Raw genomic sequence first — 55,371 nt, forward strand, 5'->3', positions numbered from 1 at the left:
TATATGAAGAAATTCGCAGTTGTGATGAAAATGATTCATGCACAACGGTTGTAAGCGAACGAACTTCATTTAACTTAGTTGTTGGTTGTTGGCCCGATGTGCAAATGAACTCATGTAAAAATATTGTGTTAAACTGCGGATGCGACAGTGCATATATTGATCGAGACATTATTTTAGCAAAACTTTCAATGAATACTGTACAGTGTCTAGAAAACCATAAGGATGTCAGGCATTTACATTTTCGCAGGGAAAATCCCCTTGCCTTAGAGAGCAGTCGTGAAATAATAAATATTCTCCCGCTCCAAAGCGGTTTAAAATGGGAAGAGGCCTTAGATGCATCAGATATAACGACAACATGGCTAAATGATGCTGATTATACTGGAGAAGGAATTGTCGTCGGCATTTATGACACCGGAATTGACTTCACGCATCCTGGATTTCTAGAAAAAGATGCAGGCGAAACAAGTAAAGAGCGAAAAGCTTCTAATTACGACGACGAAAGAAGTATTGACAATCCACATGGAACTCATGTCGCCGGCATCATTGGGGGAAATGGAAGAGAATCAACCCTCTACAAATATAGAGGGATAGCTCCCAAAATTCTATACCAATCTGGGGCAACAGATTACAATAACCAACGAGGGCATGTAACAAATCATTCTCATATAACAATCGAGGGCTTTAGAGATAAATATTACGAAGGTGAAGATGCTAAAAGAACTTATCTATGTTATTATGGTTCCAACAATGAAAATTTAGATTTAAATATCTTTTTTAATTGGGAACTTTTTTCGGACAAGGGTGATTTCTTAACAAAAACGGTTGTAGCAGCCGCTGCAAATAACGGTTCTTCACTGCCACAATATGGCACATCCATAGGATTTCATTCTATACTAGTTGATGCAAAAAATGTCGTGACAGTTGGAGCTCTCGATGGCGATTTAACCCATCTTACATTGCGAACAACTTCTAGCATGGGACCAACTTGGGACGGAAGAATCAAACCAGACATTATGGCACCAGGTTCTAACATAATGTCTAGCGTTCCTTATTCACATACAGACGATTTAGGTCACCATAGATATTACGATCGAATGTCGGGAACATCCATGGCTGCGCCAATGGTATCCGGCATCGCAGCCTTAATGTACCAAAAATTTCAAAAACAGACTGGATTATCCCTAAACAGCTATTCTGTACGCAATTCTACAACAAAAGCCCTACTTATTCATTCAGCCATCGATATGGAAGGATGCGCGAATACAAACCCAGATATCGCGAACTCTCCAACTGAATTGATTAAATGCACGCCATTCACAAAAGGACCGGACTTTGCAACGGGGTGGGGGCGTGTAGACGCCAAAGGAGCCTTGGACTTAATTGCAGATTACGATGCAAATTCCAGAACATTTGCAAAATTTCGTGAGATTCCAATTTATCAAGGAACACAGCGCCGTTGGAACATTAATGTTCCTGAAGGAAAGTCCTCTTTGCGTGCAACACTGGTTTGGGACGATGTTCCCGGCAACGCATCCATTGAAAATTATATGGATTCAAAGCTTGTAAACGACATTGATTTACATTTAATTTCACCATCAGGAAAAATCTATTACCCATGGAGACTAGATCCATTGCCGAACAAAAATGTGGATAGCGAGGGGAACATAATTATTGACCATCGCCTTGAAGCAAGGCGATGGGGATTCGAAAACATAACTAGAGCCGAAGCCAATAAACCAGCCTATCGTCATTGTATATCTGTCTATTCGCCTTCTGACGTTTGTTTTGACCGACTGAACAACGTCGAAGTTGTGGACGTTGACACCCCTGAATCAGGAACATGGCAAATTGTGGTAAAGGGTTACAGAGTTGAAACAGGAAATAGTCCTGACGGAAGAGCACAAATAGCATCTATTGTTAGCGATTATCCCTTGATAGAAACAACGAACAACGGAACCCACCCATATGCAGCTAATACGCAGACATCTGAAATAATCGATCTCGAAGAAGGATGCAATCAAACTAGCTGTTATCTAGAGAATTATGTAACTTTCGGACCTGAAACGTTCCTTGGTGAGGGAGACCACATCTTTCTTTATGACGGTTGGAATCGTTTAATCGGAGACTATACTGGGAATAGTTTGGCGAGCAAAAGAATCCTTGTCACAACACGATTCTTAAGGATTGTTCTTGATAGCAACAATGACGAAAGCCAGGGTTGGGGCTATTCCATAAGCGGTATAGAGCATATTCCTTATGGAGTATTACAAATTTTATTCCCGCCATACAAGAAAGGAGAATAGAAATGATCAAATTTTCCATTAAATTTTTTCTTTTGCTATATACCCTTTCTTTCGCAGAAACTTGGGAAGCGAATTTGGAAAGGTGTAAAGGCTTTGGCGGTTTTTGGTTTCCAAACCATAATTGGACTGACCGAGGTGAGCCATGGATTAAACCTTTTGGGAATGATATTAATACTTTTTTTAGTGAAGATTCCTTAAATCATTTTGGAGAACCAGGATTATATTTCAATTATAGCATGCCTGGCTGGGAACCAAGCGCAGAGAGTCCACTTGATGTAGACAACGAATTGCTTATAAGACGTAATCAATCCAATATTAAAGGAACCGATGAAGACTCAATATTTTTTTATTCTAAATGCGGAATTTCTTATTCAGAGAACAAAACATGCTCAAAAAAAATGTATATAGAAGATGTTATTCCTGAAAATTTCAAATTAGTACAAAATAAACAAAACAGTTTTTATATCGACACCAGCTTATTCCATTTGGAATCGTTTTACTATAACTATGCTGAAGATTCTACAGGCATTTATTTTATTTATAAAAAATACTATAGAAAACTTGAGTACGCTGCCCTCTGCAATTTAATTTTAAATTATAGCGCATACGGCAATAGTTCAAGTCTTGAGACGCCATTCTACAAAATTCAATGCGTATTCCAAGATGACGGAACGTTGAATTTTGATAAGATTCCAAACGCAAATTCGATTTCAAAAGAGTTTTGTACAACAAACTCAAGCCTAAAAATTCAAAAAAAAAATAAAGTAAAAGATTTTTTTTACCAAAGTCGTTTTTTTAAGGTCAACGGCACTTTTACATCAGAAGGCTCATCAAACATCATTATAAAAAACAACCAACCAACACTACAACTAAAAGGTGGTCATTAAAATGAAAAAACTTATTCTAACACTTCTCGCTAGTGCAGCAATTTCCTTCGCGGCAGAACACTGTAATGACGGAACATCTAATATGCAGATTCCATTGGAATCGTGCTACAATGATGGTTATGTCTGTCAAGTTTCCACCGAATCATCCGGTGCAGTTCGTTTTTATCTTGGAAAAACTTCTAGTTGTCAGACTTTTGAAACTACTGGATTTGCAACACACCCTTATTATGACAACGGAACCCTTAACACAACAGTCTCCGACAACACTTTAAGGCCTCTTCTCGTTGAGGATGCGATGGACAATGTTGGCGCATTAGGAGTCGCTGTAAACACAGCGTTCATCATCAACGCCTTCAACGAAAAGTTAAAAGTTCGTGTTATTTACCACCGTGTTGGAAACGTAGCTGATGTAAACAGCGTTAGATTGCAAGGAATTAGTAAAATTCCGTAATCATAATCATTTTACCTATTCCCCTTGGCTCGGTTGTGCGACTTGCAGAGCATTTCGCAGTTGGCACGGTCGGTTGCGCCACCCTTGCTCCAAGCGGTTACGTGGTCGGCGTCCATTTCGGTGATTTTCCAGATTTTGTTCTTGTTTGCGTTTTCCGACAAGGCACAGTATGGGCAGTTGGATCTTCCTGTCGCTTGAGCCTTGGCTGTTTGCGCCGCATAGACACTTTTCTTGGTTGCGTCATCAAACACGCGGATGTTCAAAAGTTTTTTTTCTTGTTCGCCACCCAAGACATACTCGAAAATGCCCTTGCGGTCTTTGACGTATGGGTCCGCATATAACGCCAACACTTTCTTTTGAATTTCGCTCGGATTGTAGGCGGTTGCGTGGTAGGACTCATACAGCCGTCCCCATTCCAGCCCCTTCATCTCGGACTCGGTGCATTCAAACACGCTCGAAATCCAGTCGATGACGGTCGTGAAATACAGTTTCAGCTCGTCAATGGACTTGTCGCGGCGATGCATGGACATATATTCGCCGATGGATAGATTGTTGTGGGCGGCGACCCATTCAAGGGCCGTTTCCAAAATTTGCTGCCGCCTTGGATCGCCCGAAACGTAGGTCTGCCATTTCTGCATGTTGGCGTTTTGCGAATTGGAGAAAACGGACTTCGCCGCAGTGACAAATTCACCGGAATAGACGGCGTTCAAGAGTTCCTGATTGTTCAGGGGAATGCCCGCGATGTTGATGGTCTTGAACCATTCCTTGATTTCGGTTTCAGAACCTTCACATTCATAGACGAGCAATTCATAGTTTTCTAGCAATCGTTGAGTTTCAGTATTCAAGCCGGAAAAATATTGCGGTATGCCGTTTGCGTCAAAAATAGCCAGCTTGCCTGTCAGGAAACGACCGATTGATGTGATGCGCTGCTGACCGTCCAGAACTTCAAAACGAACATCACCATTTTCTGCCGTTACTTTGTTAAAATAGATAAGTCCCAGCGGATAGCCCTTGAGCATGGAGTCAATCACGGCGACATCGCGCTTGACGTCGGCGTAGATGTAATTGCGTTGGTATTCGGGCTGGATGGTAAGTTTTCCCGAAAGCCCGAACAGGCCCTTGCCTTCGAGTTCGTTATAGACAAAGCCTTCGCAGATTTCCTTGACGGTGTAGGTCTTGAGTTGCGTTTTCATTTTCCCTCCTCTTGTCATTCCCGGCTTGACCGGGAATCTCCTTTTTGCCTGATAAGGACTCGTGCATAAACCTGTTGATACATTTTTTCATTCACGATGTAATACGTGTCGCCATTGGGAATTTCAGATAACTCGATTGTTGCTCCATCATTCAATTTGGTTACACGACTTCTTTTCCCATGCTTGTCAACTTGAATTTGTTCAGGATAGACTTTATTTGCACCGCCAAACCATGTCTTGGTTATTCCCAAAATTTCAAACTGTTCGGGGCAATACTTATCCAAGAAAGAAATCGGAACGCCCATCACGCCCCTATAATCACTTGGGATTGCGTCGGTATATGGGATTTCGATTGCATCGTAATTGTCGTATCGCTTATAACCAATACCCTTGACTTCTTTATGCTTGCTGAACTTGATGTTGTCCGCTTCAGTCATCAAGGACAGCGGTTCATGACGGCGACCGTGTTCGATGTTGGTAAACCAACAACAATTCCTAAATTTCACAAGCCCTGTTGAATCGTCGAATACCCCATTGGCATATTTCCCAACATCAGCCGTGTCTACCACTCGAAAATAAGCGTTACCGGCATGGAATCCGTTGCCAAGCCAAACTTTATTTTCCTTCAACAAAGGAAATACTTCTTTATATGTAATTGCATTCATGTTGCCTATAATGACAAATTTCTTTTCAGCATCAATAATCCAAGTCAGGAATTCCCTAAATAAGCTGAACGGTGGATTTGTAATGATGAAGTCAGCCTCGTCACGAAGCTTGCAAATCTCATCGGAGCGAAAGTCACCGTCGCCATCTAAATACTGCCATTCCAAATCATGAATGTCTATGCGACCGTTCTTGTTGGTGTCGTGGTCGAGCGTGAAAATCTTGCCCCTGATTTTCGACTTGTCCACATCGAACCAAGGGGCCTGCTGTTCAAACAGCGTTGGTTGCCAGTCCTTGATTTTGTATTTCTTGGACTCGATTGCGAATGATGTCGAAATAAGTTTCTTCAAGCCCAGTTTTTCAAAGTTCTGTGCAAAGTAGCGGGTGAAATTGCTCCATTCGGGATCGTCGCAAGGAAGCAAAACGGTCTTGCCACGGAATACGTTCTCGTCATATTCCAAGTAGGCGTTCATCTCTTTTTCTATGTCTGCGAACTGTGTGTAGAACTCGTCGTTCTTCGCATCCTTCGCCTTCGCCAAAGTACTGTTTGCCATCAGGGTCTCCGCTTGGAGCTTGCCCTGATTCCTGCACGTTCAGCCAAAAGAAAAAGGCGTGAAGTTGAATGCACTTATCTGCTCTGAGGTTACGACCAAGTACCCTATCGAAATAAGCACAAACAACTCACGCCCCAAACGGGCGACAGCACCGCCGGCATACACCAGCAGTGCACGGCGAAGGAGGAACCGCCGTTGTCGAAATACACCCAAACGCACTATACAGGGTATAGCGCGCCAAAGCATATATGCGTGAGCGTCTGTCTCATTCTCCCGATTGAAAAATTTGGTCGTATTTCAGAGCGGAGAACGAGAGCAAAAGCTCATAAAAATGTCTATCGATAATATAGATTATTCGAAGAGGAAAGGAGAGGCCGCATCAGGTGCGGCACGACATTTGGGCGGGTGGGCGGGGTAAGCCGGGCGTTGCGGGCTGGCGTTTGAAGCCCGCTAGAAAGGGTAGTGAGCAACGGAGTGCGAGCCAGGGGAAGGCTTTCCCCTATACCAAAAAAACGCAAGCTCAATGAGTCTGCGTTTTCTAAAAGGCGATGCCGGAACAAAGTCCGGCATGACATGTTTGGCGACTAACGGACGACTTTTCTGTCATCTGCGGTCATTTCGAGGAACTGGGCGACAGTCATGCTGCCCTTATCACCTTCTTTACGACGGCGGACAGACACGACACCATCGGCGACTTCCTTCTCACCAACGATGAGGAGGTAAGGCACCTTCTGGAGTTCGCACTGGCGGATCTTGTAGCCGAGCTTTTCGTTGGATTCGTCAACTTCCACGCGGACACCGGCGTTCACAAGTTCCTTCTCGACTTTCTTTGCGTATTCAACGAACTTTTCAGAAATCGGGAGCACGCGGGCCTGAACCGGAGCGAGCCACAGCGGGAAATCGCCCATGAATTCTTCAATCAAAATGCCGAGGAAGCGTTCGATGGAACCCACGGCCGCACGGTGCAGCATCACCGGAATGTGCTTCTGGTTGTCCTTGCCGACATATTCAGCACCAAGGCGCTGCGGGAGGTTGAAGTCGACCTGGATGGTACCGCACTGCCAGTCACGACCGAGGCTATCCTTCAGCGTGAATTCGAGCTTCGGGCCATAGAAGGCGCCTTCGCCCGGGTTCAAAATGTAGTCGAGGCCGGCGAGCTTCGTGGCTTCGGCGAGGGCGGCTTCAGCCTTGTCCCAGATTTCGTCGGAACCAACACGCTTTTCCGGGCGGGTGGAGAACTTCACGACGATATCGTCAAAACCGAAGTCGTGGTAGATTTCCTTGACAAGAGCGCAGAAGTCAGCCACTTCGCTTGCAATCTGGTCTTCGGTACAGAAGATGTGGGCGTCGTCCTGCACAAAGCCGCGCACGCGCATCAGGCCGTGCATGGTACCGGCAGGTTCGTAACGGTGGCACTTACCGAATTCGGCAAGGCGCATCGGCAGGTCGCGCCAGCTGCGCAGCCCCGTGTTGAAAATCTGGATGTGGCAGGGGCAGTTCATCGGCTTCACAGCCATTTCCACGTCGCCCGCGAGCGTCTTGAACATGTTCTCGTTGTACTTGTCGGCGTGGCCGGACTTGATCCACAAAGTCTTGTTCACGATTTCCGGCGTGATGACTTCCAGGTAGCCGCGACGGTCAATCTTGCCGCGGATGTAGTCCTTGAGGGCGTTCACCATCTTGGTGCCCTTCGGGTGCCAGAACACCATGCCCGGGGAATGGTCTTCGATGTGGTAGAGGTCCATTTCCTTACCGATTTTGCGGTGGTCGCGCTTCTCGGCCTCTTCCAGGAACTTCAGGTAAGTTTCGAGACCTTCCTTGTCAGCGAAGCAAGTGCCGTACACGCGGGTCAGCTGGTCGCTGTTCTGGTCGCCATGCCAGTAGGCGCCCGACATCGAGAGCACCTTGAAATTCTTGAGCTTGCCAGTAGAGGGCACGTGAGGGCCGGCACAGAGGTCTTCAAAGTTCTTGCCCGGTTCGCCAGTCACGTAGAAGCTGAGAGTACCGTCGCTACCCTCGCGGGCGAGAGCGCGTTCAGCGTTGTCCGTCTTGTACTTGTCGCCTTCCGTGCGCTTCAGGCCATCGGCGGCGCTGACTTCGCAACGGGTAAACGGACGGTCTTCCTTGATGATTTCCTTCATGCGCTTTTCGATGCGCTCGAAATCCGACTGCTGGATCGGGGTCGGTGTCATCAAATCGTAGTAGAAACCCTTTTCGATAGCCGGACCGTAGGCGAGTTTGGTGCCCGGGAACAGGTCGCAGATGGCTTCGGCAAGCACGTGGCTGCAGCTGTGACGCAGGAGCATCAGAGCGTCCGGGTCGTCGTTGCTCGGGGTGATAATCTTGATGGTGCCGCTCTCGGTGAGCGGGCGCGTGAGGTCGAGGACCTTATCGCCGAGTTTGACGCCAAGCGCCTTGCGTGCAAGACCTTCGGAAATGCCCTTCGCAATTTCGAGGCCGGTGGTGCCCGATGCTACGGAACGTACGGAGCCATCGGGGAAAGTGAGTTCGATTTGAGACATAATTAATCCTTTTTGTGGGCGGTTCTCGCCCGGTTCCCCAGAAATACGACATCTGGCGGTAAGGCGAAATTTAGCATAAGGCGAGCGTTGCGGCAACCGTGCTTGCACGAGTTGACATAACCGAGCCGCGCTAAAAGCACGCGAAGCGTGCCAAGTAGAAAAAGACTATAAGTGTGGCTAGTGGGAGGGGGGAAGAATCCCCCTGATTGCAGCCCCGGCTATGTCATGAGCTTGTCGAAGGATCTAGCCGTGGCTTCCATCACCCCCACGCCTAGGGGACACCCCTAAGACCCCAATTCCATTGTTATATTAAAATGCATGGCATTGCTTCACAAATATACTCAACGATTTTTGCTGCGTATTGCATGCATTATCGTCCTTTGTATATGCAGCAATGTCATGGCCCAAGAAAAGAAAGGCCTGTCAGAAGAAGAACAATTGGATAGGATGCTTGAGCGTTATAACGAGCGTTACATGCCCAAACTTCTTGGTTTTAGTGCCGGCTATGCGACACCTAATGTATTTGACTTTTCCATTTTTTCTATTCTTGGCGCTTTTCCAATCAATATTACGGATGGGTACAGAATCCATGTCGGATATGACCCCCTCCATTTAAGGGTTGACGATATCGGAGCATCCGACGACGCTTTGTTTGCCGTGAGTACATGGTTTCTTTTCAATGGAATTGACGATATCGCAAACAAAATAACAGGTTCAGAATCAGAAGGCCCGGGCATTTTGGTTTTGGCGACGCTCTTTATCTGGTGCGGAAATGTATACATTCCTCTAGTACCTGGTTCTTGGCTCGGTATCAACGACCAAAACCATTTTACGACTCATGTAATTCAAGAAGGTTTCCATACGCGAAGCTTCACCTACACGAACGATTTGAGTTTACGCTTTTCTGCGAAACCTTCTAGTTCTGGATTTTTTCTAGATACGGGAATCCGGTTCGAAAAGAACTTCGCCGAAGATTTCAAATACAGGTTCTTTGTTCAACTAGGTCTATTTGGCTCAGGGTAAAGCCGCAGACCATTACGACTCATTCAATAAATTGGAACTCCGCTAGAAACTTCTATTAATTTTCTACACCTTGTACTGTCCCCTTTTTTCGGCGACGCAAAGTTCCGTTTGTTTGCTGCGTTTTCTGAGCCTCATTTTAGGGACAAGCGTCATCTGGATTCCCATGGCGTTCAGCACCTTGAAAATTGTTTCAAAGCGCGTCTCGCGGTGTGTCCGATGGCTCGGAGGAACAGCGTGGGGTCATCAGATTCGCTGACTAAAATTGACGAAATTTACGTAAAATCGGCAAATTTTCACTTTTTCGGTGGAAAAAGTGCGACTTTAATGCACTAATTCGGTTGAAAAAGTGCGTTTCATTATTGACAATTCGGTCGGAAAAGTGTAGTTTTGGGACATGTTCAAGAGAAAAATCCTTAAAGAATTTGAAAATTGGAAGATTTCGGGGGGCAAAAAGAAGGCCCTGGTCGTCAAGGGAATGCGTCAAATCGGCAAGACATCCAGCGTCCTGGAATTCGCCCGCAGCAACTACGAGAGCGTCGTCTATATCAACTTTAAGGAAAATGAAAATGCGAAGAAGGTCTTCGAGGGAGACCTGAACGTGAGTCGGATTACCATAGACCTTTCCGCGCTTTTTCCTAATGTGCATTTTGTCGAGAACAAGACCGTCATCATCTTCGATGAAATTCAGGAATGTGCAAACGCCCGCGCCAGCATCAAGCCTTTTATGGAAGACGGTCGCTACGATGTCATCTGTACTGGATCCCTGCTTGGTATTAAGGGGTACAACCGTAAAAAGGGAAAAGGCGTCCCGACCGGTTTTGAAAGAATAATTTATATGAAACCCATGGATTTCGAGGAATTTCTGTGGGCGAAGGGAATCGACGAAAATGTCATCAGTTACCTGAAGGAATGCTTCGCGAAAAGGGAACCCGTAAGCGAGGCGACGCACAACGCCATGCTCCGCTACTTCAAGGAATACCTTTGTGTAGGCGGGCTCCCTTATGTTGTTTCTCGATTTGTCGAGACGAACGACATGAATGTTGTTTGGCAGGAACAGCAGGATATTCTTGAAGAATACAAGGACGACTTTGGCAAGCACCTTGACGAGAACGAAAACGAGGAAATCGACCGCACGCTTCTTGGCCGCATCAATCGCGTTTTTGATTCGATTCCCGCCCAACTTGCGAAGGAAAACAACAAGTTTGTCTATTCGCAACTAGAAAAGAAGGGCCGTTCCGAAAATTACCAAACCGCAATCCAATGGCTCTACGACTGCGGCATCATCAACATTTGCCACAATCTGACCAACATCGCAGAACCCCTTGAAAGCTACAAGATTGAGAATACGTTTAAGATTTATGTGCAGGATTCCGGCCTGTTTGTTGCCATGCTGGAACGCGGCACCGCGGCCAAGATTCTAAGCGGTGATTTGGGATTCTACAAAGACGCCATCTACGAGAACATCATCGCAGATTGTTTCTCTAAACAAGGTCGCAAACTATTCTACTTCCGCAAAGAATCCGGGCTAGAAATTGACTTTGTAGAAAATGTCGGCGGCGAACTCGCCATTATTGAAGTCAAGGCGACAACGGGACGCTCCAAGTCGGCAAAGACCGTTCTGAGTAACGATAACTACGCAGCCAAGGTTTGCTACAAGCTTTCCGAAAACAACATCGGTGTTGCTGGCAAGATGGTTACACTGCCGTATTACATGGCAATGTTTTTGGAGTGAAAATCGAAAGACAATCTTTTGGTATTTCCTTACAAAGCCAAACCTTGTCATTGCCGATATAGAACTGCAAGCCAGCCTTATGAGCGGATTCAGCATCTATTTTCAAAATGATCGGCTCCGGATCGCGTCTTTTGCCGACACGGGTCGCGGTTTCAACATCTATGGAAAGGTGAACATATTGCCGTTGCATCGGCTTTAATCCATCCTGAAGGATTTGCGGCAAGGCCCTGTGCGTTGTTCCGTGGTATAGAACGGCAGGGGGAATCCCAGGCTCCTTCTTTATAATCTGCGGAACCGTGTGACCATAAAGCGCACGAATCTTGTCAGCGACAATTTCATGGCGTTTTTTTTCGGACGTCGCAATAATCTGCTCCAGGTCTGCTTGCGTGACCTCGCATTCATACGCTCCAGATTCATTCAGGGCATGGAGCAACTGTACTATCGGGACAAAGCCCAGCTCGTCAAGCTCCAGTTCGTATTCCCACGGAGCATGGCGGAGAGCATAGGAAATTTCTTTCGAGAGTTCAACTAGGTTCATTTCGCGGACTCCACCTTTTCAAGTTCGTCGGTCATATAACATTTTTCCTATAATCCTTCTTAATTTTCTAAAATGACAGACAAGTTTTTCCCATCAAAAGGCTCTCCCCATCCGTTTTTTTCCGTAAACTTGGAAAAAGCGACTTGCTGCGGGTCTGGAAGTTTAATCTTTTCTTTTTCAAGAATCTTGACTATTTCTTCTATGATGTCTAGGGATTCCTTTCCAATTCCGCTAATGGATGAATAGCTATAGGCAAGTTCTATTCTTCTGATGTTATAAAGAATAGTATTGACGTTTTTGTCTGTATTTTTGTAGAGTTTCTTTATTTGCTCGTACTCCTGTTTGGGCAAATGTTCAAAATCGGAGATTTCGTAATTATCAAATTCCAAAAGGATTTCAGGAATGTATTCAAGGACTTTATCAGACCACTCATCCCATGTTTCGCTTTCGCAAATTTCCCAAAAAGGCTTGAATACCAGCTTCCAGGCATTGCTTGGATACTTTGTGCTAACGTATTTTTCCGCACACATGATTGCGTAAACAATTCGGCCTCGGATCGATATCGATTTGAGAACATTCGTAATCATTTCTACTTCCCTTTGGCCTTCCAGCCGGTATGGTTTTTCTTGATTTTACCCTTAAAGGCAAAGGTACAATTTTCGCAGGCTTCTTTACGCCGTCCAACATTGCCTTTTGTCGTATGGATGGTATAAATCGTGATATTTTCTAATTTTGCTCCGCTGTTGAGAGCCTGATTAATCGCGTCTACCTCGGCGCAGTTTCCTACGGGATAATTGTTGAGCGATTTTTCTGGCAAAATTCCGTTTTCACTAAATAATAGCGGATTCTTCTTGTCTCCTTTCATTTCTATACCTTTGTTTCTTCCATAAAAATATTTCCCAGATTCCGAGTCATAGGCTAGACTCGCCGTGGTAAATTTTTCACGTTTCTTGTTTGATTGTTTTGCAAGTTTATCAATCTGCTGATTCGCCCAATTTGTAGCTTCAGAACGCATTCTTTTTGCGTTGTCTTTAGGCATATGCACACGACTTTCCCGCGTTCCTGAATACAGTCCTTTATTTCCGCTACCCATGTCGGCCCCCTTTCTTGCGCGTAATCCAGTCGGGATAGTTGTGAAACTCCGCGTATTTCAAATACGGACCAAAGACTTTTTCTGGCATGGCGCCATGAACAAGAACAATCTTGGGCGTGAGCGCTCGTAGGCATGCATCAAGCCCGGCTTCAAAATGATATTTGTCATCTTTTGTCTTAATGCATCCGTAAGTACTGATGACGATAATACTGTCGTGAGGGATTCCCGCAAATGCAATCGGTTCAGGCAAAACGTCTGTCGTGTAAGTGTCGCGGCTGCCCCAGCGAACAAGAGGAGTTATACCCACACCCATGCTTTGCCAATAATGGCTGATAGCATTCTTCTTGTAAACGTTTGCTATTTGCACAGTCAAGGGAGCGTCCCTGTAAAGCGAACAATCGGGCGAAATAATCACAGAAAATTTTTGGAGTTCTTCAACATAGGCTTGAGGATTTCTCAAGACATCGGCAAACGTCGGGTCTATTTCGAAGAATCCGATAGCCTCGCTATCCGTTGGAGCCTCGTTTCTACGGCTAAACGGTGTAATTCCATCGGGGATGAATATTCTTTTGGGCTTGTCAATGACCGGAATCTCGAAAACGCCCTCAAAACGGGCGTTTTTTACCAGTTCGGGCTGAAATCCGTCGTCGATAGAAGCTTTGACTCTTTTTTTCTTAGACATATCTGTCTCCTTGTTTATTGTTCAGAGACAAATTTGTCTTTTGGGGGGCGAAAATGCTTTTCGCGATGCGAAAGGAAATTTCGCTAAAATCGCCACATTGCAAAAGGTAAATTCTAGGAATTGGCTTTTTTAGGCCGATTTGGACAACACGTTTTTTTGTAGTGCGAAATTTTTATTTTTGTAAATATCCCTGTCGCTAATGGCATCAAAACCGTTTTTTATTAGAAATTCGTTGGCTTTGTCTATGTCAAATCGTTCATAGTGAGTCAGTATGAATTTGTAACAACGATCTCTTTTTGAGTTTGTTAAGGAATAGCCACAGTGATTTAGAATTTCAATCGAAAAATCAAGCGGAGTTTGCAAGCCTACACAAATGGCTACGACGCTTTGCAAGGAGGGAAACGCGTCATCCTTATAGGATTTATTCTTGATTTTAGAGAAAATCGTTTGGCTCAATCCTGTAATTTCGCAAAAGCGTACGGCATTCCATTTTCGTAGCTTAAAGCATATTGTAAATGCATCAAAAGCATCTGCGCCCCTTATTTTTTGTAATTCTTCGGTTTCGGCACATTCCTTCAACCACAGGTCTTCCAAAGCCTGCTCTTGGTCGGGTTTGTGTGTCGTTTCCTTCTGCTGCATCCTATACTATTTAGTCATCTAAAATCCAAAAAGTTGAAAAAAAGCGAGGCATCATTTTTATGAATAAAAAAGGCGTGGTGTCGAACTTATCTGTTGCAACTGAGGCTCGGCAAAGCCAATCTATCAACAAATACGAACGACCCACGCCCTAAACCATGAGCGTGAGCATTTGTCTTGTCCTGATAGATTTTGAAATTTTGCCGATTTCAGTTGCAGATACAAGAGCAAAAACTCTTATTGCGAGTATTAAATACTCTATGTCAATAAAAATTATCTTATTACGGGAAGACCTCCAGCATTACAGTATTTCTGATCTCATCCTGTCATTCAAAACTTTCAATAAATTCCTCTTCAGAGATTGTTTTCTCGTCTCCGTTGATGAACCTTGTTATTTGCCATTTATCATCCTTCAATACTGGCAGATAGAAAATATGCCCTGTTACCTCGGAACAATACTGATAACAAAGTTTTAATGCTCGAATTTTTTCTTTATACTCTTCTGTGTCAAATGTTGCCTTGTTAGATACGTTGACACTCTTAACCTCGAAAAGATGAATTTGCCCTTTATCATCTTTTAGAACGAAGTCTGGGTAAGATTGATGGATTCCGTTTAAATAGTATTCATAACGCATCTCCGAACCGGATAAAAAGTTCTTGCCCCAAAGTTTTTTTCGTTCGGCATATTTGCGTTCAGGCTCAACAGTGTTATCAGTTCTCATTTGTCCCGCCTGAGCGTTTCTCGCTCCCGTTTCTTGCGTTGAGAAATGGTCGGAAACATCTTTCAAGATTGACACCCATTCTTTTTCGGCATTACTGTCAAATGCGAACTTTACCTGTCCATCATTACGTTTCCATACCCAATCCGTGATGCGCTCGCTATAGGCTTCATCATCGAGATATTCCGACATGATTGGAAAAGACACCTCGCGAGGGACTCCGCCTTCCATATCGAGTTCCATGCTTTCTGCGTAATTGCAAATGTGATTGTTATACTCTTTTTTTATTTCATCGGAATTCTCTGCAAATTTCCACCATTTTTGAATATCATTCTTTGCATAATCATAGCAAAGGTCGCTTATGTCATTGCCATTCCTCTGCAAATCATTATAAAGCGTAAAAATGTCGGTATGAGCGATGTTTTCTTTTTTAGCTTCCAGGAATTTTGCGATATTGAATTTTTTTCGTTTAGTCGGAGGAACGAGATGCGTTGTCTTGACTTTTATTGCCTGAGGAATGTCGTTGACATCTCCAAAAAGGCTTACTTGTCTTGTTTTCTTCCCGTCTTTAGGCTTGATTCCCCAAATCCATGCAGTCAAAGCGAGTTTTTGAGCTTCTGGTGAAAGGTTTTCAAAATCAAGCAATCTTGGATTACGACGAACACGTCCCATCACCTGTTCGTCCAATTGCTTACTTTGTGTGTCGCGGACTTGGTAGAGCATACAAGCACGCGGAATATCCCAACCTTCGCTAATGACCATCTTGAACACGATGATATCGATAGTCGAATATTTGTCCTTGGCGTAATCTTTCCAGCGGTCAACTCCCAATTTGCAAAGTTTGTCATTGGTTTCGCATTTTAATCTTGATTTTGGATCAACGATGGACATCCATTTCAGCCCCTGGAATTCTGTTTTGTTCAGGATACGCTTGATGTTCGCCCACTCCTGTTCTGCCTTATCTTTGTTTGAAATTTGGATGATTAAGCATGGATTCACTCCCAATAAGTTTCTGTATTGTTCCTTGATTTCTAAAAATTTTTTGATAGCTGTTTCCGGATGCCGCCCCTGTTCAGTGAAATCTAAATCCTCTTCATCATTGAATTCTATATGCTTGATTAACTTTACTTCTTCTGCCTCTTCGTCCGTAATATTTACATCGACATGCTGTTTGCGTGACAAATTGGGCGTTGCTGAAAAATTGATGACTTTTTTAAAGAATGACTGTCTTAAACTGTCTAAATTGTTGGTCGCCTGGTGGCATTCATCCTTGATAAGCCAGATTTTCTTGCATTTGCCTTTACCGAAAAGCGGGAGTGTCATCTGCTGTAAAAAATTCTGCAGGACTCTACCGTCCTTCAATTTTGATTTGTCCTTATATAAATCGCGGGGCAAAACATAGACGTTGTAACCTTCGGGGATGAACAACCGTTCTTCGTTGCTAGATTCCGATGAGACTAGATAAGGTTTTAGGTTTGGGTAGATATTCCTGTCTGAACAATCCTTGAACTGCTTGTAGTTTTGCTCAGCAAGGTCGCCTTTGGAAAGGCTTGAAACAAGAAAAACGATGTCGCTGTTTTGAGCGAGGATGCGGTTCATGAAATCTGCCATCATACGGGTCTTTCCACTGCCGGTGGGAGCTCTGAATGTAACTTCATCCTTTTCGTTTACAATACGGACTAGTTCGGAAACTTTGCCCAGCTGTAAATCAATGGCTTCTTGCAACATGAGCTATTCTCCTTACAGGTGATTCCGTGCGTTGGAAAAGTTTTCACAGACCCATTGGATTTTTTCTTCGAGTGACTTGAATTTTTCTTTGCCGTACAGAGTTTCATCAATGACATCAAAAGCAGTTTTGCCTTTGGACGTTTCGCTGTCGAGAACCTTTGCAATTTCATATACGTCAAGATTGCCGCCATAGGGCTTATTGTCCTTAAGCCATGGAAAATCCTGGGCTCCATCGTAGCATTTGCCGGTCATAATGCGACGGAGACGTTCGGCCGTGATTTCTGAAAGTTCGTGGGGTCGGTTGTATTTGTTGCAAAGTTCAATTTGATTTTTGATTGTTTGAATTGCATTTCCCGATGCTTTATTAAGCGCATTGTCAAGGTTTTCATTCAATTGACAAATGATAAATGTGCGTTTACATTCTGGCAAACCTTCATTTAGAAGATCTTTTTCTACTTCATTCTTTTTATTCATTTCCAAAACAGCATGACCAGTTGATCCACTTCCTGCAAAGAAGTCTAGGATTGTTATTTCGGGCTTCTCTTGTGGTAGTAAATTTATGCACCATTCAATTAGTGATATCGGCTTTGGATTGTTAAATACATTTTTCCCAAGAATACTATCAACCAACGTGGTTCCGTTTGCATTTCTGAATTCACTGCCGTCTATCCATGATTTTTCAACTTGATATTTATTTTGATCTGCGTTTTCGTCATAGTAGGTTTTTCTATGAATTGTTTTACCATCATAGTGAATAAAGCGTTCTTTATCTTGTTCAAACTTTTCAGGTTTCCACATCCATCGACCATCAACCCCTTTTATTTTCTGAGGAAGGATTTCTTTTTCATATTCAGTTGGTTTTACTGTTGTCAATGAGCCGTCTTTCAATAGGTAAATGGGATAGTATAGCTTTGGACGAGCATCTTTTGTTGCGTCCGAACCGCTAGCTTGAAATTGGTCAAGTTTGTAATCGCCAAATTCATCGTGATAATTGTATTCCTTTTGGCCAATAACTTTCTTTTGTAGAACAGCGTCGTTTCCTTTCTTATAGATTAATAAATAATCAAAAGGTTTTCTTAATTCTGACGACGAACGCGTGGCAGCATCTCCGGCCCCTGTTTTTCTAGGAGCGCATGCAATAAAATTTTTTTCCTCCATTATTTCATCGAACAAACATTTCACATAAGCCTGGTTTTTATCGTCAATAGAACAGAAAATTAATCCTTCTGGGGAAAGCAAGTGCTTTGCCAGTTGTAACCTCGGATAAAGCATGGAGAGTAGGTTGTCACGGGTAATGGCGTTATGGTAATTTGTCTCGGCGAATTCGCCCATGCTATCCTTGCCGTAGGGCGGGTCGATGTAAATGACATCCACTTGCCCCTTATACTGAATCAGGAGATTTTGCAACGCTTCGTAATTGTCGCCGATAATCAGTTTGTGCGTGGGTTTGCTGTCGTCCGTGTGAAAACTGAGGTTCTGATTTTTTTTGAAATACCGAATGTCATTGGATTTATTTCCTTCCAGTCGGGGTTCGAAATAGAGGCCGGTATTCTTGTATGCGGTTCCCAACTCGGCAATCATTATGGCCTCGTTATCGTTATCCGCATTGTTGATAAGTTTCTTTAACAACTCAGCATTGGTTGGTTCCAGAATCTTATCTGTCACCCGACGTTCCAATTCGGCAATCAGTCCATCTTTAATCTCGGTTCCCATTTTTGACTCCTTGTGTAAATGTCTATTCGGCACTTATTCAGGAGCACAAAAAACTTCAACCAAACAAAAAAAGGCGTGGAGTCGCTTTGCGTGCTTACCTCTACTGCGGGCTACCACACCCTTGTTACGCAATAAGCACAAACGACCCACGCCCCAGATGGGACGTGAGTGTTCGTCTTATTCTCGCGTAATATGAAAGTGGTAGTTTCAGTAGAGAGAATAAGAGTCGAAACTCAAAAACCGGTCGCTCCGCACCATTCGGTACGGGGCTATGTCAGTGGAAAATATATATAAATATGCGAGAGGGAGATCCCCGCCTACGCGGGGATGACAGGGAAAAAGGAGTTAACAAGTCAAGTCCGGCATGACAATTTAAGGGGCGAGGTCGTTCGAAATTGCCCTACACCCTATACCGCGCTCTTTTCTCTGCAACGCAAGGTTCCGTTTGTTTACGGCGTTTCCTGAATTTCACTTTAGGGACGAGCATCATTTGGATTCCCATGGCATTCAATACCTTGAAAATGGTTTCAAAACGCGGGTGCGCTTTTTCGTCTAAAGCCTTGTAAAGACTTTCACGGCCGAGTCCTGTCTTTTCAGCTATCTGCGACATTCCCTTGCTTCTCGCAATGTGTCCGATGGCTCGGAGGAACAATGCGGGGTCATCAGATTCGCTGACCATATTCAAATATTCGGCGACGATTTCTTCGTTGTCGAGGTATTCGGCAATGTCTAGAACTGTAGCTTCACTTTTTTTCATCTTGCATTCCTCGCCAAATTGCTTTAGCCTTTTCTATATCTCGGTCCTGCGTTGATTTATCTCCGCCAATAAGAAGAATTACGATAGAATCTCCGTTTCTCGCAAAATATAGTCTATAACCAGGTCCGTAATCTATTCGCATTTCCGATACGCCTTCGCCGACGGATTTATAATCCCCGAGATTTCCCCCTTCGACTTGTGTCAGTCGAAAGAGTATCCGAGCTTTTGCCCGAAAATCCCGTAATTTCCGCATCCACTTCTTAAATGCTGGTGTCTCGTCAACTATAACCATACATTAGCAAATGTATCTAATCGGATACAGATTGTCAAGAGGTTAAATTGTTTTTTAGAAAAAAAATGCTATTGACTCCTCGTCTTAAACTGTTTATATTTCTTGAAAGAACAGGATTGCCTATGTACAACGAAAACGAATTAAATAAAAAGGAGCAAGATGCTCTGAATCTTCAAGCTTTGCTTCGGCTATCAGAAATGGATCTTAGGGCAGGACAAGTAAAATCGGCTGCTCAAGTTTTTCGTGAATTGAAGAAAGAATTTTCTACGTCCACAGACTCGCGATAAACATCGCTCTTTCTATTTCGTTCCGAAAATGCGGTCGCCGGCATCACCGAGGCCTGGGCAAATGTAGGCAGCCTCGTTCAGGCAGCGGTCCAGATGCCCGACGTAAATCTGAACGTCGGGATGAGCCTCGTGTAGTTTTTTCAAGCCTTCGGGAGCGGCGATGATGCACATGAACTTGATCTTCTTGCCGCCGTGCTTTTTTATCATGCTGATGGCATCGGCGGCAGACCCGCCAGTCGCAAGCATAGGGTCCATGACTACGATTTGCCGCTCGTCAATCGGGTCCGGGAGCTTGCATTAGCCGTTTAGAACTGCTCAACGCTATGTGAAAAAATTGCTTTTCATAGTATACCAATTCGCTGATACAATATATTTTAATACTAATCATAGTAACATTGGGTGTGAATATGAAAAAGAAAATCCTTCTTGCGGTAACGCTTGTAACCGTTTCGTCCATGTTAATGTCCTGCGGTGACGATGATTCCGTCAGCAAGGATTTTGACGAAGACGACCCCATTCTGGATATCCCCGGAGATTCTCTCGGTCAGGAAAACCCCAAGGATTCCCTCGATCCAGTTCTGCCCAAGGACACGGTTGACCCGGTTCTGCCCAAGGATACCGTCAATCCCGTCCAGCCAAAGGATTCCCTTTCTCAGGAATTGCCTAAGGATTCTCTCGGCAATGACGAAATAAAGGATGAGGTTGCTGTCGCCAAATTCGATATTGCCCTGTCTATCGAGGATATCATTGTAGATTGGTACGGCGGCGGTGGCGAAAAGGACCCCGACAACAATAGTTTTACCTATAAGCAGTATGCCAACAACTACTGGAACATACACGACCTGAATACGGATGTCTATACTAAGGTGGAGATAAACTTTGCCAAGGCTGTCGCATACGATAACATTGATGTGATTGCGACTTATAGCGACGAGGCCAAGACTACGGAAAGAATTCCCAGTGGCGCAACAAGCCTTGTTCTGTCCTTTAAACTGGGCAAGACGCTTGTCAGTTTGGCTCTTGCCGTAAGCCCAGACACTCCAAGTGATGCCGCAACAATCAGTTTCGGTAAAATCATTATACGGGCAAAGGATTCCGATGGCACGGTAGGCAAGATGCCTGTAAAGTCCCCAAAATTAGGCTTGGACAATGCCAATCCTATATTGGATTTCCAGTATTGTGCGGACCCGACGGCCATTGAGTACAAGGGGCGTCTCTATGTCTATGGCACCAACGACCATCAGCAGTACGAAGAAGGTGTCAGCAATACTTACGAGAAAATCAAGACGCTGGTAATGATGTCTACTGACGATATGGTCAACTGGACTTATCACGGACTGATTCCTGTCGGTGAAGTGGCTCCGTGGATTATGGCTTCGTGGGCACCCAGCATCATTAGCAAGGAACAGGCCGATGGCAGCACGCTTTTCTCCCTTTATTTCTCCAATAGCGGCTTTGGCACCGGCGTTATCCAGGCGAAGTCTCCGGTGGGTCCGTGGACATCTCCTTTGAGCAAGAGCCTTATCGATGGCGACCATCCTGTTGTAAAGGGCAGCGGTTCCATATTTGATCCGGGTGCTGTAATTGACGACAATGGCGATGGATGGCTTTCGTTTGGTAATGGTCAAGGCTGGATCGCCAAGCTCAAACCAGATCTGCATTCCCTTGACGGGGATCCGGTGAAACTTCCGTCCCCGTTCCACTTTGAGGCAAATGAACTCAATTATATCAACGGCAAGTACGTATATACTTTCAACAACGACTGGAACGACCATACTCCTTGGGAATGGGGTGGCGAGGCTCCGACGGCCTGCAGTATGAACTACTTCACCAGCACCGAGCCCCTGAATCCTGATTCATGGACCTACGGCGGGAACTACTTCAAGAACATGGGTGAGAATGGCATGACCTACGGTAACAATCACACTCATCTCCATAAGTATCAGGACAAGTGGTACATATTCTACCAGGCGGCCATTCTAGAGGCTTCCATAGGTACCCACGGCGGTTTCCGTAGCATTCTGGTTGACGAAATTGAAGTGGACGAAGCAAATGTCGTTATCAAGGAAGCTAAGCCGACTTACAAGGGCGTAAAGGCCATCAAGAATCTTGACCCCTATTCCGTGCAGCAGGCATCTACGGCTGCCGCAACCCTGGGCATTCGCTACGTGCCAACGGAGGAACCCGGCCACATGGTGGCTTCCGTCGGTACTCCCAGCAAGGATGGCCCGGCACCTACAGAAGGCATCATCGAAGTTCGCAATGTGAATTTCAGCAGCGCAAAAACGCTGAAGGCCCTAGTGAAAGGCAAGGGCTCGGTAACGCTCCGTCTTGACAAGCGAGATGGCGCGAACGTAGCCTCAATCAACAGCGCTGGCAGTGACTGGCAGGAACAGGAGGCGAAGTGCGGCAACATCTCAAGCGGCGTCCACACGGTCTATTTGATTATAAAGGGTGATGTGCTGTTCGATACCTGGCAGTTTGCGAATTAGTCCGCTGATAGCCCTGGGCTATTATATAGCTATATTTCTTGCATGACCATTTACAATATTGGCAATCGGGTCGTCAACACTTATCTTTTTGCAATTGATAAAGGGCACATTCTCATTGACACGGAATACGAGAATGGTTTTGCGCGTTATCACAGAAACCTTAAAAAGCTCAATATTCAGCCAAGCGGATATAATATCCATCATGTTCATACGCCTTGGGGTCTTCCACAAACCCAATTGCGGTAAGTTCTTTTGCAACCGCATAGAACGGCAAAAGTAAAATAAAAAGACAAGCAAAAATAAAATATTTCATACAATTTAACACTTTATATTACTCTCTTTTGACTATCGTTGTAACTTCCAGCGTATCAGCTTCGCTATAAGGAGTCTTGTATATCAATTTCCAGGTGAAAGAACTATCCTTTAAAGACAATACGTCCATCGCATAAAAATGACGTTCTGGAGGAGCAGGCATATTCGTGTATTTAGGATTTCCACAATAAGTAGGATAATTGCCGCAATAACATGTAAAGTGCGGAATCGCACGCCCCCCAAAATCAGGACATAAAATAGAAAGCTTTGCTGGTTCCGTTTTGAGATTCGAATTTAAAGAATCTTTGCGTTCGTTTTTTGTTTTTGACTTTGCAGTTTTTGGGGAGTCTTTTTTCTTTCCTGTCTCATAAAAAAATACACCACTAGGCAAATCAACGGCAGTCAACTCATACGAAGACGAAAACCTTTTTGAATGAGAACAAGGGAAAGTTTTCTTTACTGAAGCAAATTGTTTTTTAAAATAAGCGGTGTCAAACGTTGCATATACAGGACGAGGGATATAACTCGTTTTCTTAAACAGACCAAAATTTAAATTTATGATGGCAGTATCTTGATACACATTTGTATCCGGTTTATATTTCTGCGAAAGCGGATATCCTCTTAATTTATCATCGGGACACAGCTCAGCATGACAGTGAAATTCAGCCCCATTTATTTCACAGTTAGAAGCACGCCATACTGAAATTTCGCCCTTGTGATCTTTAATGCGATAATACACCAAAGCATTTTCAGGAATACGATTGCTATAGTACAGAAAGAAAAGTGTTCCTGCAACCAAAATAAGCAAAATAGGTAATGCAATTTTCAAAGCAAATTTGAACTTCATATCTCACAACATACAAAAGTCAAACTGTATGCGCAAGAGACTTCGCAAATTCGTTCACTGTTTTACCTCTTTTACCGTACTTGTTTTTCTCAAATTATAATTGTATATTACCTTCAGCACCAGAAAGGGTGATGTTATTAGATCGCAATCCGCGCAAGCGGGGCGGTCTTTATTTTTTAAGGGAGCAAAAATATGAACAAAATCAAACTTATTGGCATCAACACAGCAGGGGCGAAACGCTTGTGGTATGGGCCAGAAACGAAAATCGGTGTTTTCGCGTCGAGAGATTTTGACGCAAACGACTATCGATTGGAGCAATGGGCCGCAGAAATGGGGCGATTTCACCAATGCCTTGTGGGCACGTTCCATTCGGACGCGGAGCGTCGCATTTTGGACATTGCACTTGCGAACGGTGCATTTGCAGTCTGGATTCGCGGTTGCAACCTCCCCCACATTTACCGTGGCGCTGTTGAAAAAGCTATGGAAAACGACCACTTGCTGATGCTTTCGTGCTTTCACAGAAAGCACCACACAGAAGCGACGGCACGTTATTGCGTGCAATTGGTGTCCATGTGCACCAAAAATCACACGTTCTTTTTGAACAAAAATGATTCGCTGTTGGAGCCGGTTTACCGCAAGGTAGCTTGGCGTCACAATACGCAACTTTTTTACGAACGCGATTAGTGCGCATTTCATTGCAGCAACAAGCGTTCATGAGATTTTTAAAAATATATCTTTAAAATATGATTAGAATTCTTCAAAAATCAATCTTCGCCCTCGCCATTTGCGGAGCAACTCTTTGCAGTTTTGCGGCAGACGCAAAGCCATACATCAAGGCAGACGCGCTTCCGAACGCGCTCAACTTCTACCCCGCGCCGCCCGAAACAACGTCCGTCCAGTTCATGTACGACATCTCGCAATACATGTGGGGCAAGGCAATGCGTGCTGACTCGGCACATGCAGCACTCGCAATTGCACAATCGACGCACAATATAGAAGATATGGTTCGCATGTTCAGCGAACTCTTCGGCATGGAAATTTCGACACAGAAAACGCCAGCCATCATGAACGTAATTGAGCGCGGAATAGCAACGCTCCGCCAAGTAGGCCGAGTCCCGAAGAAGCACTACATGAGGCGTCGACCGTTCGACCGTTTCAATGAACCGACGCTCGTTCCTAAAGATGAAGAACTCTTAAGAAAGAATGGTTCATATCCGTCTGGACATACAATCCTTGCATGGTCCATGGCAATGTTGCTTGTTGAAATCAATCCATCCGCACAAGATGCGTTGTTGAAGTACGCTTACGAATGGGGGCAAAGCCGCGTGATTGCCGGGTTCCACTGGCAAAGCGATGTTGACGCCTCGAAGGTTCTTGTGTCGGGAGCTTTTGCTAGTCTGCACAATGACGAGACATTTCTCGCCGACATGAAAAAAGCACGCGCTGAATTCAAGAAGTTATCTGCAAAGAAGAAATAACTTACTTGTCCCAACGGCGGTAAACATTCGCGAGAATCGCGCCGGATATGTTGTGCCACACAGAGAATATGGCGCCAGGCACAGTCGCCATGGCAAGGGCCGAGAACGCAGTCGCCGCAAGGCTTGTAGCGATTCCGGAATTCTGCATGCCGATTTCGATGGAAAGGAGCATCGCCATCACATCCACGTTCACGGTCGTGCGGAGCAGTAAGTATGTAATTGCCGGCGTCAAAATCGGAAAGTCCCGCCCGGACATGTGCCCACGAGAACCACACCCGCCATCAATGCGGCGTCATACATCACTTTGACCCCACGAATCGTGTAAAATCCGCAATTGGCGAGCGTCGCGGCAATCAAAACACTCTTTTTCTTCCATAAAGGGGGGGGCTTGCCCCTAAAACCCCAAAATAATTCTGACGAAAGATTTCATATATTTACGGTATGAAAAATTTGAAGATATCCTTCGCATTTCTATTCTCCGCATTCCTTGTCGCGTGTTCTACACCGACGGTTTCTAGCGATGATTCCGATGAAATTGAACGGATATCTTCCGATAGCGAAAAAACGACTTCTTCCTCTAGCGTTGCAATAAAGTCGATTTACGAAGCGGTGGAAGAATCCGGCTTGTACACGACTAGGGATTCCGTGGCCGCATACCTCTGCAAGTTTGATAAATTACCGAGCAACTATGTCGGTAAAAACGAAGGCAAGTCCTTGTACGAATCTAAAACAGGGAAAACTTTCGAGAAATGGAATTTTAATCCGTGGACAACAATCGGCGTAATGATTGGCGGCGATGTCTTTGATAATCGCGAAGGTCTGTTGCCGAGCGGAAGTTACCACGAAGCGGATGTCGATTACTCCGCCAAGAATCGCGGAACGAAACGCCTGATTTACCAATCAGATTGCGTTATCTACTATACCGCAGATCACTACGAAACTTTTAGCAAGTTGGATGTTCACTAACTACACTACGTCCACAAGCTGGTAATAAACATAGCACTAGCGTCATCGGCCTTCTTGAATCCGCAATGCTCGTAAAAGGCGAGTTCTTCGTTGTAGGCGACTACGACGATGCGGAGGTAATCCTTGTATATTTCATGGACCTTGTCGACGAGGATATTGCCGATGCCTTTGCCCTAGTATTCGGGGCGCACGAGCAGGTAATGCACGTAGGCGTTCATGATGCCGTCGTCCATCGCGCAGACATGCCAATTTCGATGGAGAGGAACATCGCCATCACGTCCACGTTCACGGTGGTGTGCAAGAGCAAGTAAGTAATCGCCGGAGTCAGCACGGGAGCGAGCAGCGTATTCATGCTGGTCATGCCCACGGAAAGCGCCACGTCGCATCGCAAGCACGACAACCGCCATCCACTTTTATACAAATTCGCTGTTCTTTTCAAGAATGTGCATTTTATACCCTTCTTAAATCAACGAAAAAGATCTATTTTCCGACTAATGGTTCAAATCTCGATGCTTTCTTCGTCGCTTGTGATAAATGCCTTGAGGCGCTCGATGGTGCGGTCAAAGTCGTTCTTGATGGAACATTCCCATACGGTAGCAACGCGATAGCCTTGTAAGGAGAGTTTCCAATTTGTCTTGATATCGCGAACGACATTGTTCGTGAATTTATCGTTCCAGAAATCAGGATTGCTCTTGGGCTTGCTCGTAAACTTGCAACCGTGCTGGTGCCAAAAGCAACCGTTCACGAAAACAACCACGTTGTATTTCAATACAAATAAGTCTGGAGATCCGGGTAAATCTCGCCGGTGCAATTTATAACGGAAGCCCGCCTTAAAAAGCGAACGCCGCACAAGCATTTCTGGCTTCGTGTCTTCCGAATGGACCGCCTGCATCATTTGCGAGCGGTTCATGGGAATGCGTTTTTTGTGGCGGCGTTTCATTAAAACTTTTATTTTAAAACACGGATGTAGTCGACTAGCATCTCGTTCGGAAATTGAGCATCATCTACATCAAAACCGGGCCAGTTGCCCGCGACGGCGATGTTTAGTATAAAAAATTGCGGCTTGTGGAAGGCCTCTAGGCCGTCCTTCGCGTTTTCAATAGCGATTTCTTGGTACTTGAAATCGTCGACATACATCGCGATGAGCTTTTCGTTCCAGACCATTTTGTAGTTGTGGAACTGAGTGATGTCGAGAACCTTGCTTGTACCATAGTAATCCTTGGTGTTGTTGCCGTATTGGGCGTGGCCACCTTCGTATTGCCAATGGTTGGTGCCGTAGACGACATTCTCGTCATTTACAGCCTCGATGATGTCGATTTCGCCACAGGCGGGCCAGGAGACTGCGTCGATGTTTTCTCCGAGCATCCAGAAGGCGGGCCAGATGCCGTTGCCTGTAGGCAGTGCGATGCGTGCCTCGATGGTGCCGTAGGTGAAACTGAATTTCCCTTTGGTTATCATGCGGGCAGAAGTGTATTGCGCACCCTCGTAATCTTCCTTGTTCGCACGGATGTGGAGAACGCCGTCTTGCACGAAAGCGTTTTCCTTGCGTGCGGTGTAGTATTGCCATTCGTTGTTACCCCAGCCGCTTGCGCCTGTACCGATTTCGAAAGTCCACTTTGCGGTGTCGATCGAGTCAAATTCGTCGTGCCAGAGGTAAGGGGAAGAACTGCTGCTGGAAGTCACTTCGGCAGGCTCAGCGACCTTGTCGCTACTGCTCGATTGCAGTGTGACGCTGCTAAATTTGGGCTCGGTGGCGCTGCTGGACGATTCAGGTCCAGCGGGCGTGTCTATGTAGGAGGAACTGCATGCGGGAGGTTCCTCTGCGGGACCGGAACTGCTTGAATCGGAGGTGCATGCCGCAAGAATCACCGTGGCGACGATTGTCGCTGTTGCCGTTATGTTGAAAATGGCTCGGAAAATCTTGTGACGCATGGGGTCCTCTTAATCTTCGGGGGCTTCGGGCGGAACTCGCGCAATCACGCCCACGGTGGCGCGGGTCGCCTTTACGAGGTCGGCGGGTGCAACTTTCAGTTGCAAGCCGCGTTCTCCTGCACTTACATAGATGTAAGGAAAATTCATCGCCGTTTCGTGAATGAAAATCGGAAAGTTTTTCTTGAGGCCGAGCGGGCTGCAACCGCCGCGGATGTAGCCGGTGAGCGGCGTCAAATCCTTGAGCGGAACGGTGTCAATTTTCTTGTTGCCGCTCACCTTGGCGGCCCCCTTCAGGTCCACTTCGAGGTTGCCCGGTACCACACAAATTAAGTAGCCGATCTTGTCGCCGTGAACAAGGATTGTCTTGAAAACTTGGTTGATGTCTTCGCCGAGGCTGTCGGCCACGTGTTGTGCACCCAGGTCGTTTTCGTCGACCTTGTAGGGGATGAGTTCGTAAGAAATTTTTTGGCGGTCCAGGATTCTCGCCGCATTCGTCTTCTTGATTTCCATTTTGCTAATCTTCCCCGCCCTTCGGCATGCTCAGGACAGGCTCCGGCAGGGAATCTCCATTTTGGTTTCCTGCGATAAATATAAAAAGAAAGTCTGCGACTTCTCGCAGACTCTCTTTTTAATTCTGAAATCCGAAATCTGAATTCCGAATTATTTTACAGCTTGATGCTGCAGCCCTTGGCGTTCCAGATCTCTTCGGCGTACTGCTTGATGGTACGGTCGGAGCTGAACTTGCCCATACGAGCGACGTTGAGGATTGCCTTTTCTGCCCAGGTCTTCTTGTCCTGGTATTCCTCGGCGACCTTCTTCTGCATGTCCACGTAGCTGCGGAAGTCTGCGCAGAGCAGGTAGTTGTCGTTGGTGAGGAGCTTGTCGGCAATGTGCTTGAACAGGTCCGGACGATCGGGGCTGAAGAATCCGGAAGCGATCAGGTCGATCACGCGGCGCAGATCGTCGTCGTGTTCGTAGAAGTCGCGCGGACGGTAACCCTTGGCGAGCAAGTCGGTCACTTCTTCCACGGTGAGGCCGAAGATGAAGATGTTTTCGTCGCCCACTTCTTCCTTCATTTCTACATTGGCACCGTCGAGCGTACCGATGGTGAGTGCGCCGTTGAGGGCGAACTTCATGTTACCGGTACCGGAAGCTTCGGTACCGGCGGTGGAAATCTGTTCGGAGAGGTCTGCGGCCGGAATGATCTTTTCGGCGAAAGACACGCGGTAGTTCTCGAGGAACACCATCTTGAGCTTGCCCTTGCAAACCGGGTCGGCGTCGATGATGGCGGCGACAGCGTTGGCTAGGCGAATAATCTGCTTGGCCATCCAGTAACCCGGAGCGGACTTACCACCGATCATGATGGTACGCGGCATGATTTCCTTGCCGTCCTTCAGCTGGATGTACAGGTGAATGGCGTGCAGAATGTTCAGGAGCTGGCGCTTGTATTCGTGGATACGCTTGACCTGCACATCGAAGAACGTGTTCACGTCAACATCCACGCCCTGCGTTGCCTTGAGGTACTTGGCGAGGCGTTCCTTGTTCTGCTTCTTGACGGCCATGAATTCCTTCTGGAACTTGGCATCCTTCGCAAACTTTTCGAGCTTCTTGAGTTCGTCGAGGTCCTTGACCCAGCCTTCGCCGATCTTGGAGCTGATGAGTTCGGACATAGCCGGGTTAGCCTTGCGAACCCAGCGACGCGGCGTCACGCCGTTCGTCTTGTTGTTGAACTTTTCAGGCCACAGTTCGTAGAAGTCCTTGAAGAGCGTGGTCTTCAAGAGGTCGGAGTGGAGTGCTGCCACACCGTTCACGGCGAACGAACCCACGATGGAGAGGTACGCCATGCGGACCATCTTGCAACCGCCTTCTTCGATGAGGCTCATGCGGGCGAGGCGAGCGTTGTCGCCGGGCCACTTGAGGGACACCTGACGCAGGAAGCGTGCGTTGATTTCGTAAATGATCTGGAGGTGACGGGGGAGGAGCTTTTCGAAGAGGCTGACGGGCCACTTTTCAAGAGCTTCCGGCATCAAGGTGTGGTTGGTGTAAGCAAAGGTCTTGGTAACGATTTCCCAAGCTTCGTCCCATTCCAAGTTTTCTTCGTCGAGCAAGATGCGCATCATTTCGGCGATAGAGATTGCCGGGTGAGTGTCGTTTAACTGGATGGCGACCTTTTCGGGGAATACCTTCCATTCGCCTTCATGGAGCTTCTTGAAGCGGCGGATGATATCCTGGAGCGATGCAGAGCAGAGGAAGTACTGCTGCTTGAGGCGCAGTTCCTTACCGTTCATGGAAGCGTCGTTCGGGTAGAGCACCTTGGAAATGGTTTCGGAAAGTTCCATGTCCTGCACGGCGGCGATGTAGTCACCGTTGTTGAAGTAGCTGAGGCCGAAGTCGTCGGTGGACTTCGCGCTCCAGAGGCGCAGGTTGTTCACGGTGTTGTTCTTGTAACCCGGAATCGGAGTGTCGTAGGGGAGGGCGAGCACGTAGTCCTTGGTTTCCCAACGGTTGCGGAGTCTGCCCTTTTCGTCCATCCAGCTCACGACGTAGCCGTACATCGGAACTTTGACTTCGTTCGACGGACGGGCGATTTCCCACGGGTTGGTAAGGCGCAGCCAGTTATCCGGCTGTTCTTCCTGTTCGCCGTTCACGATCTTCTGGCTGAACATACCGTATTCGTAGCGGATGCCCATACCGGTGGCCGGGAGTTCGAGCGTAGCCATGGAGTCGAGGAAGCAGGCGGCGAGGCGGCCGAGACCTCCGTTACCGAGGCCGGCGTCGACTTCCTGTTCGCGGAGTTCTTCGAGAGTCATGCCGAGTTCGTCAAGAGCTTCGGTCACGGCGCTTTCGACGTCAAGGTTCAGAACGGAGTTGCCGAGGGTACGGCCAATCAAAAATTCGAGGGACAGATAGTAGACGCGCTTCACGTCTTTCTGGTAGTAGGTTTCCTGGGTCTTGATCCAGCGGTCCACGAGGCGGTCGCGTACAGCGTATGCAACCGCGAGGAACTTTTCGTGGTCGGTCACGGTCGCGCTGTTACGGGCGAGCGTGTGGTGGATGTGGTCGGTAAATGCTTTGCGGAACGATTCCGCATCGGTACCGAGTACGGAAACTTCTTCTGCTTTCTTGAATGATTTTGCCATAAGAGGGTCCTATGGGTTTAGGGTTAAAATTTTTCGATATAAGTTTAGAATTTTTTACGGGTTCTGTGCGGGATGTGCCCAAAAAATGTTTCTTAAATAACCTGTGTTGACATAAATAATTAAATTAACATTGAATAGTAATTTAGAGGAAACTTTTATGAACGTTAAGAAACTGGTTGCCCGCGCTTTTCCTATGGTTTGCGCTGCTTGCATTACGGCTGTGATTGCCGGTTGTGGCGATGATTCGTCTACTCCGACAAAGCCCGAAATCACGAATCCCGCCTCGTCGGCTGCTGTGGCTAATAGTTCGGATGCGGCCGTTTCTGATGCCTGCCTTCAAGATCCGACATCCCCGTCTTGTAATACTGAAGTTCCTCCAGCCTCCTCGGCTTCGGCGCCGGACAATGGAGGAAACTCTGGCGAAGGAGTATCTTCTGCAACCGATCAGGGTGGCGATGTTCCGCCGATTACTGCCACATTTGCCGCTGCTAAAACTTTGTCTGTAATTCCTGATACAAACGGTTTCTACGATGTGGGCGATATCTACAAGGCTGCTCCTGAAACCTACAGAATCGCCTATGTGCTGCGCCATGCAGAACGCGAATCGGGACTGGGCCAGGAGTCTCAGCTGACCGAAGTGGGGGTTGCGCAGGCCTTGGCTGTTGGCGAAAAACTCTCCGGTGGCGACGAGTCCTTCTACTACGCTTCGACAGACTTTATCCGTACCCGCGAAACCTGCAACAATATTGCGAAGGGACGCGGCGAAACGGCCAATGTCACGGAAACTCAGGCGGAACTGCTGAACGGAAGCTACTTCTTGACGGTTTCTTCGGATAGCATGGATGCCTTTGCAAAGAAGAAAGGTGGCGGCTGGAAAATTATCTCGGTCTATGCGTATGGCGAAGACTACTATGCGGACCAGGTCGCGTTGCATTTTTACGATCTTTTTGAAAGGGGAAACCAATTCGTGATGGAAAATATCGTTGCGAACATGCCGAAGTGGAAACGCGTCAGCATCTTGGTTTCTCACGATGTCCTGTTGGAACCGCTGGTTGTCTATGCGAGCAACAGGGAAGTGGACGTGAATTTTTACAGGAGCGGCCGCTGGGTGAATTATCTGACCGGTGTCGCCGTTGTGCTGAATGCAGAAAACCAGGTGGAACTTTATCCTGTCCGTGGAACCGATATCGGCTACATGACGCAGAAGAAAGTGGTTGTCAGGATCGATTCTACGACGACCGTTGTTGATCCTGCTGAATAAAGCGGTAATATGAAAGTTGCAGTTCTTGGCTCGACCGGTCTTGTCGGAAAGAATGTCTTGAAATTGCTCGCGCGCCTCCCGCAAGTGGTGCGCGTTTTTTGTCCTGTAAGGAATGTTCCTGATTTGAATGATCTTGGAATTCTTGAAGGGGCATCAAAATTGGACTTTAAACAAGTTGATTTTGAACAAGATGATGATGCAATGCGACTGTTTTTCTATGCGGGGTTTGTCGGCTGCGATGCGGTGGTGTGTTGCCTTGGAACCACTCGCAAGCAGGCGGGAAGCAAGGCTGCCCAAGAAAAAATAGACTTGAGGCTTCCCCTAAAACTTTCCGCTATTGCCAAAAAGGCGGGGGTGAAAAACTTCCTGTGCGTAAGCGCCATGGGCGCCGACAGTCATTCGCCTTATTTTTATAACCGACTCAAGGGGCAGCTGGAAGAAGGCCTCGATATGATAGGCTTTGAAACGCTGACGCTGGTGCGCCCGTCACTTCTGCTTGGGAAACACAAGGACCGTCGTTTTGGCGAGGAACTGTTGCAGAAAACCATCGGGGCCCACCCTGAATGGATTCCGGCGTATGTGCGTCCGGTGCATGCAGAAACCGTTGCTGCCCATTTGGTGACATCTGTTTTGAAACCGCCCACGGATCACGTGTGCGCCTCCGACGGCACGAAAGGCAAGCGGATTATCTATAACCGCGTGCTTGCCAATACGAAAATAGATGATTTGTTTTAGAGGCTAGTAAGCGCCTTCGCCCTTGAATACGACCTTGAAGGTCTTCAGGATCAGGGAGAAATCGTCGCTCAGCTTGCCGTTGCGCTTGATGTAGTCGTTGTCCAGACGCATCTGGCCTTCGAAACTGATATTGCTGCGACCGCTCACCTGCCAGATGCAGGTAAGGCCCGGCGTCACGGAAAGGCGCATGCGGTGCCACGGTTCGTATTCCGCCACTTCGGAAGGAATCGGAGGACGCGGACCCACGATGGACATGTCGCCCTTGATGATGTTGAAGAACTGCGGAAGTTCGTCGAGGCTGAACTTGCGGAGCACGTGACCGAACGGATAGATTCGTGGGTCGTTTTTCATCTTGAAGGTTTTTCCGCCCGTTTCGTTCTGGGCCATGAGTTCCTTCTTGCGTTCTTCGGCGTCCACGTACATGCTGCGGAACTTGTACATGGTGAACAGCTTGCCGTTCTTGCCGACGCGAGTCTGCTTGAAGATGACGGGCCCCTTCGGGTCGCTGATCTTGACCGCCAAGGCGCAGAACAGCAGAAGGGGCGAACAAAGGAGAATCGCAACGCTTGTGCAGGTGATGTCTACGAAGCGCTTGATGATGTGACGAAAACGGATTGTGTGCGGGTGTTCCCAGATGTGATCCAGGTTCAGGCGAGAAAGCGAGAAAAAGCTGCCATTCGTGCTGTTGAAATCCTTGATTTTGTCGGCGAGCTCCAGGTTGTCTTTTTCCTGGAGACCGGTGTAGACATACGCTTCGAAAATGGGGCGCTTGGGCTTGATGCGGAGTGTCTGGATGAGACCCGCGTCATTGAGCTTATGCAGGATTTCTTTGCGGATGGATTCAAGAGTCGAAAGGTCGGAATTCAGGAGGATGATTCCGAGACCGCTTCCGTCGGACAGGAAACCGAGGACGTCGATAAAGCGCAGGTGCGAGAACATGGTGAGAATACTGATACGCCAGGTATTCTCGACGGTCTTGTCGGGGCTGCCCCAGCCGAAAAAGTCGTACTGATGGGCATAAATCTTGATATACAGGAAGGGCTTGCGAGTGCGGTTTGCTCGCAGAAATTCTTCATTCAGGCGAGCTCTGAAAAGCTTTGCCGGGTAGACAATGTTCTTAAGCTTCTGTTCATCCAGAATCGAGCCGATTGCCGGATTGACGTTCTCTTGTACCATGTTGTAAAATATAGTAAAAGGTATCTCTTTTTCTCTTTTTTTTGATTCGGCGCGAGCCAAAACGGCTTTGATAATTGTATTTTTCTTTCGGTACCGAACGATACCTTTAAAAATGCACAAACTGCAAAAAAGGTTAATAATATGCAAGTTGATTTGAATACTGTCGATTGGAAGACGCTCCCCTTCGGTTATTACGATACCGATTACAATGTCCGCTGCTACTACCGCAATGGTCAGTGGGGCAAGGTCGAACTTTCTTCTTCCAAGGACATTAGCATCCACATGGCCGCGACTTGCTTGCATTACGGCCAGGAAGGTTTTGAAGGCCTCAAGGCTTACACGGGCAAGGACGGCAAGGTCCGTGTTTTCCGCGTCGACGAAAACGCCAAGCGTATGCAGAACACCGCTAACCGCGTGCTCATGGCAGTGCCGCCTGTTGAATTGTTCCGCGAAATGGTTCACGCCGTGGTGAAGGCCAACAAGCGCTTTGTTCCGCCGTATGGCTACGGTGCAACGCTCTACATCCGTCCGCTCCTCATCGGTATGAGCCCGGAAGTGGGCGTGAAACCCTCCGACGAATACCTGCTCATGATGTTCGTGACTCCGGTGGGTCCGTACTTCAAGGACGGGTTCAAGCCGGTGGACATGATGATCAGCCGTAACTATGACCGCGCCGCTCCGCAGGGTACGGGTACGGTGAAGGTCGGCGGTAACTATGCTGCTAGCCTCCAGTCCCTTGCAGAAGCCAAGAAGCTCGGTTACTCCAGCACCATTTACCTCGATGCAAAGGAAAAGAAGTACATCGACGAATGCGGTCCGGCAAACTTCTTCGGCATCAAGGGCAAGACCTACGTGACCCCGAAGTCCGAATCCATTTTGCCGTCCATTACGAACAAGAGCTTGCAGCAGCTGGCTGAATACCTCGGTTATACCGTGGAACGCCGCCAGGTTCCGTTCGAAGAACTCGCTGAATTCTCCGAAACTGCCGAATGCGGTACTGCCGCCGTGATTACCCCGATCAAGAAGATCGTGGATCCGGTTGCCGGCAAGGAATTCACCTACGGTGACGGCAAGAATCCGGGTCCGGTTTGCACTGAACTCTTCACCAAGTATACTGCAATTCAGTTCGGCGAAGCGGAAGACCCGTTCGGCTGGACTGAAGTGGTCAATCTGTAATTAGACGAAAGAACGGGCTTCGCCCTACAGACGAGAGACGAAAGAATCTTGAACTGAAATGTTGCGAAGCCTACTTTAGTTAAGATTCTTGAATCCTGCGGCTTTTTGTTGCAGGATTTTTTTATGCCGAATTCTGAACTCCGAATTCTGAATTAATTTAGTCGTTCCTTAAGGCGCGTGTAGCGGCGGGTGCTGCGGTTGTTGCGGACTGTCTGGTGGAAGGCGCCGGGGGCCGAAAGTATCCACACGTGTCCTTTCGCGCGGGTGATGGCCGTATAAAGCAGGTTCCGCTGGAGCATCACGTAGTGGCTGGAGTCGAGAATCACGATGACGGCGGGGTATTCGCTGCCCTGGCTCTTGTGGATGGTGCAGGCGTAGGCCAGCTGCAGTTCGTCGAGTTCGTCATCTTGGTAGGTGATGAGTTTTTCGTCGAAGAAGACGGCGATTTTGCGTTTTTCTTTGTAGATGCTGTAGACGATTCCGACGTCGCCGTTAAAGACGTTCTTGTCGTAATTGTTCTTGATTTGCATGACGCGGTCGCCGACGCTCCATTCGATGCCGACCATCTTGTGGCGCGGAACGCCCGGATTTAGCAGTTCTTGCAAGAAGGGGTTCAGTTCGATGATGCCGAGGGGGCCTTTGCGCATGGGGACAAGAATCTGCAAGTCGGATTTAAGGTCGATGTCAATTTTGCTTTTGACGCCGCTTGCGATGAGTCGCTGTAAATGCAGTTTGGCTTCTTCGGGCGTTTCGAATGGTACAAAGTGAAAGTTCGGGCCTTCGATGGGCGATGGCGTAATGCCCTGATTGATGCGGGCGGCCTTGTCGGCGATGTCGTTGCCGCCGCTTTGCCTAAAGATGTGCTGCAGGCGGACACTTGGAATGCGCGGACATTGCAGCAGATCGTTGAGCACGTTTCCCGGTCCCACGCTCGGAAGCTGGTCGGCATCGCCTACAAAGACGATGCGGGCCGTTTCGGGGACGGCGTCCAGGAGCGAGGCGGCAAGCCAGGTGTCCACCATACTGAATTCGTCGACAATCAGCAAGTTGCAGTCAAGCTTGTTGAATTCGTTCTTGTTGAATTTCTTGGTGACGGGGTCGACATCGAGCAGGCGGTGAATGGTGTAGGCCTTTTCGCCGCAGCAGTCGCCCATGCGCTTGGCCGCGCGGCCCGTAGGGGCGGCGAGCAGAATGTTTTCGCCCATTTTGCGGGCAAGGTGCAGGATTCCCTTGAGGATCGTCGTCTTGCCGGTGCCCGGGCCGCCAGTGATGATGCAGATCTTGTGTGCGGTCGCTAGGCGAATGGCTTCGCGCTGCACCGGGTCGAAACTGAATTTGTGTTCGCGTTCCCAGTCCACGAGTTCGCGCTCGAAACCATAAGTCGGCAGTTCATTTTCGCCGAGGCGCGCCTTGATGATGTCTGCGATTTTCTGCTCCGCGTTGTCCAGCGGCGGGAAAAAGCAGTCTTCGCCGTGGCGCTTGATGCGGCCCGCTTCGCAAATGCGCTTGAACTGATCCAATAGATTTTGAATCGCGTCGTCGTCGGTGACATCGATGCGCAAATTCTTGAGCGTGCGGCCGATTAAATCGTTGCTCGGCAAATAGCAGTGTCCGTCTGAAAGCGAAGCTTCCTGCAGCGAGTACAGAATAGCCTCTTGCAGGCGCATAGGGCTGTCTTTAGGAACGCCCACCTTCATCGCGATTTCGTCGGCCTTCAGGAATCCGATTCCCCAGATTTCTTCGCAGAGAATGTAGGGGTTCTCTCGGATTTTGCTGATGGTGTCCTGCCCGAATTTCATCCACAGCTTTTTCGCGACGGAGCCCGTGATGTCGTGATTGTACAGGAACAAGAGCGTCTCGCGGCTGTGGCGATTTTCTTGCCAGCTGGCGAGGAACTGTTCTACCTTCGCGGCCGAAAGCCCCTTGATTTTCTTGGCACGGAAACGGTCCGGCTCGTAGTCCAGAATATCGCGAAGTTCGTCGCCGAAAGTTTCGACGATGGCCTTTGCCGTCTTGGGGCCTATCCCTGGGAAAAGACCGCTGCCGAGGTAGGCTTCTAGATTGTTGTTTTGCGTTTCGACGATTTCGAAATGCTTGGCCTGGAACTGCTCGCCGAATTTAGGATGACGTCCCCAGTCGCCATCGAAACGTAGGTTTTCGCCTACGGAAAGCTCGGGCAAGGTGCCCGTAACGACCACCACCTTCTTGGTACTACTATCAATAAGCCGCAGCACAGTGAAGCCGTTCTGCGGGCTGTGAAAGGTGATAGACTTGACGGAACCTTCGAGAATCACGTATTAGGACGAGTTGTGTTTGAGTGGTGGGTTTCAGGGCTGTTTGGGCCTTGCGTACTGTTTTCGTCCCAGCGGTCAGCGTCGTAGCCCTTGAGCTGCGAAAGTGATTTGCCGCGTTTGAGGAGTAGGAACGCGAGAGTACCTGCGCAAACGATGGCTACGAACAGCATCGGAAGAATGGACTGATGTGCCGGATGCTTGGTAAAGTTTGAGGTGATGTCGGAAAGTGAAAATTCATCGAGATTGTTCAACTGCGAGGCAATGCCTACCAATATGGCAATAGAGGCGATAACTAATAGTCCACCGAAAAACGGGTAAACTATTACAGGCCCGACACCGGCAATGTTCAGAGGTTGGATGAGTATGTCTTTCCAATGGGGTCGTGCAACGCGGTCAACCCCATCCGGATGCTCAAGAGCGGGTGGCTTTCGGTTTTCAGGCTCAAAGACCCTCTCAACGAATTTCCCGTAAGTGAAGTACCCACAGCAAGGATTGCGATGCCGATTAAGAATGTTGCCATAATTCATAACTTGAGAAATTAGGGGCGAGTGGTATTGAGTGGGGAAGGTTCCAGATTCGTTTTACCGAGGTCGCGCTTTTTGTCCCAGTGGTCGGCGTCGTAATTTTCCATTTGAGAAAGAATTTTTCCGCGAGTGCAGAGTAAGAATCCGAGAATAACGGCATCATGGATTGCTATCACCAGGGCGGTCTTGTAGTCGAGACCGAAACCGAGGGGAGCTCCCTTTAAGTTTTCGGGGCTTACCCACAGGATGTAATCAAAGGTAATGAATGCCATGAACATGCAGGGGAGAAGCGCTATCCAGAAATTCTTCTTCTTGCTGCGCAGGTAAACAACAGTAACGCATAGGCTGCATACGGCCATCAGCTGGTTTGCCCAGCTAAAGTAGTTCCACAAGATGTTGAATCCGTCCTTGTTCATATTGCTCCACAGAATGATAAGGGCGCAAATGGCGAACATGGGAATGGTGAGAATCAAGCGGTTGCGTACGGAGGTCTGTTCGAGTCCCGTGAGTTCTGCAATGGTGAGGCGGAGGCTCCTAAGGCTCGTGTCACCGCTGGTGATTGCAAGAATGATGACGCCCACCACCACAAGAATCGAAACGGGAGCAAACGGAATCACCGTGTGAACGAGTTCGCTCAAGATCTTGACGCCCGAAGCTCCGGTAATGAGTTCCGGCATCTGGTGATAAATGAACATGCCGCCGGCGGCCCAAATCATGCCAATCAGGCCTTCGATAATCATCATGCCGTAGAATGTCTGACGACCAGTCTTTTCAGTGACTTCGGTGCGGGCGACAATGGGGCTCTGGGTGCTGTGGAATCCGCTAATGATACCGCAGGCAATGGTTACGAACAGCATCGGAATAATGGGCTGGTGGGTCGGATGCTTGTTGAAATTCGAGGCGATGTCAGAAAGCGAGAATTCGTCGAGAACATTCAGCTGAGGGGCGATGCCAATCAAAATGCCTAGGGAGGCAAGGATTAAAAGTCCGCCGAAAATCGGGTAGATTCGACCGATGATTTTGTCAATAGGGAAGAAGGTGCTTATAAAGTAGTAGGCAAAAATGCAGGCGACCGCAATCCAGAAAAGTGTGGGCGATACGTGGCTTCCGACGAGAATCGGGGTGTTGATGAGGGCGGCAGGCGTGTTGGTGAAAACGGCGCCTACAAGAATCAGCGCGATGGCAATCAAGCTCATGACCACCTTTGAGGGACCCTTGCCCAGGAACTTGCGCGAAAGCGCCGGCACGTTCATACCGTTGTTGCGGATGCTGACCATGCCGCTAAAATAGTCGTGAACAGCTCCGCCGAGCACGTTTCCGAGCGGGAGCAGAATGAACACGATGGCGCCGAACTTGATGCCAAGAATCACGCCAATCACAGGACCGATGCCTGCAATGTTCAAAAGCTGGATGAGCATGTTTTTCCAGTGGGGAAGTACCACGCGGTCAACGCCATCCGGGTTTTCGAGGGCGGGAGTCTTGCGGTCATCGGGGCCGAAGACACGTTCAACGAATTTTCCGTAGGTAAAGTATCCGCCGATAAGAATCGCGATACCGATCAGGAATGTAATCATGTTATGCCTTCTTTGTTATAGTTAAAAGTAGACTGTAGGAAGTTTTTATTCCTCGTTAAAAGAGTCTTCGGTAGAGGTCTCTTCGGAAGAAACCTCGTCTACGGCAGGGGCTTCCTCGGTTTCTTCTAGCTGAGCGTCGTTGGTTTCTGCGGGAGTCTCATTCGACTGCTCGGAACTTTCCGTTGTTTGCTCGGCCTTCTTTGCTCCGCGCACGAAACCTTTTTCCTTGGCAATTTCGTCGGGGGTTTTGTCTTCGCCGAATTGTTGCTTGAAGTAGAGAACGTTGGTCGTGAAACTGCTCTTGCCGGCGTAATCGAAACCGATGACGGGGTGGAAGGACTTGCCCAACTGGAATGCAACTTCCAGACCGAAACGGAATCCGTTGTTGCCTTCGACGGTAATGTCGGGGTCGATGGTGGCGCCGCCACGTGAGTAGTCTGGATTGCCAAATTGCTGGGCGACGCAACGCAGATGTCCCGAAGATTTCATTTCGGCGCTCTGGTATCCGAGGGACATCATGACTTCGATAAAGCTGACGGGCTTGTAGCCAATGACGATTGCGAAATTTGTCGTCGAAACATCGAGATTGAGTTCGCCTTTGTAGTCCTCGGGACGGTAGCCGATGCCGCTGGTGTTGTAACCGAAGACGATGCTCACGTCAAGCGGCTGGGCAGCGGGAGGCAACATGTACTGGAAAAAATGGCCGAAACTGTACTGCAGGCCGAAACCGAACAGGTTAAATTTGCGGAGTTCGCTAATGGATGGCAGAAACATTCCGCGGAACACTACGCGGGCATGGTAGAAACTTGCGCCTAGCTGGATGTAGGGGTAGGTAAATAAGCCCAGGCCGTTCAGCGTCTTGTTGCCGTAAATTCTTCCGTCGTCAGCCTGGGCCATGTCGCGGTGATCACCGAAAATGGTCGGCGTTTCGTAGGCAATGGACTGACCGAGGAATTCCGCATTTTCGGTGTAATTCCGGTCGTCATCACCAATAGAAATGATTGAAATGGGGAGGCCCGCTTCGAAGGTGAAACTTTGCGGAACCGAGGCGCTCACATACCAGTTGCTGTTGAGCACATTGCCCAGGTTGTCGATAATGGGCTTGACGTAACCGGGACGGTTGGCATAGGGGTTTAAAGAACTGTCTTTAGAAACGGGACTTTTCTGGAATGCCGAGAGGGATTCGTAGGTGGAGGCCCAGCCGTCTTCGTCGGTTGCGAATGCGGAGCCAAGTCCAAGAATAAGAAATGCAAAAAGGGCGGATTTTTTCATACCGCGCCAAATTTAGAAAAAATTTAAGGAGCCTAGAACTGGTATTGAATCGATACGGTGGCGAGAACGAAGGTTTGCCACAGGTACGGATCCAGATCATTATTGTCTATACGGGAACAATGCACGTTCTTGAACCAATTCTCGTAAAACTTGAGTGCGGGTACCATGGCGATGTTTTCAGTAATGTAGTAATGGACGTTTGCGATAAAGGCCACCGCAGATCCCATAAACTCCGTGTCGTAAACGTCGGTACCGAACAAGGCGGCGTTTTCGGACTTTACGCTAGAGTAGGAGTAACCGAGGCCGAGTCCAATCTGGAAAAAATCGGGCCAGAATAAGTTGTATGTAACTTCGAGGCCTGCTCGCCAGATTCGTGTGTCCTGTCTATAAGATTCGTCGGGAAACCCAGCCATGACCTGTTCGGATGTCCAATACTGAAAACCGAGACCGAGCGAAAATGCTCCCAGGTTGACGCCTACCATCAGGTCTGGGGTCGCGACGAATTCGAGTGCAGGCGGGTGTATGTATCCCTTGACTCCTGCGGAATCCGTTCCGGAGATGGCACGCTCGTTGAAATCACCCTTGGAAACTTGGGCGCCAAAGCCCGCGCTAACGTAATATGTGCGAGGCCAGTAGTACTCTTCAGCAAAGGTTAACCCTGCCAGAAGGCAAAGGACCAAAGTGATGATTTTAAACTTCATTGTTTCCTCTTATTAATTCAGATTTCGGAATTCGGAGTTCGAATATTTTTTTTCTGAAATCTGAATCCCAAATTTTATTTTGCAGCGTAGTAGAACATGGCGTCGATGCACTTTTTGGCGGCAACGCGGGTCGCTTCGTCAAGTTCCACGCGCTGTGCCTTTTCCGGATGACGCAAGGTTTCCAGAATGTTTTCGAGCGAGTTCGACTTCATGTACTTGCACATGCTGCAGCTGCCAATGAAGGTCTTGTTCGGAAATTCGTACTGCATGCGAGCGTTCAGGCCGCATTCGGTCAGGAGCAGGAACGGCGTACCTTCGGGCTGTTCCTTGATGTAGCTCACCATCTGGCCGGTGCTGCCCACGTAGTCGCTGAGGAGGGCGACGCCCGGGTGGCATTCGGGGTGGCTCACCACCTTGAGGCCCGGATTCTGACTGCGGAAAAAGTTGATGAGCTCGGAATCGTAGGTCTCGTGAACGTAGCAGCAGCCGCTGTGGAGCACGATTTCTTTCTTGATGCCGCGCTTCTGCATCTCGTCAATCAGGTTCTGGCCCATGAGGCCATCGGGTACGAACACGATCTTGTCGTTTTCGAGGCTAGAGACAATCTTCATCACGTTGCTGCTGGTGACGCACACGTCGCAGTTCGCTTTCACGTCGGCGGTGGTGTTGATGTAGCACACGAAGGTGTGGTCGGGGTACTTTTCGCGGAGTGCCTTGACCTCGGCGCCGGTAATGGAGTCGGCGAGGCTGCAACCCGTAAGCGGGCCCGGAATGAGCACGTCCTTGGTCGGGTTCAATATCTTGGCGGTTTCGCCCATAAAGCGCACGGCTGAGAACACAATCGTCTTCGCGCTCACCTTGGTGGCGTCCTGACTCAGCTTGAAACTGTCGCCGTCGTAGTCGGCAACGCCCAGGATGATTTCGGGGGCCACATAACTGTGGGCGAGAATCACGGCGTCGCGCTCCTTCTTGAGTTCGTTGATTTCATTGATGAGCGGGAGCATCTGTTCGCACTTTTCCATGGAATAAGTGCAAAGCACGGCGCCTGGTTGAATGGTCTTGAGACGATTGTAAAGTTCTTCTGCGGTCATAGGAGTAAATATAGAAAGTGCTAGTAGATAAGTTTCAGGTCGTCAATAATCAAAGTCGCGTTCTTCACACCCTTATAATGGTTTCCGTCGGCGCTCGAGGCGAAAACGACGCGGATATGGGTGACGGATTCATTCCCATCACCTTGAATCAGCGAATTGTCGATGGCTGACTTATTCGAGGACTGTAGCGAGGTGGCGAAAGTGGAGGAATTTTCGATAGGGGAATTTTCGAGTGGCGAGCCGTAGCGGAACTTGAGGCGCAGGGTCCGCATGCCGTTTTCGTCCTTGTCCGAAATGCTGACGACGTCCGGGTTTTCGCGGCCGGTGTTGTCATCGGTGGTAGAACGGTACCAGGTGCTTGCGACGAGCTTGTTGATATCGTCGGAACCTCGGTTGATGTTCTTGTCTCCATCGCGGCTTTCAAGGAGAATGTAGATGTCGCAACTGTCGCCGCTGCCGTCGTAGGAGAACTTGACTTCGGCGTATTCAGGTCTTGCGTTGAAGTGCTTGCCGAAATCGATGAGCTCGTTGCCGTCGGGCCAGGTCGAGGAACTTGCCATTGAAAGAGTTCCGACATTATTCGGGTTGAAATCGGCGGTGTACAGGCTTCCGCTTGCGGTCTTGCCGAGTAAAGCCGTGGTGGCGATACTTGCGCCTGTCATGGATCCGGAGGTGTATTTTTTTGTGGTCGTGATGAGTGTGTTTGCGTTGCCCCAGAGGGAATCGGGAATAACGTCATCTCCTTTCCAGTCGTTGAAACTTGAACCCGGAATCTGATAGCCCGCCTTGACGATGTAGGTGATAGGTTCGCCGTCGGAATTCTTGATGACGATTTCCTGCCCGACGCCGAAATCGTAGGTTTCGCCGATCTTGTGGCTTTCGCAGGTGGCGCCTTCAGAAAGTTCCAGTTCGGTGAGTTCCAGGTTCGAAAGATCCGCGAGGAAGGGGAGCGTGTCCAGATGAATGTGAATCTTGCCGCTGTCGATGGTGGCCTCCATGGAGGCTATCTTGAGCGAAAGAATCTTGGGGGCATCGGCAGGAATATGCGTTTCTTCTGAACTTTCTGAGGACGAGGCTGTGGATGCCGGGGAATCCGGAGTCTTGCTCGATTCTGAAGATGATGCCGAGGAGGAACTCTTGGGGGAATCACTACCTGTCGAAGACGAAGACTTGTCCGATGATTCGCTCTTTGCCGAAGAAGAATTTCCTTTGCCGGAATCCTTGTCGGATTTGGTGTCGCATGATTCCGAGGGCTTCGAGAAGGCGATTTGCCAGAGGGCGGGAATGCCACTTTCCGAGACTACGACAATGTAAAGAGTGTCGTTTTCGGGAATTTCTATCTTGGAGCCTATCTTGATTTTTTTGCTTTCGTAGCTGACCTTGCGTGCCAAAGAATCCAGTACGGTCGAATCCTTGGGGAATGAACCGATGGAATCTAAGACCGTGTGGAATGTGGCGAGGGAACTGATGCTCAGGTCGTCAATGGTGACTGAATCCCAGGAACAGTCTTTATTTGAACTGAGCTTGACTGCGATGCGTTGCTCGTTAGCGTTGATGGATGGCCTTCCGTCCTGCTCCTCGAACGAGATCTCGTTGAGGACTCTGTAGTCGGATGTTCCGAAAGTGTCAATATCGGCGGTGCACGAAGCGGTAGTGGCTAGGATGCCCGCTATGGCGGCCCATTTTAAAATAGTTTTCTTGATCCCCATGATAGCTCCTAGAAGAAGTAGACCAGCGACAGGTCAAGCGCTAGCAAGTTGATGGAAAAGTTTGCGATGTTGTAGATCACTTCGCTGTGGGTCTCGTTGTTTTCTTCGACGTCAATGACACTCGTCGTAAAGCCGAGCAGTCCGACGGATGTTTCGATGGCAACTCCGTTTAAGATCATGATGCAGAGTCCCGGATCAAGTCCGATTCGAATTGACCAGGTGTTGCTACGGGTCTTGTTGAGATCTTCGCCGTCATCTGTCTGCGAAATTCCGTACGAATAGCCGAAGGAAACCGATGTTTCATTGAATAGGTAGACGGTTCTGGAATCAAGAACCTTCAGGTAGTTCTTGACGAAAGGTTGCAAGAAAAATCCGTTGCTGACATATTGACGGTGCTGCTTGAGGTCGCCGAGGTCTTCGAGCAGGGTGAAGTCAATGTCGAATTTGGTGTGGGAGTAGCCTCCCCTGATACCGATGGCGAGCGCATCGCGGATGAAGTAGCCGCCGAATGCTTCGATTGAGAACATGGACCCTTCGGCCTTGTAGATATCTCCGATGATGATGTCCAGGGCGTCGTCGTCGGTACTGCCCTGGATGAGCGAGAACGTGGCGCCAGTGAGGATGTGTCCCTTGGCGATGGATTCGTCGGGCTCGACAGCAAATAGAGCTTCTAGAAGACCGCTACTCTTGGCGTTTTTGGCGGAGTCGGGGGTCGCTTGGTTTTCTGCGTGTAAAAGTACTGCAAATGCGATGAGGGAAAAAAGAAAAGCTCTCATGAGCTCAAATATAAAAATTGTTGTCCGTTATTACTATATTTGTTGCCAAAATTTCCTGTGCCCTGAAAAGCTCTTGCCGTTGCCTAGTTGGGTGCGGCAAGGAGAGAATCCCGTGAAAGCCGGGAGCGGTCGCGCCGCTGTAAGGGAGGACGAAACCGGCATAAGCCAATGCGTGGAAACCGAAAGGGAATACATGTGTGAAGGAGCCGGAAGTAGGTTGATCCCCGAGCCAGAAGAACTGTGGGAAATGTTATGTTGAGGAACGATGCGAACGACGTCATTCTACAAAGCCGCATACACTGCGGTTCTTTGGTGTTGGGCAGCCATTGGCGCAGGTAATGCCGTGGCTGCAACTTCGGAAAATGCTCCGGAGGATATTTCAGTTGTTTCTGCAAAGTCGGTCGCCGCTGATGATGCGACGGCCGTCCGTGACCTCGGCGTGACCGATGTGTTGACCGAGGGCGAAGCAATCCTCAAGAATGATGCAAATTACACCGAAATTACCGCTGCGGCCTGGGAAGGAAAGGCGCTTTCTGCTGCGGACTTGCTTTCGACGCTTCCTGGAATCCAGTCGTACAGGCAGGGCGGACTCGGTAGTTTTCAGACGGTCTCGATACGAGGAATTGCGGCGCGCAATATCATGATCTGTGTCGACGGAGTTCCCCTGAACGATGCTAGTGGTGGAGCAGTGAATCTAGGTTCCATCGACTTGAACCAAATGGAAAAAGTCGAAGTCTACAAGAATAATGCCCCGGCGAAATTTGGCGTGTCGGGGCTTGGCGGTGCCATTAACTTTGTCACGAAAAATGCCGTGAAAAAGGGCGGACGAGTTTTAGCGGCCTACGGAAACCACAATACGTGGGAGGGCTCGTTCCAGGTGGCGGCTCCTGTGGCCGACAGCATTATGTTTGCTTCGTCTTTTGCGACACGCCATAGCGATAATGACTATGAATACCTGAACCGTAATGGTACGCAGTACAACGACGAAGACGACTATACGGCAACGCGAGAAAATGCCAAGTACACCGATGTGTCTGGCAATGTCCAGTTCCGCATGTTGCACGGGAACGGGTATTTTTCAACGCTTGCGGTAACGGCAAGCCGGTACGAGGGCGGCAACCCAGGCAAAGAAGAACAGCAAACCAAAGTGGCAAAGTTTGTAGGGGAGTCGGCTCTCATTCGTTATAGTCTTGAATCAGACAGTTACTTTGATGATAGACTTTTCTTGTATGGAGGACTGTCTGCGCGATTCGACAAGAATTTGTCGAGTGCCTATTATCCGTTAGACCATATCGGTTATGGCAACAATCGCTTTATGGAATATGGCGCCGCTACCTATAAAATTGTTCCTGAGATTTCGGCTGATTTTACGCCTGTAGAACGCTTGAAGGGCTCTGCTCGTATTGCAGGGGAGTGGGAACGGGCCGAGGCGCGAGGCGATTCTAAGGAATGGTCTCTGGATAGGTGGACTTTGATGGGCTCAGGTGATTTGTATTACCAGATATTTAAGTATGGAGGCTTGGGAGGCGAAGGCTCAGCTCAATTTTTGAAAGATGAATTGAATGATGGCGTTTTTGTGCAGCCTTCTGGATCGCATATACTAGAAGATGCGGCAGGTCGCGATGCCTCTTTTGCGGGAAGGCTTTATACGCGCTTGGGTGCTTCCGAATCGCCTTTGACTGGTGAAGTTTCGATAGGACGTTTTTACCAGCAGCCCGCCTTGATGGAGCTTTATGGAACATTCCCCGGTGCATTATCAAATCCGGACCTCAAACGTGAAAAGGCCACTAAATTTGAGGTGGCAGGGCTTTACAAATTCCCTGGGAAACACACAACGCTTCGAGCGGCTTATTTTGAGTCGCATATACAAGATGGAATTTGTTGGGTTATTTCGGTGGAACTCTTGCGTGCCGAAAATGTGGCTCGGTCGCTTGTGCGCGGTGCGGAAATTGAACTTAATAGCAGTCCTTCAAAATTCCTGGATGTGCTGTTGCGAGCGACCTTCCAAAAAACAGAAGACCGGAGTAATTCTAATACGTACCGTGGTAATATGCTTCCTGGTGAGCCTGCACGCGACTATTTTGCCGAGGCGGCAATCCATTTGCCGTTGCATTTTGATTTTACGTGGACTTCGCAGTGGCGAAGCGTAATTTATAGCGATCGAGCGAATAAGATGGATCAGCCTGCCGTGGCAACGCACCGGGCAAACCTTGCGTATTCTCTGTTCGATAAGACCCGATTGACTTTTACCGTGGATAATATTACCGACGAAAAGTATCGAAATTTCTATACGCCCTTCCCTATGCCTGGGCGAGAATACAAGTTCACAATCATACAGGGGTTCTAGCCCCCGCGCTAAATGCGTAAAGCCAGAAAAGGAAAAAAAATGAAACAGATGAAAAATAAACTTATCGCGGGCGCTGCTTTGGCAAGCCTTGCTTTCGGTCTCGTGGCTTGCGGCGACGATTCTAGCTCTTCGGCGTTGGCCGCCGGCGACGACACGGAACTCAGTTCTTCGTCCAACGACGATGCTAGCAGCTCTAGTGTCAAGGCTGAAAGCAGTTCCTCTGTTGCAAAGGATGAATGTAGCAGTTCTGTGGCGAAGGACGAAAGCAGCTCCTCTGTTGCCAAGGAAGAAAGTTCTTCTTCTGCCGAGGAAGTCAGCAGTTCTTCTGCCGAAGATGTCGTTACGGCAGCTGTCTTTGGCTCTGACTATAAAACGGGCGAACTCCGCTGGGTAATCAACGGTAAAAAGCTTTCTGAAAAGAGCGTTGCGTTCTTCCAGGATTCCAAGGTGATTGCAAACGGTTCTGACTTGTATGTGCTTGAACGTATGGGAGCCGACAATATTACGAAACTGAATCCCAAGGAACTTGAAGAAAAGGTTGAAAAAGCAGTTGTCTGGCAGATTCCGCTCGATGATGGCGCAAATCCGACAGACGTTGCCTTCAGTGGCGAAAACGCCTGGGTTGCTCTTCAGAACGCAGACTCCCTTGTAAGGATTTCTACCAAGGACGGCAAGATTTCTAAGTCCATCAAGACAACGGATTTTGCTTACGAAGGTGAAACCTCTCCGTATGTAGCTGACATTGAACTTAACGACGGCAAGCTCTATGTGTTGATGCAGCGCTACACGCTGGATCCGGCTACTTGGGCAACGACTTATCCTAAGGGCCTCCTTGCCATTTACGATGCATCTACTGGTGACCTGAAGGATACTGTGCAGTTGCTGAAGAAAAACCCCACTGCCATGACGTTCTTTGACGGTAGTCTTTATGTGGCAAGCCAGGGCGAATACAATGCCGCTTATGGCACCGATGCCGATGAAGAACGCGGTATTGAAAAGGTAAATCTTGCCGAAAAGAAATCTGAACTGATCGTGTCTGGCAAGACTCTTGGTGGTGGTATTTATGCCTTTGCCGCCGAACACGGAATTGCCTATGCCGCCATTTACAAGTCCTATGGCGATGTGCCTCTTGCCAAGATTGATCTTGCTGCAAAGACGGCCTCCACGGTTGAAGGCATTGCCGATGCCGAAGGCTCCCTCGCTGTGAAGGGTGGCGTTGTTTACGTAGGTGACCGCAGTTTCGGTGCCGAAAAGGTCTTTGTTGTCAAGGACGGCAAGGCTTCGGCTGTTGAAACGGTGGAAGGCGCTCTCGCTCCGTACAGCATTACGCTGCTTTAATGAAGAACCTTAAGGTTCCGTAACCAAGTCCATAGCCCTGCGGATCATATCCGCGGGATTGTTTGTTTTGGGGGCGTTTTCGCCGAGGTACTGGCGGAACTTGCGGGCGCCGGGTTTGCCGTTAAAAAGTCCGTACAGGTGGCGCACCAGAATCGTGGCAGGGGTGCCGCGGGCAGCTTCCATTTCTACATAAGGAAGGTAGGCTTCGAGCAAAGCCTTGCGACTAGTCGTTTTCGACCCTCGAAGAGGGGAGGGAATCCTTGAAGAATCATGATGGATTTCGTCGCCGTTGGTGTCACCGAAAATTCTTTCGTCGGCGTCGCGCAGGAACCACGGGTTTTCGTAAGCTTCGCGGCCCACCATCACGCCGTCTAAATCCTGCAACTGTTCCTGCACTTGGTCAAGCGTCTTGATGCCGCCATTAATCGAAATGTTCAGCTGAGGCATTTCTGCCTTGAGGCGGTGCACAAAGTCGTAATGCAGCGGTGGAACTTCGCGGTTTTCCTTGGGACTTAGGCCCTTGAGCCATGCCTTGCGGGCGTGGACAATGAATACGCGGCAGCCTGCGTCTGCAATGGTGCCGATAAAGTCTCGGAAAAATTCCCAAGAGTCAAAGTCATCGACACCGATGCGGCACTTGATAGACACGGGAATGCTCACGGCGTCTTGCATGGCCTTGAAGCAGTCGGCGACCAGGTTCTTGTCTTTCATGAGGCACGCGCCGAAGTTGCCATTCTGCACTCGGTCCGAAGGGCAGCCGCAATTCAGGTTGACTTCCTGAAAGCCGGATTCCTCGACCATCTTGCTGCACTTGGCCAAATCGGCGGGATTAGAGCCGCCCAGTTGCAGCACCGCGGGGTATTCGAATTCCTGATGGCGCAGGAACTGGTCCGGATCGGTATGCAGCAGCGCATTGGTCGTGACCATTTCGCTGTACAACAAGATGTGCTTCGAAAGCAACCGCAAAAAATACCGTTCGTGACGGTCGGTGCAGTCGAGCATCGGGGCGATAGATAATCTGCGGTTGAAGTCAAGATTCATAGAGGCCGCTTCGCTTTGAGGTGTGAGGTCGTGCTAAAGCACTGTGAGGTCGCTTCGCTTTGAGTTTTTTTGCTCATTGCACATGCCTCAGAGAGCCGAAGGCTCGACCCCACTGCCACTAAATAAACATCATCGTGTTGAGTTTGGCGCGGTATTTCCACGTGAGTTCGTGCTTCGGACCCAAGACTCCGAACAAAGTAAGCATCGCCTTCTTTGCGGCACCGTCGTTCCATTCCGGAGCTTCTACGTACAAGTTCAGGAACGCCTGCAAGGCACTTTCGAAATCTTCGCTACAGGCGAGCTTGCATGCTTCGTGGTACACGATTGCTTCTTTACCTTGAACGTCTTTCTTGGCGGCTTCGGCGTGGAAGTCCAGAAGTTCCAGCAGCGATTTTGCTTCGCGGTACTGGTCGTCGGCTTCGGTGAACTTGGCAAGAACTTCCTTCGCCTTTTCGGTGTCGCCCATGCCGAGGCTTGCCTTGGCCCACAAGAGCTGCAGCTTCTTGTCGTCGGGGGTCTTGGCGAGCGCTTCGTCGAGCATCGGGAGCGCCTGGTCAAAATTCTTTTGGGCGATGGCGTCTTCGAGGGCTGCTTGAAAACGTGCTTCGTCCGAAACGAAGAATTTTTCAAGACGCTTCTTGAGGTCTGCTTCGGGGAGAACGCCCTGGATGACGTCTGCAATCTGGCCCTTGTCGACAATGTGAACTTCGGGTACCGAGCGCACGCGGAATGCCTGGATTAGCTGCATGTTTTCGCGTTCGTCGCAGCTCACGACACCGAGCGTAAAGTCCATGCTGGTTGAAAGAGATCCCAACAGTTGGGAATACGGTGCGCAGTCGGGGTACTCTGCAGAAGAGAAAAGCACTGCTACGGCGCGGGTTTCAGAGGCCTGAGCGACCTCGGTTTCGAAATTTTCAGCGGTAATTTGAACTACTTTAGCCATACGCTAAATATAGAACTTAGAACTTAGAGCTTAGAACTTAGAACCAAGATAATGTGCTTTTTTCTAAGTTCTACCAACTAAGTTCTATCAACTAAAATACTATATTCCCCAACATGAATACTTGCCCTTATTGCAAATCGGAGGTGGCGCAGATCAAGTTCCAGCATCTGGACTTGCGTATTTGCCCCAAGTGCTTTTCTACGTTTTTCCCTTGCGACCAGACCATGGCCTTCCGCAGCGATTTGACCGACAAGTCTCGCGAACTTTGGCTCAAGGCCCTGCTAGCCAAGAACGTGCAAGACCCGGTTTGCGATAATCTATGCTGCATTGACCACGGAGAACCTCTTGTCGCGGGCAAACTCCCGGACTACGGTTACGACGGCAAGGTGACGAACTGCTGCAAGATGTTCCACATGCCGCCTTCCATGACGATTCAACTTCTGAAGCGTACCCTGGAACACCCGTTCCAGCAACCGGCAAAAGAGGGTAAGCATCATTTCTTCTTTATCCGCTTGCTCGATGCCCTGGTAGACCGACTCTTTGGCGAGAAGATGCCTGACGAAGATCCGTTGGACTTGGTGCAGTACAGTCTTCATCTCAAGCCTATTTTGGAACCCGAAACTTCAAATGACTAAAACCTATATTACAATCATCGCAATCGCAGTCGCGGTAATTATTGGCTATTTTGCGATGCCGAGTCGTTACTTTATCGATTCGGTGTTTCCGTTGCATGGGGATGCGTCTGTCGTTGCGTACGACGACACCTACGACAGTGGTTCTTCCCAGGTGGCTTTTACGCAGGCGGACTCCTCGCTTTCGTTCAGCTGTACCCTGGGGGGCGAAGAAGGTCAGTCTGCCTGGTGTGGCTTTGTGATAGACCTGCGCGAAAATGGCGAAGAACGATATCGCGACTGGACATTTGTCGATTCCGTCATCCTAGACCTGTACGCCGAAGGAACCGATGAGGTCCTTATGAAAATATGGACGTATGATCCGGATGTCACGGATACCTTGAAGGCACGAACCTTCCGTCTGTTGATGAAGGAAATCCCGCTTGTGGCCGGTCGCCAGAGAATCTCGATTCCGATGGAACAGTTCTACACGCCGGAATTCTGGTTCAACGACGAACATGTGGATTCCTCCTTGGTCGACCGTCATCAAGAAACGGTGGCCCGCGTAGAAATCGCTCCCGGTTGGAATCATCCTCGCGGAAAGAAATTCTCGCTGAAAGTCCATGAAATTGCAGTCAAGGGTCTCAGTAATTTTTCGTTTGGCGTCGTGATGTTCATTATGCTCGGCCTTATGATTGTGGCTATCGGTCGGACTCATTCCTACAACAAAGAAAACGAAACCCAGAAGACGGAATCTGACGCATGAAAAGAATCGTCCTAGCCTCTGCGGCGCTTGTCGTTTTGATTGCGTTATGGGTAGCCTTGTTTGTCACTTTCAGGTCTACGGAACAAGTGTTGTTCCCGGGCGGAACCTACCAGGTCTATCCGGTGACGGATTCTACCGTCGGCGGTTTTTCGACGGTGGAACTTTCTCAGTCGGATTCTGTGATTTCGGCCCGTGTCAATATCCGGTCCGGTATGGCGTATCCCTATGCTGGCATGGGTGTGAACTTGCTTTCGATCCACAATCGCCCGGCATCAGGATATTTTGATTTTTCGGATTATGATTCCTTGATCATCGATGCGGAAACGGATCGCATGAGAAAAATTGGAGTCAAGATTTTAAACGACGATCCCGTCTATAGCCAGAAAAACGATTACCGGAGTTACCGACCGATGATTTCCCAGGTGCAGGTCCGCAAGAACGGGGTTGCCGTGTCGATGCTGGACTTCAAGGTTCCCGAATGGTGGTTTGCCATGCAGGGGCTCGAAAAGGATGATGGCCTGCGTTACATGAACCGCGGAATGTTGTTTGAAATTACGAATGGCGAAGGAACGATGCTTGGCATCCCGGACGAAATTACGGTACGCTCTATAAAGTTGTGGGGCGAAAACCGGACGTTCAAGGCGCTGATGTATGTCGCTTTGGCGGTAATTGCCGCTGTGTATGCGGGTGTAGTCGCTCTAGCCGTTCGCGGCTCGGAACGGTCCGTGAAAAAACGGGTGGAAAAAGAGGAGAACCTGAAGTCCCGTATGGCCTCGGCGGCAAAACTTTTGAGGGAGTCGGACCGCTCGGTGGCCGAAATTGCGATTGCGGTCGGGGCGGGAAGCCCGTCGTCATTTGAAAAAGACTTTGTCCGAATCTACGGAGTAAAGCCCTTAGACTATAGGAATCAAAAATGATTAAACGTATTTGGACGATTGACCGTGTCATGCGGCTCCTTTTTATGGCGACGGGACTTGGTATCCTGCTTTGGATACTGAATTACCTGAGCGCGGTACTCGCGCCGTTTTTTGCGGCTTTTTTGATGGCCTATATCTTTGATCCGCTTGTATGTAAAATTCAAAATAAAGTAAAGTACCGTGTCGTCGCCGTGGCAATTGTTATTTCGATGATGGTGCTGGTAATCGGCGGGGCAATGTGGATTTTTATTCCGATGGTGGTTGGAGAAATTCGGCATTTAGGGGTGCTTATCCAGAAATTGTTCAGTGATTCGACTTGGATGGAACGTCTTTCAGCCTTTGTTCCACAGGACTTGTGGCGGGAATTCAGGTCCCTGATTTCTTGGGACAAGGTCGCGGTGGCGATGCAGAGCCTTGATTTCTGGAATGCGGCACAGTCCGTGGCGGGGAAGGTCCTGCCGAGTGCCTGGGGCGTGGTGACGAAGACTTCCAGCTTGGTAATGTGGCTGTCGGGCGTGGGCCTCATCTTTATGTATCTCGTGTTCATTATGCTTGATATGCCGAAACTTCGTAAGGGGGTCAAGAATCTGTTCCCGACAAGGTATAAGCAGGGTGCTTCGGAGTTCGCGATGGAAATGGACCGTTTCATGGGCAGTTATTTCCGTGCGCAGTCGTTTGTGGCTCTTTCGGTAGGTATTTTGTATGCAATCGGCTTCGGCGTCATCGGACTGCCTATGGGGGTTGCCTTTGGCCTTTTCTCGGGCGCCCTGAATATGATCCCTTACTTGCAGCTCACGACGATTCCGTTGGCGTTGCTGTTGGCGGTGGTCTACGCTTTGGAAAAGGGGATGCCGTTTTGGGAGGTGGCCATCATTGTTCTGGTGATTTATCTGGTGGTGCAACTGATTCAGGATATGATCCTGGTGCCCAAAATTGTGGGGTCGTCCATGAATTTGCCTCCGGTGGGCATACTCCTGTCCCTTTCTATTTGGGGCAAACTCCTCGGATTTTTGGGCCTGATTGTCGCGATTCCCTTTACTTGCCTGTGCCTCGTTTATATTGAAAAAATTCAGAAGAAAGCGGATGCTATCGTGGAGTCGGATGTCGAACCACCGCCTGAGGCCTGATTTTATAGGGTTTTTCAAAAAATTTTCAAAAAAAATGTGCCACGACGCACAAAAAAAAGTATAATATCATCATAAAATTCTTAACCTACTCAAGGAGTAAAAAATGAATAAGCAAGATCTCATCGAAGCCATCCTCGCCAACAAGGAAGCTGGCATTGAATCCAAGGCCGCTGCTGCTCGCGCAGTTGACGCTGTGCTCGACGGTATCACCGCCGGTATCAAGAAGGACGGCCTCGTTCAGTTGATCGGTTTCGGTACTTTCTCTGTTAAGGAACGTGCTGCTCGCGAAGGCCGCAACCCGCTTACCGGTGAAAAGATCAAGATCAAGGCTTCCAAGACTGTTTCCTTCAAGGTCGGCGCTGGCCTCAAGGAAACCGCTAAGAAGACCAAGATCAAGAAGTAATTGGTTTTTAAGCGATTTGCTTGCACCTGGGAATTCTCCCGGGTGTTTTTTATTTATTTCAGAACTTAGAACTGATATGTTGTGTCGTGCTTTGCCGCAGCTCTCGCCTTTTACTATATTGTACTGTAATGTGTTGAATGTCAACTAATTAGAGAGGGATGATATGATTCGTAAGTTTTTGGGAATGCTTTGCCTTTCCGCTTTTGTAATGGCGGCAATCGGTTGTGGTAGCTCCAGCAGCGGCTCCGATGACGACGAATGCACCAAGGATCCGGAATCCGTGAATTGCAAGGTCGAAAACACGGATGACGTCCTGACGGACGGAGTGGAACCGTAACGACTGTTTTTTTTACATATTTTAGTATAAGACATTGAAAGATTTACAATATTTGTCTATATTTGCGCAAGTTTAAACCTTGAGCGAATTAGACAGGAAGATGAACAAAAATCTTGCAATGTCGAAGCCCCAGAGCTGCGAGACCTGCGCAATCCACTGCGCAACTGCAACGGGTTTTTCCAAGGTTAATAGTTTTTCTGATTTTGCTGGACTTTTTAGTTCAGCAATTTTTTTACCCCGCGTCAAAGCGACGCTCACCCCTCACGTCACCCTGGAGCGCAGCGATAGGATCCGAGACGGTTTCACCCCTCA

52 protein-coding genes, 3 pseudogenes and 1 riboswitch are annotated in these 55,371 nt (G+C 48.4%); of the genes and pseudogenes, 22 read left to right on the plus strand and 33 right to left on the minus strand.

Annotated features, from left to right (window positions below; genetic code table 11):
• The 3 genes from Q0P86_RS07975 to Q0P86_RS07985 all read left to right on the plus strand — a co-directional run.
• A partial coding sequence (locus Q0P86_RS07975; RefSeq protein ID WP_295038675.1) for a S8 family serine peptidase occupies positions 1-2,303 on the plus strand: 2,303 nt, incomplete at its 5' end.
• 2 nt (positions 2,304-2,305) lie between these two features.
• Complete coding sequence (locus Q0P86_RS07980) at positions 2,306-3,190, plus strand: hypothetical protein (protein ID WP_294115640.1); 885 nt, start codon at positions 2,306-2,308, stop codon at positions 3,188-3,190.
• Position 3,191: 1 nt separating this feature from the next.
• Complete coding sequence (locus tag Q0P86_RS07985) at positions 3,192-3,641, plus strand: hypothetical protein (protein WP_295038677.1); 450 nt, start codon at positions 3,192-3,194, stop codon at positions 3,639-3,641.
• A gap of 11 nt (positions 3,642-3,652) precedes the next feature.
• Here the strand turns inward: Q0P86_RS07985 and Q0P86_RS07990 are convergent, their stop codons facing one another.
• The 3 genes from Q0P86_RS07990 to thrS all read right to left on the minus strand — a co-directional run bounded on the left by Q0P86_RS07990 (position 3,653) and on the right by thrS (position 8,573).
• Positions 3,653-4,834: a DUF262 domain-containing protein gene (locus tag Q0P86_RS07990; protein WP_295038679.1), complete on the minus strand. Its 1,182-nt coding sequence runs from the start codon at positions 4,832-4,834 to the stop codon at positions 3,653-3,655.
• Between the two features lie 14 nt (positions 4,835-4,848).
• The gene (locus Q0P86_RS07995) at positions 4,849-6,051 is read right to left on the minus strand and encodes an adenine-specific methyltransferase EcoRI family protein (RefSeq protein WP_295038680.1); all 1,203 of its coding nucleotides are present in this window, start codon (positions 6,049-6,051) and stop codon (positions 4,849-4,851) included.
• Between the two features lie 584 nt (positions 6,052-6,635).
• Positions 6,636-8,573, minus strand: a complete 1,938-nt coding sequence (gene thrS / locus Q0P86_RS08000) for a threonine--tRNA ligase (RefSeq protein ID WP_295038681.1) — start codon at positions 8,571-8,573, stop codon at positions 6,636-6,638.
• A gap of 318 nt (positions 8,574-8,891) precedes the next feature.
• On the opposite strand from thrS, the gene Q0P86_RS08005 reads away from it, so the two are divergent.
• Positions 8,892-9,596 (plus strand): hypothetical protein, encoded by a 705-nt coding sequence (locus tag Q0P86_RS08005; RefSeq protein WP_295038684.1) that lies wholly within the window; start codon positions 8,892-8,894, stop codon positions 9,594-9,596.
• A 394-nt stretch (positions 9,597-9,990) separates the two neighbouring features.
• The gene (locus Q0P86_RS08010; RefSeq protein WP_295038685.1) at positions 9,991-11,328 is read left to right on the plus strand and encodes an AAA family ATPase; all 1,338 of its coding nucleotides are present in this window, start codon (positions 9,991-9,993) and stop codon (positions 11,326-11,328) included.
• Here Q0P86_RS08010 and Q0P86_RS08015 read toward each other — a convergent pair.
• The 9 genes from Q0P86_RS08015 to Q0P86_RS08055 all read right to left on the minus strand — a co-directional run bounded on the left by Q0P86_RS08015 (position 11,291) and on the right by Q0P86_RS08055 (position 19,486).
• Complete coding sequence (locus tag Q0P86_RS08015; protein ID WP_295038686.1) at positions 11,291-11,866, minus strand: RNA 2'-phosphotransferase; 576 nt, start codon at positions 11,864-11,866, stop codon at positions 11,291-11,293. The two genes, Q0P86_RS08010 and Q0P86_RS08015, sit on opposite strands and share 38 nt — an antisense overlap.
• A gap of 59 nt (positions 11,867-11,925) precedes the next feature.
• The gene (locus tag Q0P86_RS08020) at positions 11,926-12,453 is read right to left on the minus strand and encodes a hypothetical protein (protein ID WP_295038688.1); all 528 of its coding nucleotides are present in this window, start codon (positions 12,451-12,453) and stop codon (positions 11,926-11,928) included.
• Between the two features lie 2 nt (positions 12,454-12,455).
• Complete coding sequence (locus Q0P86_RS08025; RefSeq protein WP_295038689.1) at positions 12,456-12,959, minus strand: hypothetical protein; 504 nt, start codon at positions 12,957-12,959, stop codon at positions 12,456-12,458.
• Entirely contained in the window at positions 12,952-13,641 is a 690-nt protein-coding gene (locus tag Q0P86_RS08030) for a DUF4417 domain-containing protein (protein WP_295038691.1), read from the minus strand. Before Q0P86_RS08030 ends, Q0P86_RS08025 begins: the two co-directional genes overlap by 8 nt.
• Before the next feature lie 129 nt (positions 13,642-13,770).
• Entirely contained in the window at positions 13,771-14,280 is a 510-nt protein-coding gene (locus Q0P86_RS08035) for a hypothetical protein (protein ID WP_295038693.1), read from the minus strand.
• Positions 14,281-14,603: 323 nt separating this feature from the next.
• Complete coding sequence (locus Q0P86_RS08040; protein ID WP_295038695.1) at positions 14,604-16,724, minus strand: DEAD/DEAH box helicase family protein; 2,121 nt, start codon at positions 16,722-16,724, stop codon at positions 14,604-14,606.
• A 12-nt stretch (positions 16,725-16,736) separates the two neighbouring features.
• Entirely contained in the window at positions 16,737-18,437 is a 1,701-nt protein-coding gene (locus tag Q0P86_RS08045) for a DNA methyltransferase (protein WP_295038696.1), read from the minus strand.
• Between the two features lie 400 nt (positions 18,438-18,837).
• Positions 18,838-19,194 carry an addiction module antidote protein gene (locus Q0P86_RS08050; RefSeq protein WP_295038698.1) on the minus strand — a complete coding sequence of 119 codons (357 nt, stop codon included), beginning with the start codon at positions 19,192-19,194 and terminating at the stop codon, positions 18,838-18,840.
• Positions 19,181-19,486 (minus strand): type II toxin-antitoxin system RelE/ParE family toxin, encoded by a 306-nt coding sequence (locus Q0P86_RS08055; protein WP_295038700.1) that lies wholly within the window; start codon positions 19,484-19,486, stop codon positions 19,181-19,183. The genes Q0P86_RS08050 and Q0P86_RS08055 overlap by 14 nt, the downstream gene beginning before the upstream one ends.
• A gap of 122 nt (positions 19,487-19,608) precedes the next feature.
• Between Q0P86_RS08055 and Q0P86_RS08060 the strand changes: the two genes are divergently transcribed.
• Complete coding sequence (locus tag Q0P86_RS08060) at positions 19,609-19,773, plus strand: hypothetical protein (protein ID WP_295038702.1); 165 nt, start codon at positions 19,609-19,611, stop codon at positions 19,771-19,773.
• A 12-nt stretch (positions 19,774-19,785) separates the two neighbouring features.
• Here the strand turns inward: Q0P86_RS08060 and upp are convergent.
• Positions 19,786-20,070 (minus strand): annotated as a pseudogene (gene upp, locus Q0P86_RS08065) (uracil phosphoribosyltransferase); the annotation flags it as partial.
• 110 nt (positions 20,071-20,180) lie between these two features.
• On the opposite strand from upp, the gene Q0P86_RS08070 reads away from it, so the two are divergent.
• On the plus strand, positions 20,181-22,265 hold the full coding sequence (locus Q0P86_RS08070; RefSeq protein WP_295038703.1) for a glycoside hydrolase family 43 protein: 2,085 nt from the start codon (positions 20,181-20,183) through the stop codon (positions 22,263-22,265).
• 169 nt (positions 22,266-22,434) lie between these two features.
• On the opposite strand, the gene Q0P86_RS08075 is transcribed toward Q0P86_RS08070, so the two are convergent.
• Positions 22,435-22,578, minus strand: coding sequence for a hypothetical protein (locus Q0P86_RS08075; RefSeq protein ID WP_295038705.1), 144 nt, complete (start codon positions 22,576-22,578; stop codon positions 22,435-22,437).
• An 18-nt stretch (positions 22,579-22,596) separates the two neighbouring features.
• Positions 22,597-23,424 (minus strand): hypothetical protein, encoded by an 828-nt coding sequence (locus tag Q0P86_RS08080; protein WP_295038706.1) that lies wholly within the window; start codon positions 23,422-23,424, stop codon positions 22,597-22,599.
• Between the two features lie 192 nt (positions 23,425-23,616).
• On the opposite strand from Q0P86_RS08080, the gene Q0P86_RS08085 reads away from it, so the two are divergent.
• Both Q0P86_RS08085 and Q0P86_RS08090 read left to right on the plus strand, forming a co-directional pair.
• Positions 23,617-24,108 carry a hypothetical protein gene (locus Q0P86_RS08085; protein ID WP_295038707.1) on the plus strand — a complete coding sequence of 164 codons (492 nt, stop codon included), beginning with the start codon at positions 23,617-23,619 and terminating at the stop codon, positions 24,106-24,108.
• 59 nt (positions 24,109-24,167) lie between these two features.
• Positions 24,168-24,902: a phosphatase PAP2 family protein gene (locus tag Q0P86_RS08090; RefSeq protein WP_295038709.1), complete on the plus strand. Its 735-nt coding sequence runs from the start codon at positions 24,168-24,170 to the stop codon at positions 24,900-24,902.
• Position 24,903: 1 nt separating this feature from the next.
• Here the strand turns inward: Q0P86_RS08090 and Q0P86_RS08095 are convergent.
• A pseudogene (locus Q0P86_RS08095) lies at positions 24,904-25,068 on the minus strand (bile acid:sodium symporter family protein); the annotation flags it as partial.
• A 275-nt stretch (positions 25,069-25,343) separates the two neighbouring features.
• On the opposite strand from Q0P86_RS08095, the gene Q0P86_RS08100 reads away from it, so the two are divergent.
• Entirely contained in the window at positions 25,344-25,868 is a 525-nt protein-coding gene (locus Q0P86_RS08100; protein ID WP_295038713.1) for a ribonuclease domain-containing protein, read from the plus strand.
• A gap of 256 nt (positions 25,869-26,124) precedes the next feature.
• Here Q0P86_RS08100 and Q0P86_RS08105 read toward each other — a convergent pair.
• The 5 genes and pseudogenes from Q0P86_RS08105 to Q0P86_RS08125 form a co-directional block, all read right to left on the minus strand.
• Positions 26,125-26,250: pseudogene (locus tag Q0P86_RS08105) on the minus strand (bile acid:sodium symporter family protein); the annotation flags it as partial.
• 117 nt (positions 26,251-26,367) lie between these two features.
• A complete protein-coding gene (locus tag Q0P86_RS08110; RefSeq protein WP_295038715.1) occupies positions 26,368-26,808 on the minus strand; it encodes a very short patch repair endonuclease in 441 nt (146 codons plus the stop codon).
• A gap of 8 nt (positions 26,809-26,816) precedes the next feature.
• Entirely contained in the window at positions 26,817-27,800 is a 984-nt protein-coding gene (locus tag Q0P86_RS08115; RefSeq protein WP_295038717.1) for a glycoside hydrolase family 16 protein, read from the minus strand.
• A gap of 9 nt (positions 27,801-27,809) precedes the next feature.
• Positions 27,810-28,310, minus strand: coding sequence for a Cys-tRNA(Pro) deacylase (gene ybaK / locus Q0P86_RS08120; RefSeq protein ID WP_073055839.1), 501 nt, complete (start codon positions 28,308-28,310; stop codon positions 27,810-27,812).
• Positions 28,311-28,465: 155 nt separating this feature from the next.
• A complete protein-coding gene (locus Q0P86_RS08125; protein ID WP_290993749.1) occupies positions 28,466-30,940 on the minus strand; it encodes a glycogen/starch/alpha-glucan phosphorylase in 2,475 nt (824 codons plus the stop codon).
• 157 nt (positions 30,941-31,097) lie between these two features.
• Here Q0P86_RS08125 and Q0P86_RS08130 point away from each other — a divergent pair, with 157 nt between their 5' ends.
• Together Q0P86_RS08130 and Q0P86_RS08135 are read left to right on the plus strand one after the other, a co-directional pair.
• Positions 31,098-32,201, plus strand: a complete 1,104-nt coding sequence (locus tag Q0P86_RS08130) for a histidine phosphatase family protein (protein ID WP_295038720.1) — start codon at positions 31,098-31,100, stop codon at positions 32,199-32,201.
• Positions 32,202-32,210: 9 nt separating this feature from the next.
• A complete protein-coding gene (locus tag Q0P86_RS08135; protein WP_290993753.1) occupies positions 32,211-32,936 on the plus strand; it encodes an NAD(P)H-binding protein in 726 nt (241 codons plus the stop codon).
• Between the two features lie 3 nt (positions 32,937-32,939).
• Here the strand turns inward: Q0P86_RS08135 and Q0P86_RS08140 are convergent, their stop codons facing one another.
• A complete protein-coding gene (locus tag Q0P86_RS08140; RefSeq protein ID WP_294113422.1) occupies positions 32,940-34,112 on the minus strand; it encodes a sugar transferase in 1,173 nt (390 codons plus the stop codon).
• Between the two features lie 78 nt (positions 34,113-34,190).
• Here Q0P86_RS08140 and Q0P86_RS08145 point away from each other — a divergent pair, with 78 nt between their 5' ends.
• Positions 34,191-35,288 (plus strand): branched-chain amino acid aminotransferase, encoded by a 1,098-nt coding sequence (locus Q0P86_RS08145; protein WP_295038746.1) that lies wholly within the window; start codon positions 34,191-34,193, stop codon positions 35,286-35,288.
• A gap of 152 nt (positions 35,289-35,440) precedes the next feature.
• Here the strand turns inward: Q0P86_RS08145 and Q0P86_RS08150 are convergent, their stop codons facing one another.
• The 9 genes from Q0P86_RS08150 to Q0P86_RS08190 form a co-directional block, all read right to left on the minus strand.
• Entirely contained in the window at positions 35,441-37,582 is a 2,142-nt protein-coding gene (locus Q0P86_RS08150; protein ID WP_295038723.1) for an ATP-dependent RecD-like DNA helicase, read from the minus strand.
• Positions 37,579-37,854, minus strand: a complete 276-nt coding sequence (locus Q0P86_RS08155) for a hypothetical protein (protein ID WP_295038724.1) — start codon at positions 37,852-37,854, stop codon at positions 37,579-37,581. The genes Q0P86_RS08150 and Q0P86_RS08155 overlap by 4 nt, the downstream gene beginning before the upstream one ends.
• Positions 37,855-37,928: 74 nt before the next feature.
• Positions 37,929-38,102, minus strand: coding sequence for a hypothetical protein (locus Q0P86_RS08160; protein ID WP_290993761.1), 174 nt, complete (start codon positions 38,100-38,102; stop codon positions 37,929-37,931).
• 18 nt (positions 38,103-38,120) lie between these two features.
• Positions 38,121-39,680 (minus strand): carbon starvation CstA family protein, encoded by a 1,560-nt coding sequence (locus tag Q0P86_RS08165; protein WP_295038726.1) that lies wholly within the window; start codon positions 39,678-39,680, stop codon positions 38,121-38,123.
• A 45-nt stretch (positions 39,681-39,725) separates the two neighbouring features.
• Positions 39,726-40,952: a DUF6588 family protein gene (locus Q0P86_RS08170; RefSeq protein WP_295038728.1), complete on the minus strand. Its 1,227-nt coding sequence runs from the start codon at positions 40,950-40,952 to the stop codon at positions 39,726-39,728.
• A gap of 32 nt (positions 40,953-40,984) precedes the next feature.
• Positions 40,985-41,653, minus strand: a complete 669-nt coding sequence (locus Q0P86_RS08175; RefSeq protein ID WP_295038730.1) for a hypothetical protein — start codon at positions 41,651-41,653, stop codon at positions 40,985-40,987.
• A 74-nt stretch (positions 41,654-41,727) separates the two neighbouring features.
• On the minus strand, positions 41,728-42,744 hold the full coding sequence (nadA, locus tag Q0P86_RS08180; RefSeq protein WP_295038731.1) for a quinolinate synthase NadA: 1,017 nt from the start codon (positions 42,742-42,744) through the stop codon (positions 41,728-41,730).
• A 20-nt stretch (positions 42,745-42,764) separates the two neighbouring features.
• Positions 42,765-44,453 carry a PCMD domain-containing protein gene (locus Q0P86_RS08185; RefSeq protein ID WP_295038733.1) on the minus strand — a complete coding sequence of 563 codons (1,689 nt, stop codon included), beginning with the start codon at positions 44,451-44,453 and terminating at the stop codon, positions 42,765-42,767.
• 8 nt (positions 44,454-44,461) lie between these two features.
• Positions 44,462-45,229, minus strand: a complete 768-nt coding sequence (locus tag Q0P86_RS08190) for a hypothetical protein (protein WP_290993773.1) — start codon at positions 45,227-45,229, stop codon at positions 44,462-44,464.
• A 59-nt stretch (positions 45,230-45,288) separates the two neighbouring features.
• Positions 45,289-45,490: riboswitch (cobalamin riboswitch) on the plus strand.
• Between the two features lie 4 nt (positions 45,491-45,494).
• On the opposite strand from Q0P86_RS08190, the gene Q0P86_RS08195 reads away from it, so the two are divergent.
• Positions 45,495-47,576, plus strand: coding sequence for a TonB-dependent receptor (locus Q0P86_RS08195; protein WP_295038736.1), 2,082 nt, complete (start codon positions 45,495-45,497; stop codon positions 47,574-47,576).
• Between the two features lie 39 nt (positions 47,577-47,615).
• Positions 47,616-48,914, plus strand: a complete 1,299-nt coding sequence (locus tag Q0P86_RS08200) for a hypothetical protein (protein ID WP_295038738.1) — start codon at positions 47,616-47,618, stop codon at positions 48,912-48,914.
• A 9-nt stretch (positions 48,915-48,923) separates the two neighbouring features.
• Here Q0P86_RS08200 and dusA read toward each other — a convergent pair whose 3' ends face one another.
• Together dusA and Q0P86_RS08210 are read right to left on the minus strand one after the other, a co-directional pair.
• Positions 48,924-49,955 (minus strand): tRNA dihydrouridine(20/20a) synthase DusA, encoded by a 1,032-nt coding sequence (dusA, locus tag Q0P86_RS08205; protein WP_295038740.1) that lies wholly within the window; start codon positions 49,953-49,955, stop codon positions 48,924-48,926.
• Between the two features lie 118 nt (positions 49,956-50,073).
• On the minus strand, positions 50,074-50,898 hold the full coding sequence (locus Q0P86_RS08210; protein ID WP_290993781.1) for a tetratricopeptide repeat protein: 825 nt from the start codon (positions 50,896-50,898) through the stop codon (positions 50,074-50,076).
• A gap of 113 nt (positions 50,899-51,011) precedes the next feature.
• Here Q0P86_RS08210 and Q0P86_RS08215 point away from each other — a divergent pair, with 113 nt between their 5' ends.
• From Q0P86_RS08215 to Q0P86_RS08245, 7 genes are all read left to right on the plus strand, one after another.
• Positions 51,012-51,533, plus strand: coding sequence for a hypothetical protein (locus Q0P86_RS08215; RefSeq protein WP_290993783.1), 522 nt, complete (start codon positions 51,012-51,014; stop codon positions 51,531-51,533).
• Positions 51,526-52,275 carry a hypothetical protein gene (locus Q0P86_RS08220; protein ID WP_290993785.1) on the plus strand — a complete coding sequence of 250 codons (750 nt, stop codon included), beginning with the start codon at positions 51,526-51,528 and terminating at the stop codon, positions 52,273-52,275. The genes Q0P86_RS08215 and Q0P86_RS08220 overlap by 8 nt, the downstream gene beginning before the upstream one ends.
• On the plus strand, positions 52,272-53,192 hold the full coding sequence (locus Q0P86_RS08225) for a helix-turn-helix domain-containing protein (protein WP_291023749.1): 921 nt from the start codon (positions 52,272-52,274) through the stop codon (positions 53,190-53,192). Before Q0P86_RS08220 ends, Q0P86_RS08225 begins: the two co-directional genes overlap by 4 nt.
• Complete coding sequence (locus Q0P86_RS08230; protein ID WP_290993789.1) at positions 53,189-54,319, plus strand: AI-2E family transporter; 1,131 nt, start codon at positions 53,189-53,191, stop codon at positions 54,317-54,319. The genes Q0P86_RS08225 and Q0P86_RS08230 overlap by 4 nt, the downstream gene beginning before the upstream one ends.
• Positions 54,320-54,422: 103 nt before the next feature.
• Positions 54,423-54,722, plus strand: a complete 300-nt coding sequence (locus tag Q0P86_RS08235) for an HU family DNA-binding protein (RefSeq protein ID WP_072976487.1) — start codon at positions 54,423-54,425, stop codon at positions 54,720-54,722.
• Positions 54,723-54,885: 163 nt separating this feature from the next.
• Complete coding sequence (locus tag Q0P86_RS08240; RefSeq protein WP_290993792.1) at positions 54,886-55,059, plus strand: hypothetical protein; 174 nt, start codon at positions 54,886-54,888, stop codon at positions 55,057-55,059.
• A gap of 100 nt (positions 55,060-55,159) precedes the next feature.
• Positions 55,160-55,371 (plus strand): hypothetical protein (locus Q0P86_RS08245; protein ID WP_294113453.1); only part of this gene is annotated, 212 nt, incomplete at its 3' end.

Origin of the sequence: uncultured Fibrobacter sp. (assembly GCF_946062555.1) — a bacterium.
In the GTDB taxonomy this organism is placed as follows: domain Bacteria; phylum Fibrobacterota; class Fibrobacteria; order Fibrobacterales; family Fibrobacteraceae; genus Fibrobacter.

Bases quoted from the DNA above. Each gene is read 5' to 3' on its own strand.
- Q0P86_RS07980 (WP_294115640.1), top strand. From the start codon at position 2,306: ATGATCAAATTTTCCATTAAATTTTTTCTTTTGCTATATACCCTTTCT.
- Q0P86_RS07985 (WP_295038677.1), top strand. From the start codon at position 3,192: ATGAAAAAACTTATTCTAACACTTCTCGCTAGTGCAGCAATTTCCTTC.
- Q0P86_RS07990 (WP_295038679.1), bottom strand. From the start codon at position 4,834: ATGAAAACGCAACTCAAGACCTACACCGTCAAGGAAATCTGCGAAGGC.
- Q0P86_RS07995 (WP_295038680.1), bottom strand. From the start codon at position 6,051: ATGGCAAACAGTACTTTGGCGAAGGCGAAGGATGCGAAGAACGACGAG.
- thrS (WP_295038681.1), bottom strand. From the start codon at position 8,573: ATGTCTCAAATCGAACTCACTTTCCCCGATGGCTCCGTACGTTCCGTA.
- Q0P86_RS08005 (WP_295038684.1), top strand. From the start codon at position 8,892: ATGGCATTGCTTCACAAATATACTCAACGATTTTTGCTGCGTATTGCA.
- Q0P86_RS08010 (WP_295038685.1), top strand. From the start codon at position 9,991: ATGTTCAAGAGAAAAATCCTTAAAGAATTTGAAAATTGGAAGATTTCG.
- Q0P86_RS08015 (WP_295038686.1), bottom strand. From the start codon at position 11,866: ATGAACCTAGTTGAACTCTCGAAAGAAATTTCCTATGCTCTCCGCCAT.
- Q0P86_RS08020 (WP_295038688.1), bottom strand. From the start codon at position 12,453: ATGATTACGAATGTTCTCAAATCGATATCGATCCGAGGCCGAATTGTT.
- Q0P86_RS08025 (WP_295038689.1), bottom strand. From the start codon at position 12,959: ATGGGTAGCGGAAATAAAGGACTGTATTCAGGAACGCGGGAAAGTCGT.
- Q0P86_RS08030 (WP_295038691.1), bottom strand. From the start codon at position 13,641: ATGTCTAAGAAAAAAAGAGTCAAAGCTTCTATCGACGACGGATTTCAG.
- Q0P86_RS08035 (WP_295038693.1), bottom strand. From the start codon at position 14,280: ATGCAGCAGAAGGAAACGACACACAAACCCGACCAAGAGCAGGCTTTG.
- Q0P86_RS08040 (WP_295038695.1), bottom strand. From the start codon at position 16,724: ATGTTGCAAGAAGCCATTGATTTACAGCTGGGCAAAGTTTCCGAACTA.
- Q0P86_RS08045 (WP_295038696.1), bottom strand. From the start codon at position 18,437: ATGGGAACCGAGATTAAAGATGGACTGATTGCCGAATTGGAACGTCGG.
- Q0P86_RS08050 (WP_295038698.1), bottom strand. From the start codon at position 19,194: ATGAAAAAAAGTGAAGCTACAGTTCTAGACATTGCCGAATACCTCGAC.
- Q0P86_RS08055 (WP_295038700.1), bottom strand. From the start codon at position 19,486: ATGGTTATAGTTGACGAGACACCAGCATTTAAGAAGTGGATGCGGAAA.
- Q0P86_RS08060 (WP_295038702.1), top strand. From the start codon at position 19,609: ATGTACAACGAAAACGAATTAAATAAAAAGGAGCAAGATGCTCTGAAT.
- Q0P86_RS08070 (WP_295038703.1), top strand. From the start codon at position 20,181: ATGAAAAAGAAAATCCTTCTTGCGGTAACGCTTGTAACCGTTTCGTCC.
- Q0P86_RS08075 (WP_295038705.1), bottom strand. From the start codon at position 22,578: ATGAAATATTTTATTTTTGCTTGTCTTTTTATTTTACTTTTGCCGTTC.
- Q0P86_RS08080 (WP_295038706.1), bottom strand. From the start codon at position 23,424: ATGAAGTTCAAATTTGCTTTGAAAATTGCATTACCTATTTTGCTTATT.
- Q0P86_RS08085 (WP_295038707.1), top strand. From the start codon at position 23,617: ATGAACAAAATCAAACTTATTGGCATCAACACAGCAGGGGCGAAACGC.
- Q0P86_RS08090 (WP_295038709.1), top strand. From the start codon at position 24,168: ATGATTAGAATTCTTCAAAAATCAATCTTCGCCCTCGCCATTTGCGGA.
- Q0P86_RS08100 (WP_295038713.1), top strand. From the start codon at position 25,344: ATGAAAAATTTGAAGATATCCTTCGCATTTCTATTCTCCGCATTCCTT.
- Q0P86_RS08110 (WP_295038715.1), bottom strand. From the start codon at position 26,808: ATGAAACGCCGCCACAAAAAACGCATTCCCATGAACCGCTCGCAAATG.
- Q0P86_RS08115 (WP_295038717.1), bottom strand. From the start codon at position 27,800: ATGCGTCACAAGATTTTCCGAGCCATTTTCAACATAACGGCAACAGCG.
- ybaK (WP_073055839.1), bottom strand. From the start codon at position 28,310: ATGGAAATCAAGAAGACGAATGCGGCGAGAATCCTGGACCGCCAAAAA.
- Q0P86_RS08125 (WP_290993749.1), bottom strand. From the start codon at position 30,940: ATGGCAAAATCATTCAAGAAAGCAGAAGAAGTTTCCGTACTCGGTACC.
- Q0P86_RS08130 (WP_295038720.1), top strand. From the start codon at position 31,098: ATGAACGTTAAGAAACTGGTTGCCCGCGCTTTTCCTATGGTTTGCGCT.
- Q0P86_RS08135 (WP_290993753.1), top strand. From the start codon at position 32,211: ATGAAAGTTGCAGTTCTTGGCTCGACCGGTCTTGTCGGAAAGAATGTC.
- Q0P86_RS08140 (WP_294113422.1), bottom strand. From the start codon at position 34,112: ATGGTACAAGAGAACGTCAATCCGGCAATCGGCTCGATTCTGGATGAA.
- Q0P86_RS08160 (WP_290993761.1), bottom strand. From the start codon at position 38,102: ATGGCAACATTCTTAATCGGCATCGCAATCCTTGCTGTGGGTACTTCA.
- Q0P86_RS08165 (WP_295038726.1), bottom strand. From the start codon at position 39,680: ATGATTACATTCCTGATCGGTATCGCGATTCTTATCGGCGGATACTTT.
- Q0P86_RS08170 (WP_295038728.1), bottom strand. From the start codon at position 40,952: ATGAAAAAATCCGCCCTTTTTGCATTTCTTATTCTTGGACTTGGCTCC.
- Q0P86_RS08175 (WP_295038730.1), bottom strand. From the start codon at position 41,653: ATGAAGTTTAAAATCATCACTTTGGTCCTTTGCCTTCTGGCAGGGTTA.
- nadA (WP_295038731.1), bottom strand. From the start codon at position 42,744: ATGACCGCAGAAGAACTTTACAATCGTCTCAAGACCATTCAACCAGGC.
- Q0P86_RS08185 (WP_295038733.1), bottom strand. From the start codon at position 44,453: ATGGGGATCAAGAAAACTATTTTAAAATGGGCCGCCATAGCGGGCATC.
- Q0P86_RS08190 (WP_290993773.1), bottom strand. From the start codon at position 45,229: ATGAGAGCTTTTCTTTTTTCCCTCATCGCATTTGCAGTACTTTTACAC.
- Q0P86_RS08195 (WP_295038736.1), top strand. From the start codon at position 45,495: ATGCGAACGACGTCATTCTACAAAGCCGCATACACTGCGGTTCTTTGG.
- Q0P86_RS08200 (WP_295038738.1), top strand. From the start codon at position 47,616: ATGAAACAGATGAAAAATAAACTTATCGCGGGCGCTGCTTTGGCAAGC.
- dusA (WP_295038740.1), bottom strand. From the start codon at position 49,955: ATGAATCTTGACTTCAACCGCAGATTATCTATCGCCCCGATGCTCGAC.
- Q0P86_RS08210 (WP_290993781.1), bottom strand. From the start codon at position 50,898: ATGGCTAAAGTAGTTCAAATTACCGCTGAAAATTTCGAAACCGAGGTC.
- Q0P86_RS08215 (WP_290993783.1), top strand. From the start codon at position 51,012: ATGAATACTTGCCCTTATTGCAAATCGGAGGTGGCGCAGATCAAGTTC.
- Q0P86_RS08220 (WP_290993785.1), top strand. From the start codon at position 51,526: ATGACTAAAACCTATATTACAATCATCGCAATCGCAGTCGCGGTAATT.
- Q0P86_RS08225 (WP_291023749.1), top strand. From the start codon at position 52,272: ATGAAAAGAATCGTCCTAGCCTCTGCGGCGCTTGTCGTTTTGATTGCG.
- Q0P86_RS08230 (WP_290993789.1), top strand. From the start codon at position 53,189: ATGATTAAACGTATTTGGACGATTGACCGTGTCATGCGGCTCCTTTTT.
- Q0P86_RS08235 (WP_072976487.1), top strand. From the start codon at position 54,423: ATGAATAAGCAAGATCTCATCGAAGCCATCCTCGCCAACAAGGAAGCT.
- Q0P86_RS08240 (WP_290993792.1), top strand. From the start codon at position 54,886: ATGATTCGTAAGTTTTTGGGAATGCTTTGCCTTTCCGCTTTTGTAATG.